Origin of the sequence: Streptomyces sp. NPDC026659 (genome assembly GCF_040638245.1) — a bacterium.
Classification (GTDB): Bacteria; Actinomycetota; Actinomycetes; order Streptomycetales; family Streptomycetaceae; genus Streptomyces.
Genome location: NZ_JBEZXY010000005.1, coordinates 343,961 through 397,986, shown reverse-complemented (window position 1 = coordinate 397,986; position 54,026 = coordinate 343,961). Strand labels below are relative to the sequence as shown.

59 protein-coding genes and 1 riboswitch (2 of these 60 running past the window's edge) are annotated in these 54,026 nt (G+C 72.4%); of the genes, 26 read left to right on the top strand and 33 right to left on the bottom strand.

Translation table 11 applies throughout. The features are described from left to right. The 3 genes from AB0E91_RS15975 to AB0E91_RS15965 all read right to left on the bottom strand — a co-directional run. Positions 1-435 carry the 5' portion of a 1-phosphofructokinase family hexose kinase gene (locus AB0E91_RS15975; RefSeq protein ID WP_361781088.1) on the bottom strand. The gene continues 495 nt to the left of window position 1, outside the view, so 435 of the gene's 930 nt are visible here — the first part of the coding sequence; it begins with the start codon at positions 433-435; its stop codon lies beyond the left edge, outside the window. Between the two features lie 119 nt (positions 436-554). Continuing rightward, complete coding sequence (nagA, locus tag AB0E91_RS15970; RefSeq protein WP_361781085.1) at positions 555-1,733, bottom strand: N-acetylglucosamine-6-phosphate deacetylase; 1,179 nt, start codon at positions 1,731-1,733, stop codon at positions 555-557. Continuing rightward, on the bottom strand, positions 1,733-2,713 hold the full coding sequence (locus tag AB0E91_RS15965) for an ROK family protein (RefSeq protein WP_361781082.1): 981 nt from the start codon (positions 2,711-2,713) through the stop codon (positions 1,733-1,735). The genes nagA and AB0E91_RS15965 overlap by 1 nt, the downstream gene beginning before the upstream one ends. Before the next feature lie 135 nt (positions 2,714-2,848). On the opposite strand from AB0E91_RS15965, the gene AB0E91_RS15960 reads away from it, so the two are divergent. The 3 genes from AB0E91_RS15960 (at position 2,849) to otsB (ending at position 5,393) form a co-directional block, all read left to right on the top strand. Continuing rightward, positions 2,849-4,099 (top strand): extracellular solute-binding protein, encoded by a 1,251-nt coding sequence (locus AB0E91_RS15960; RefSeq protein ID WP_361781079.1) that lies wholly within the window; start codon positions 2,849-2,851, stop codon positions 4,097-4,099. A 33-nt stretch (positions 4,100-4,132) separates the two neighbouring features. Continuing rightward, a complete protein-coding gene (locus AB0E91_RS15955) occupies positions 4,133-4,357 on the top strand; it encodes a DUF3263 domain-containing protein (protein WP_161183463.1) in 225 nt (74 codons plus the stop codon). Between the two features lie 172 nt (positions 4,358-4,529). Continuing rightward, complete coding sequence (otsB, locus tag AB0E91_RS15950; RefSeq protein ID WP_361781075.1) at positions 4,530-5,393, top strand: trehalose-phosphatase; 864 nt, start codon at positions 4,530-4,532, stop codon at positions 5,391-5,393. 11 nt (positions 5,394-5,404) lie between these two features. On the opposite strand, the gene AB0E91_RS15945 is transcribed toward otsB, so the two are convergent. Beyond that, positions 5,405-6,823, bottom strand: a complete 1,419-nt coding sequence (locus AB0E91_RS15945) for a trehalose-6-phosphate synthase (RefSeq protein WP_361781072.1) — start codon at positions 6,821-6,823, stop codon at positions 5,405-5,407. Positions 6,824-7,114: 291 nt separating this feature from the next. Continuing rightward, positions 7,115-8,059 carry a glucosyl-3-phosphoglycerate synthase gene (locus AB0E91_RS15940; protein WP_361781069.1) on the bottom strand — a complete coding sequence of 315 codons (945 nt, stop codon included), beginning with the start codon at positions 8,057-8,059 and terminating at the stop codon, positions 7,115-7,117. 170 nt (positions 8,060-8,229) lie between these two features. After that, positions 8,230-8,385: riboswitch (SAM riboswitch) on the top strand. An 18-nt stretch (positions 8,386-8,403) separates the two neighbouring features. On the opposite strand from AB0E91_RS15940, the gene thrC reads away from it, so the two are divergent. The 4 genes from thrC to groL all read left to right on the top strand — a co-directional run bounded on the left by thrC (position 8,404) and on the right by groL (position 12,565). Then, the gene (gene thrC, locus AB0E91_RS15935) at positions 8,404-9,681 is read left to right on the top strand and encodes a threonine synthase (protein ID WP_361781066.1); all 1,278 of its coding nucleotides are present in this window, start codon (positions 8,404-8,406) and stop codon (positions 9,679-9,681) included. Continuing rightward, entirely contained in the window at positions 9,678-9,953 is a 276-nt protein-coding gene (locus AB0E91_RS15930; RefSeq protein ID WP_361781063.1) for a MoaD/ThiS family protein, read from the top strand. The genes thrC and AB0E91_RS15930 overlap by 4 nt, the downstream gene beginning before the upstream one ends. Before the next feature lie 431 nt (positions 9,954-10,384). Beyond that, positions 10,385-10,588 (top strand): cold-shock protein, encoded by a 204-nt coding sequence (locus AB0E91_RS15925; RefSeq protein ID WP_004929928.1) that lies wholly within the window; start codon positions 10,385-10,387, stop codon positions 10,586-10,588. A gap of 354 nt (positions 10,589-10,942) precedes the next feature. Continuing rightward, positions 10,943-12,565, top strand: a complete 1,623-nt coding sequence (gene groL / locus AB0E91_RS15920) for a chaperonin GroEL (RefSeq protein ID WP_361781060.1) — start codon at positions 10,943-10,945, stop codon at positions 12,563-12,565. Between the two features lie 125 nt (positions 12,566-12,690). Here the strand turns inward: groL and AB0E91_RS15915 are convergent, their stop codons facing one another. The 8 genes from AB0E91_RS15915 to AB0E91_RS15880 all read right to left on the bottom strand — a co-directional run bounded on the left by AB0E91_RS15915 (position 12,691) and on the right by AB0E91_RS15880 (position 18,118). After that, positions 12,691-13,284, bottom strand: a complete 594-nt coding sequence (locus AB0E91_RS15915; RefSeq protein ID WP_361781057.1) for a YdeI/OmpD-associated family protein — start codon at positions 13,282-13,284, stop codon at positions 12,691-12,693. 82 nt (positions 13,285-13,366) lie between these two features. Further along, a complete protein-coding gene (locus AB0E91_RS15910; RefSeq protein ID WP_361781054.1) occupies positions 13,367-13,705 on the bottom strand; it encodes an antibiotic biosynthesis monooxygenase in 339 nt (112 codons plus the stop codon). 50 nt (positions 13,706-13,755) lie between these two features. Then, a complete protein-coding gene (locus tag AB0E91_RS15905) occupies positions 13,756-14,109 on the bottom strand; it encodes a hypothetical protein (protein ID WP_361781051.1) in 354 nt (117 codons plus the stop codon). After that, positions 14,109-15,017 carry a hypothetical protein gene (locus AB0E91_RS15900; RefSeq protein WP_361781049.1) on the bottom strand — a complete coding sequence of 303 codons (909 nt, stop codon included), beginning with the start codon at positions 15,015-15,017 and terminating at the stop codon, positions 14,109-14,111. The genes AB0E91_RS15905 and AB0E91_RS15900 overlap by 1 nt, the downstream gene beginning before the upstream one ends. Continuing rightward, positions 15,014-15,832 (bottom strand): hypothetical protein, encoded by an 819-nt coding sequence (locus tag AB0E91_RS15895; RefSeq protein WP_361781046.1) that lies wholly within the window; start codon positions 15,830-15,832, stop codon positions 15,014-15,016. The genes AB0E91_RS15900 and AB0E91_RS15895 overlap by 4 nt, the downstream gene beginning before the upstream one ends. A 234-nt stretch (positions 15,833-16,066) precedes the next feature. Beyond that, positions 16,067-17,062, bottom strand: coding sequence for a hypothetical protein (locus AB0E91_RS15890; protein WP_361781043.1), 996 nt, complete (start codon positions 17,060-17,062; stop codon positions 16,067-16,069). An 11-nt stretch (positions 17,063-17,073) separates the two neighbouring features. Continuing rightward, complete coding sequence (locus AB0E91_RS15885; RefSeq protein ID WP_361781040.1) at positions 17,074-17,295, bottom strand: DUF397 domain-containing protein; 222 nt, start codon at positions 17,293-17,295, stop codon at positions 17,074-17,076. After that, the gene (locus AB0E91_RS15880) at positions 17,279-18,118 is read right to left on the bottom strand and encodes a helix-turn-helix transcriptional regulator (RefSeq protein WP_361781037.1); all 840 of its coding nucleotides are present in this window, start codon (positions 18,116-18,118) and stop codon (positions 17,279-17,281) included. Before AB0E91_RS15880 ends, AB0E91_RS15885 begins: the two co-directional genes overlap by 17 nt. Positions 18,119-18,235: 117 nt before the next feature. Here AB0E91_RS15880 and AB0E91_RS15875 point away from each other — a divergent pair, with 117 nt between their 5' ends. Both AB0E91_RS15875 and AB0E91_RS15870 read left to right on the top strand, forming a co-directional pair. Then, positions 18,236-18,442, top strand: coding sequence for a hypothetical protein (locus AB0E91_RS15875; protein WP_361781034.1), 207 nt, complete (start codon positions 18,236-18,238; stop codon positions 18,440-18,442). Continuing rightward, positions 18,439-18,678 (top strand): hypothetical protein, encoded by a 240-nt coding sequence (locus AB0E91_RS15870; protein WP_361781031.1) that lies wholly within the window; start codon positions 18,439-18,441, stop codon positions 18,676-18,678. The genes AB0E91_RS15875 and AB0E91_RS15870 overlap by 4 nt, the downstream gene beginning before the upstream one ends. Before the next feature lie 6 nt (positions 18,679-18,684). On the opposite strand, the gene AB0E91_RS15865 is transcribed toward AB0E91_RS15870, so the two are convergent. Beyond that, positions 18,685-19,701, bottom strand: a complete 1,017-nt coding sequence (locus AB0E91_RS15865) for an NADP-dependent oxidoreductase (protein WP_361781028.1) — start codon at positions 19,699-19,701, stop codon at positions 18,685-18,687. A 115-nt stretch (positions 19,702-19,816) separates the two neighbouring features. Here AB0E91_RS15865 and AB0E91_RS15860 point away from each other — a divergent pair, with 115 nt between their 5' ends. The 6 genes from AB0E91_RS15860 (at position 19,817) to AB0E91_RS15835 (ending at position 24,084) form a co-directional block, all read left to right on the top strand. Continuing rightward, positions 19,817-20,386, top strand: coding sequence for a TetR/AcrR family transcriptional regulator (locus AB0E91_RS15860; protein ID WP_361781025.1), 570 nt, complete (start codon positions 19,817-19,819; stop codon positions 20,384-20,386). 80 nt (positions 20,387-20,466) lie between these two features. After that, complete coding sequence (locus AB0E91_RS15855; RefSeq protein ID WP_361781022.1) at positions 20,467-21,288, top strand: type IV toxin-antitoxin system AbiEi family antitoxin domain-containing protein; 822 nt, start codon at positions 20,467-20,469, stop codon at positions 21,286-21,288. A 75-nt stretch (positions 21,289-21,363) separates the two neighbouring features. Beyond that, positions 21,364-21,645: a hypothetical protein gene (locus AB0E91_RS15850; protein WP_361781359.1), complete on the top strand. Its 282-nt coding sequence runs from the start codon at positions 21,364-21,366 to the stop codon at positions 21,643-21,645. Then, complete coding sequence (locus AB0E91_RS15845) at positions 21,588-22,286, top strand: nucleotidyl transferase AbiEii/AbiGii toxin family protein (protein WP_361781351.1); 699 nt, start codon at positions 21,588-21,590, stop codon at positions 22,284-22,286. Before AB0E91_RS15850 ends, AB0E91_RS15845 begins: the two co-directional genes overlap by 58 nt. Before the next feature lie 153 nt (positions 22,287-22,439). After that, positions 22,440-23,567, top strand: coding sequence for an NADH:flavin oxidoreductase (locus tag AB0E91_RS15840; protein ID WP_361781019.1), 1,128 nt, complete (start codon positions 22,440-22,442; stop codon positions 23,565-23,567). A 139-nt stretch (positions 23,568-23,706) separates the two neighbouring features. Further along, the gene (locus AB0E91_RS15835; protein WP_361781016.1) at positions 23,707-24,084 is read left to right on the top strand and encodes a hypothetical protein; all 378 of its coding nucleotides are present in this window, start codon (positions 23,707-23,709) and stop codon (positions 24,082-24,084) included. 71 nt (positions 24,085-24,155) lie between these two features. On the opposite strand, the gene AB0E91_RS15830 is transcribed toward AB0E91_RS15835, so the two are convergent. Then, positions 24,156-24,734: a hypothetical protein gene (locus AB0E91_RS15830; protein WP_361781013.1), complete on the bottom strand. Its 579-nt coding sequence runs from the start codon at positions 24,732-24,734 to the stop codon at positions 24,156-24,158. A 134-nt stretch (positions 24,735-24,868) separates the two neighbouring features. Between AB0E91_RS15830 and AB0E91_RS15825 the strand changes: the two genes are divergently transcribed. After that, positions 24,869-25,270: a VOC family protein gene (locus AB0E91_RS15825; RefSeq protein WP_361781010.1), complete on the top strand. Its 402-nt coding sequence runs from the start codon at positions 24,869-24,871 to the stop codon at positions 25,268-25,270. A gap of 13 nt (positions 25,271-25,283) precedes the next feature. Here AB0E91_RS15825 and AB0E91_RS15820 read toward each other — a convergent pair whose 3' ends face one another. The 4 genes from AB0E91_RS15820 to AB0E91_RS15805 form a co-directional block, all read right to left on the bottom strand. Continuing rightward, positions 25,284-25,526, bottom strand: a complete 243-nt coding sequence (locus tag AB0E91_RS15820; protein WP_361781007.1) for a hypothetical protein — start codon at positions 25,524-25,526, stop codon at positions 25,284-25,286. Positions 25,527-25,657: 131 nt separating this feature from the next. After that, the gene (locus AB0E91_RS15815; protein ID WP_361781004.1) at positions 25,658-27,043 is read right to left on the bottom strand and encodes a PTS transporter subunit EIIC; all 1,386 of its coding nucleotides are present in this window, start codon (positions 27,041-27,043) and stop codon (positions 25,658-25,660) included. A 318-nt stretch (positions 27,044-27,361) separates the two neighbouring features. After that, positions 27,362-28,291 (bottom strand): N-acetylmuramic acid 6-phosphate etherase, encoded by a 930-nt coding sequence (gene murQ / locus AB0E91_RS15810; protein WP_361781001.1) that lies wholly within the window; start codon positions 28,289-28,291, stop codon positions 27,362-27,364. 80 nt (positions 28,292-28,371) lie between these two features. After that, positions 28,372-29,277, bottom strand: coding sequence for a MurR/RpiR family transcriptional regulator (locus AB0E91_RS15805; RefSeq protein ID WP_361780998.1), 906 nt, complete (start codon positions 29,275-29,277; stop codon positions 28,372-28,374). 349 nt (positions 29,278-29,626) lie between these two features. Here AB0E91_RS15805 and AB0E91_RS15800 point away from each other — a divergent pair, with 349 nt between their 5' ends. Together AB0E91_RS15800 and AB0E91_RS15795 are read left to right on the top strand one after the other, a co-directional pair. Then, positions 29,627-29,980: a hypothetical protein gene (locus AB0E91_RS15800; protein ID WP_361781348.1), complete on the top strand. Its 354-nt coding sequence runs from the start codon at positions 29,627-29,629 to the stop codon at positions 29,978-29,980. 37 nt (positions 29,981-30,017) lie between these two features. Continuing rightward, entirely contained in the window at positions 30,018-30,293 is a 276-nt protein-coding gene (locus tag AB0E91_RS15795) for a DUF4031 domain-containing protein (protein ID WP_361780995.1), read from the top strand. Positions 30,294-30,385: 92 nt separating this feature from the next. Here AB0E91_RS15795 and AB0E91_RS15790 read toward each other — a convergent pair whose 3' ends face one another. Both AB0E91_RS15790 and AB0E91_RS15785 read right to left on the bottom strand, forming a co-directional pair. Continuing rightward, positions 30,386-31,237 (bottom strand): DUF2690 domain-containing protein, encoded by an 852-nt coding sequence (locus AB0E91_RS15790; RefSeq protein ID WP_361780992.1) that lies wholly within the window; start codon positions 31,235-31,237, stop codon positions 30,386-30,388. Then, entirely contained in the window at positions 31,234-32,043 is an 810-nt protein-coding gene (locus AB0E91_RS15785) for a helix-turn-helix domain-containing protein (RefSeq protein WP_361780989.1), read from the bottom strand. Before AB0E91_RS15785 ends, AB0E91_RS15790 begins: the two co-directional genes overlap by 4 nt. Before the next feature lie 377 nt (positions 32,044-32,420). Here AB0E91_RS15785 and AB0E91_RS15780 point away from each other — a divergent pair, with 377 nt between their 5' ends. Continuing rightward, positions 32,421-32,903 (top strand): peptidoglycan-binding domain-containing protein, encoded by a 483-nt coding sequence (locus tag AB0E91_RS15780; RefSeq protein ID WP_361780986.1) that lies wholly within the window; start codon positions 32,421-32,423, stop codon positions 32,901-32,903. 82 nt (positions 32,904-32,985) lie between these two features. Here AB0E91_RS15780 and AB0E91_RS15775 read toward each other — a convergent pair whose 3' ends face one another. Together AB0E91_RS15775 and AB0E91_RS15770 are read right to left on the bottom strand one after the other, a co-directional pair. Further along, positions 32,986-34,095 (bottom strand): GNAT family N-acetyltransferase, encoded by a 1,110-nt coding sequence (locus tag AB0E91_RS15775; RefSeq protein WP_361780983.1) that lies wholly within the window; start codon positions 34,093-34,095, stop codon positions 32,986-32,988. A 27-nt stretch (positions 34,096-34,122) separates the two neighbouring features. Then, a complete protein-coding gene (locus AB0E91_RS15770) occupies positions 34,123-34,791 on the bottom strand; it encodes an HD domain-containing protein (protein WP_361780980.1) in 669 nt (222 codons plus the stop codon). Between the two features lie 189 nt (positions 34,792-34,980). On the opposite strand from AB0E91_RS15770, the gene AB0E91_RS15765 reads away from it, so the two are divergent. Continuing rightward, complete coding sequence (locus AB0E91_RS15765) at positions 34,981-35,712, top strand: copper homeostasis protein CutC (protein ID WP_361780977.1); 732 nt, start codon at positions 34,981-34,983, stop codon at positions 35,710-35,712. A 22-nt stretch (positions 35,713-35,734) separates the two neighbouring features. On the opposite strand, the gene AB0E91_RS15760 is transcribed toward AB0E91_RS15765, so the two are convergent. Both AB0E91_RS15760 and AB0E91_RS15755 read right to left on the bottom strand, forming a co-directional pair. Then, positions 35,735-36,301, bottom strand: a complete 567-nt coding sequence (locus AB0E91_RS15760) for a hypothetical protein (protein ID WP_361780974.1) — start codon at positions 36,299-36,301, stop codon at positions 35,735-35,737. Between the two features lie 463 nt (positions 36,302-36,764). Then, complete coding sequence (locus tag AB0E91_RS15755; protein WP_361781345.1) at positions 36,765-38,732, bottom strand: UvrD-helicase domain-containing protein; 1,968 nt, start codon at positions 38,730-38,732, stop codon at positions 36,765-36,767. A gap of 422 nt (positions 38,733-39,154) precedes the next feature. On the opposite strand from AB0E91_RS15755, the gene AB0E91_RS15750 reads away from it, so the two are divergent. Beyond that, complete coding sequence (locus tag AB0E91_RS15750; protein WP_361780971.1) at positions 39,155-39,352, top strand: hypothetical protein; 198 nt, start codon at positions 39,155-39,157, stop codon at positions 39,350-39,352. Positions 39,353-39,377: 25 nt separating this feature from the next. On the opposite strand, the gene AB0E91_RS15745 is transcribed toward AB0E91_RS15750, so the two are convergent. Continuing rightward, positions 39,378-41,030 carry a DNA repair helicase XPB gene (locus AB0E91_RS15745; RefSeq protein WP_361780968.1) on the bottom strand — a complete coding sequence of 551 codons (1,653 nt, stop codon included), beginning with the start codon at positions 41,028-41,030 and terminating at the stop codon, positions 39,378-39,380. Positions 41,031-41,090: 60 nt separating this feature from the next. Continuing rightward, positions 41,091-43,730 (bottom strand): helicase C-terminal domain-containing protein, encoded by a 2,640-nt coding sequence (locus AB0E91_RS15740; RefSeq protein ID WP_361780965.1) that lies wholly within the window; start codon positions 43,728-43,730, stop codon positions 41,091-41,093. A gap of 137 nt (positions 43,731-43,867) precedes the next feature. Between AB0E91_RS15740 and AB0E91_RS15735 the strand changes: the two genes are divergently transcribed. After that, positions 43,868-44,842, top strand: a complete 975-nt coding sequence (locus tag AB0E91_RS15735; RefSeq protein ID WP_361780962.1) for a hypothetical protein — start codon at positions 43,868-43,870, stop codon at positions 44,840-44,842. Between the two features lie 191 nt (positions 44,843-45,033). Then, a complete protein-coding gene (locus tag AB0E91_RS15730) occupies positions 45,034-45,669 on the top strand; it encodes a haloacid dehalogenase-like hydrolase (protein WP_361780959.1) in 636 nt (211 codons plus the stop codon). Positions 45,670-46,268: 599 nt separating this feature from the next. On the opposite strand, the gene AB0E91_RS15725 is transcribed toward AB0E91_RS15730, so the two are convergent. After that, positions 46,269-46,517, bottom strand: coding sequence for a hypothetical protein (locus AB0E91_RS15725; RefSeq protein WP_161179064.1), 249 nt, complete (start codon positions 46,515-46,517; stop codon positions 46,269-46,271). Between the two features lie 163 nt (positions 46,518-46,680). Here AB0E91_RS15725 and AB0E91_RS15720 point away from each other — a divergent pair, with 163 nt between their 5' ends. Beyond that, on the top strand, positions 46,681-47,064 hold the full coding sequence (locus AB0E91_RS15720) for a cold shock domain-containing protein (protein WP_018548331.1): 384 nt from the start codon (positions 46,681-46,683) through the stop codon (positions 47,062-47,064). A 97-nt stretch (positions 47,065-47,161) separates the two neighbouring features. Here the strand turns inward: AB0E91_RS15720 and AB0E91_RS15715 are convergent, their stop codons facing one another. From AB0E91_RS15715 to AB0E91_RS15700, 4 genes are all read right to left on the bottom strand, one after another. Continuing rightward, positions 47,162-48,043 (bottom strand): 1,4-dihydroxy-6-naphthoate synthase, encoded by an 882-nt coding sequence (locus tag AB0E91_RS15715; protein WP_361780954.1) that lies wholly within the window; start codon positions 48,041-48,043, stop codon positions 47,162-47,164. Further along, positions 48,033-48,746, bottom strand: coding sequence for a futalosine hydrolase (locus AB0E91_RS15710; protein WP_361780951.1), 714 nt, complete (start codon positions 48,744-48,746; stop codon positions 48,033-48,035). The genes AB0E91_RS15715 and AB0E91_RS15710 overlap by 11 nt, the downstream gene beginning before the upstream one ends. 14 nt (positions 48,747-48,760) lie before the next feature. Further along, the gene (locus AB0E91_RS15705) at positions 48,761-49,240 is read right to left on the bottom strand and encodes a DUF2771 domain-containing protein (protein ID WP_161179062.1); all 480 of its coding nucleotides are present in this window, start codon (positions 49,238-49,240) and stop codon (positions 48,761-48,763) included. Between the two features lie 142 nt (positions 49,241-49,382). Continuing rightward, positions 49,383-50,786: an MFS transporter gene (locus AB0E91_RS15700; RefSeq protein WP_361780947.1), complete on the bottom strand. Its 1,404-nt coding sequence runs from the start codon at positions 50,784-50,786 to the stop codon at positions 49,383-49,385. 853 nt (positions 50,787-51,639) lie between these two features. On the opposite strand from AB0E91_RS15700, the gene AB0E91_RS15695 reads away from it, so the two are divergent. Continuing rightward, positions 51,640-52,566 carry a DUF3027 domain-containing protein gene (locus AB0E91_RS15695; RefSeq protein ID WP_361780944.1) on the top strand — a complete coding sequence of 309 codons (927 nt, stop codon included), beginning with the start codon at positions 51,640-51,642 and terminating at the stop codon, positions 52,564-52,566. Positions 52,567-52,822: 256 nt separating this feature from the next. Here the strand turns inward: AB0E91_RS15695 and AB0E91_RS15690 are convergent, their stop codons facing one another. Beyond that, complete coding sequence (locus AB0E91_RS15690; protein WP_361781342.1) at positions 52,823-53,251, bottom strand: ATP-binding protein; 429 nt, start codon at positions 53,249-53,251, stop codon at positions 52,823-52,825. Positions 53,252-53,536: 285 nt separating this feature from the next. Between AB0E91_RS15690 and AB0E91_RS15685 the strand changes: the two genes are divergently transcribed. Continuing rightward, positions 53,537-54,026, top strand: the start of a protein-coding gene (locus tag AB0E91_RS15685; protein WP_361780941.1) for a molecular chaperone Hsp90. The gene runs 2,651 nt beyond the window's last position; the window shows 490 of its 3,141 coding nt (coding positions 1-490); its start codon is at positions 53,537-53,539; its stop codon lies beyond the right edge, outside the window.

Below are 54,026 nucleotides of genomic sequence, written 5' to 3'. Positions count from 1 at the left end.
CGGCACACCCGGGGGCAGGCTGCCCGAGAGGGCGACCGCCGAGGCACCGGCGAGCAGGCCGTCGTAGGCGCGCAGGAAGGCGGCCCATTCGGCAGGGGAGATCTGCGGTCCGGGCTCGTTCAACTGGGTGGTGTCGCCGGTGCGTTCGTCCACCACGGCGATGGTGCGGCGGGTCGGGCCCGCGACCTCCACCAGCGCGTCCGTCAGCCCCGCCGTGCCCGCGAGCCGGTCGCGCAGCACCCCGCCGGTCGCGCCGCCCGCGAACCCGGTGACCGTCACCTCGTGGCCGAGCGCGGCCAGCACCCGGGCCACGTTGACGCCCTTGCCGCCCGGCCGTTCGGCCACGTCGGAGACGCGGTGGGAGGCGTGCGGGCGCAACGACCGTACGCGGTACGTGATGTCGAGAGCGGTGTTCAGTGTGACCGTGAGGATCACCCGGTCCGACCTCCCTCGAAAGTTGGCGCGGCTTCGGTTTCCGGGGCCCCGATCATGCCAAAGAGACGGCGGCCGGCCCACCTCGGGGACAGCCACCGTCCAATGAAGGAGGGTACGGATCAGGGCAGTTGGGGCGTGACCACCCATTCGCCCCGCCGCATGACGCCCTTCACCGCGAACTCGGCGTCCAGCAGCACGAGATCGGCGTCCTTGCCGGGCTCGATCGAGCCGATCCGGTCCGAAAGGCCAAGCAGGCGGGCCGGGTTGGCGGACAGCGCGGTCACCACGTCGGTCACCGGCAGCCGGTCGACGGTGACCGCCCGCCGGAAGGCGCGGTCCAGGGTCAGTGTGGAGCCCGCGATGGAGCCGCCCTCGACCAGCCGGGCCACGCCGCCCTCGACCTCGACCTCCAGCGGGCCGAGCAGATAGCGCCCGTCGCCCACGCCCGCCGCGTCCATCGCGTCGGTGATGAAGGCGACCCGCTCGGCGCCCGCGTGGTGGAAGGCCAACTGGAGCGCGGCCGGGTGCAGATGGACGCCGTCGTCGATCAGCTCGACGGTGACCCGCTCGTCCTCCAGCAGCGCGGTGATGGGGCCGGGGGCGCGGTGGCCGAGCGGGGGCATGGCGTTGAAGAGGTGGGTGGCGACGGTGGCGCCCGCGTCGATGGCCTCGACGGTCTGCTCGTAACTCGCGTCGGTGTGGCCGACCGCCGCGATCACGCCCTGCTCGGCGAGCAGCCGTACGGAGTCCAGGCCGCCGGGGAGTTCGGTGGCGAGGGTGACCATGCGGGCCTGCCCGCGCGCGGCGTCGAGCAGCTTGCGCACCTCGGCCGGGTCGGGGTCGCGCAGCAGCGCCTCGGAGTGCGCGCCCTTGCGGCACGGGGAGATGAACGGGCCCTCGAAGTGGATGCCCGCGATCTCGCCCTGTTCGGCCAGTTCGCTGAGGAGCCCGGCGCGGCGGGCCAGCAGGTCCAGGTCGTCGGTGACGGTGGAGGCGACCAGGGTGGTGGTGCCGTGCGCGCGGTGGGTGCGTACGGCGGTCAGCGCGTCCTCGGCGCTGCCCGCGAAGGAGGCGCCGCCGCCGCCGTGGTTGTGCAGGTCCACGAAGCCGGGGACCAGCCAGTGGCCGCTCGCGTCGAGCACCTCGGCGCCTGCCGGGGCGGGGGCCGCCCCCTCGGCCGCCCCCTCGGCGGGGCCCGCAGCGGTGATCCGCGTGCCCTCCACGCTCACGCGGCCGTCGTCCACCACGCCGGTGGGCAGCACCACCCGTGCGCCGGTGAGTACCAAGCTGGGAGCCATCAGGCGGTTACCTCCGAGGGATCGGTGCGGCCTGGGCCGGCAGGGCCCAGGAGATCGTGGGCGAGCAGTCCGGCGCCGAGGCATCCGGCGGTGTCGCCGAGGGCCGCGGGGACGAGGACGGGCGGGGTCTGGAAGGTGATCCGGCGCCCCACGGCCTCCCGCAGGGGACGGAACAGCGTCTCGCCCGCCTCCGCGAGACCGCCGCCGATGATCAGGGTGCCCGGGTCGAGCAGGGTGAGCGCGGTGACCAGGCCGTCGGCGAGCGCGTCCACCGCGTCCTGCCAGATCCGTCCGGCGGTCCGGTCGCCGTTCGCGACGGCCTTCGCGCAGTCGGCGGCGTCCACGCCGTCCTTGCCGCAGGCGCGCGCCCACGCCTCGCCGACGGCGGCCGCCGAGGCGTACCGCTCCAGGCAACCGCGTTGCCCGCAGGGGCAGTCGGCGCCGCCGGGGCGTACGACGATGTGGCCGATCTCACCGGCGAAGCCGTGCGCGCCCGCCTCGACCCCGCCGCCGATGCCGATGGCGCCCGCGATGCCGGTGCCGAGCGGCACGAACAGGAAGCGGCCGGCGCCCTTCCCGGCGCCGATCCGGCCCTCGGCGAGGCCGCCGGTGCGCACGTCGTGGCCGAGTGCCACGGGCACGCCGAGGCGCTCGGCGAGCAGGTCGCGCAGGGGTACGTCGCGCCAGCCGAGGTTGGCCGAGTAGACCGCGCGGCCGCCGCGCTCGTCCACGATGCCGGGCACCGCGACGCCCGCCGCGAGGGCGGGTCCGCCCAGGTGCGCGGCGCCGTACGCGGCGAGACCGGCGGCGAAGTCCAGGATCTCCGCGACCACCGCCTCCGGGCCCCGCTCGCGTCCGGTCGCGCGGCGCTCGCGGTGCAGGAGTACGGGGGCGGTCCCCGGGGCAGACGCGCTGTCGTCGCCGAGGAGAGCGGCCTTCATCCAGGTGCCGCCCACGTCCAGGGCGATGACATGTCTCACCCGTCCAGTGTGACCCGGTGACCCATGAGAGGTCTAGTCCACTTACGTGGTGTAGACATGTGTTCACATAGCGAACAGTCGATCAGTGGAATCGGGGTTTTGACGGTGCGTCGGCGTACGGCAAGAACGATCGCGGTGGTGTCCGCAGTGGGCATGGCGGCGGTCCTCGGCGGCTGCGGAACCACGGGTTCCTCGCATGTGACCCTCAAGCTGGTCGCAGCCGACTACGGCGACTCCCCGGCCAACAGCTCCAAGAAGTACTGGTCCACGCTCGCCGACGCGTACGAGAAGCAGCACCCCGACGTGAAGGTCGAGGTGAGCGTCTACTCGTGGAACGACGTGGACCGCAAGGTCAAGGAGATGGTGGACGCCGGGCACGCCCCCGACATGGCCCAGATCGGCGCCTACGCCGACTACGCGGCCGCGGGCAAGCTCTACCCCGTCTCCGACCTGCTCTCCATCCGCGCCCAGGCCGACCTGCTGCCGCAGCTCTCCGACGCGGGCGACTGGAACCACACGCCGTACGGCATGCCGTTCGCGGCCTCCACGCGCGTCCTCTTCTACAACAAGTCGCTCTTCGCCAAGGCGGGCATCACCGAGCCGCCCGCCACGTGGGACGAGCTGGCCGCCGACGCCGAGGCGCTCAAGGGCCAGGGCGTGAAGTACCCCTACGCGCTGCCGCTCGGGCCCGAGGAGGCCCAGGCCGAGACCATGCAGTGGCTGCTGAGCGGTGGCAGCGACTTCACGGACGACATGGGCACGTACACCATCGACTCCTCCCAGAACGCCAACACGTTCACCTGGCTCAAGGACGACCTGGTCGACAAGGGCCTGACCGGACCGGTCGCCCCGGGCCGCCTCAACCGTGCCGCCGCGTTCTCCGCCTTCACCGACGGCCAGGTCGGCATGCTCAACGGCCACCCCACGCTGATGCAGCAGGCCGCGGCCAAGGGCGTGAAGTTCGGCATGGTCCCGATGCCGACGCGCGACGGCGCCCACCAGCCCGCGATGGGCGTCGCCGACTGGATGATGGGCTTCAGGCAGAACGGCCACGCCGACCAGATCGGCAGCTTCCTCGACTTCGTGTACGACGAGCAGAACGTGCTCGCCTTCTCCCACGAGTACGGCCTGCTGCCCGTCACCACCTCCGCCTCCGAGGCCATGGGCGAGTCCGAGGCGCCCCGTGACAAGGCCCTGCACCCCTTCCTGGACCAGCTGCAGTCCGCCGAGCAGTACCCCGTGAACAAGATCTCCTGGGCCGAGGTCAGCGCGGCCGTCAAGCAGGACATCGGCCAGGCCGTCTCCCCCGACGGCAACCCCTCGGGCGTCCTGACCCGACTGCAGTCGGCGGCCACCACGGCGGACAGCCGGGCCTCCGCGCTCTGACCCATGTCGGCGGCCGGGGTTACGGTTGCCGACATGGAACTGGGCACCCGCGAGAAGGCGATCCTCGCGCTGGAGCGCCGGGGCTTCCCCGGCCCCGGCGCCAAGGAACGCGCCATCCGCGAACAACTGGGCCTCGCCCCGGTCCGCTACTACCAGCTCCTCAACGCCCTCCTGGACGACGAGCGAGCCCTCGCCCACGACCCGGTGACGGTGAACAGACTGCGCCGGGTACGTGAGGCGAGACGGTCGGAGCGGTGACGCTGCGCTCGCTTTGACGGGGTGGGCGCGGGGGGCCGGGTCGGAGCGAGACGGCCGGAACGCTGACCTCGTGCGCCGACCCGGAGCGCCGGGTGACTCCGGGCACCGGGTGACACCGGCGGACCGCTCACGGGGAGGAGTGCGCCGGGGTCCTCGCGGATAGTGTCGTTGCATGGGTATCCCCGAGACGGACTCCGCCACTCCGAAGGACCTTCCGGTTCCGACGACCCCGGCCGGCCGGGACGGTCTGCGCGCGCTGTTGGACGGGGCGCGCGGGGCCGTGGTCGGGCTGGACTTCGACGGCACGCTGGCTCCCATCGTCGCCGACCCCGCGCAGGCGCGCGCCCACCCCGGCGCGGTGCCCGCGCTCGCCGAGCTCGCGCCGAAGGTGGCCTCCGTGGCCGTGATCACGGGCCGCCCCGCCGGGGTCGCCGTACGCAACGGCGGCTTCGCCGGGATCGCGGGCCTGGAGCACCTCGTCGTCCTCGGTCACTACGGCGCCGAACGCTGGGACGCCGTCACCGGCACCGTCAGCGCCCCCGCCCCGCACCCCGGCATCGCCGCCGCCCGCGCCGAACTGCCGGGCGTCCTCGACCGGGCCGGGGCCTGGCCCGGTACCTGGATCGAGGAAAAGGGCCGGGCCGTCGCCGTACACACCCGCCGCGCCGAGGACCCCGAGGCCGCTTTCGAGGCCCTGCGCGCCCCGCTGACCGACCTCGCCACCCGGCACGGCCTGATCGTCGAACCCGGCCGCCTGGTCCTCGAACTCCGCCCGCCCGGCATGGACAAGGGCGTCGCCCTCCTCGACCACGTCCGCGCCCTCGGCGCCGACGCCGTCCTCTACGCGGGCGACGACCTCGGCGACCTTTCCGCCTTCGCCGCCGTGGAGAAACTCCGCACCGGCGGCACCCCCGGCCTCCTGGTGTGCAGCGGCAGCACGGAAGTACCCGAACTGGCGGAACGGGCCGACCTGGTGGTCGATGGCCCGGAGGGCGTGGTGGAGCTGCTCCACACCCTCGCCGCACACATGGGCTGAGCGGGCCCGGCTCAGCCCCCCAGCGCCGCCAGCTGGTCCAGGAACCAGCGGGTCGGGGGGAGGGCCGTGGCCGCCGTGGCCAGGCGCTTGGAGCGTTCGGCGCGCTCGTCGGGGGGCAGGGACAGGGCCTCGTGGAGGGCCTCGGCCGTGCCGACGACGTCGTACGGGTTGACCGTGATCGCGTCCTCGGACAGCTCCTCGTACGCGCCCGCCTCGCGGGACAGCACCAGGGCCACGCCCTCGTCCGAGACGACGGGGACCTCCTTGGCGACCAGGTTCATGCCGTCGCGGATCGGGTTGACCAGGGCCACGTCGGCGAGGCGGTAGGCGGCCAGGGAACGGGCGAAGTCGTCCTCGACGTGGAGGAGGACCGGGGTCCAGCCGGGCGTGCCGAACTCGGCGTTGACCTCGTCCGCGATCCGGCGCACCTCGTCCGTGTAGGCGCGGTACACCGCCAGGTCCTGCCGGGACGGGTACGCGAAGGCCACGTGCACGACCCGCTCGCGCCACTCCGGGTGGTCCGCGAGGAGGCGGCGGTACGCCAGGAGCCCGCGCGCGATGTTCTTCGACAGCTCGGTGCGGTCCACCCGGACGATCGTCCGGCGCCCCTCGCCGATCTCCTCGCGGAGGGTCACCATCCGTTCGGACACGTCCGCCCGGTGCGCCCGCTCCCGCAGGAAGTCCGCGTCCGCGCCCAGCCCGTGCACCCCGATCTCCGTGCCCGACGGGATGCCGGGGCCCAGCACCGCGTGACAGCACGCGGTGAACGCGTCCGCCCAGCGCCGGGTCAGGAACGCCGCCCGGTCCGCGCCCAGGATGCCGCCGAGCAGCTCGGCCGCGATGTCGTCGGGGAGCAGGCGGAAGTAGTCCGGCGGGGCCCACGGGGTGTGCGAGAAGTGGCCGATGCGCAGGTCGGGGCGGAGCTGCCGCAGCATCCGGGGGGCGAGGGCCAGGTGGTAGTCCTGGATCAGCACCGCCGCGTTCGGCGCCGCCTCCTCGGCCAGCGCCTCGGCGAACGCCCGGTTGTACTCCCGGTACGCCTCCCACTGCCGCCGGAACTCCGCGTCGAAGACCGGCTCCAGGGGGGTCTGGTAGAGCATGTGGTGGGCGAACCAGAGCACCGAGTTGGCGATGCCGTTGTACGCGTCGGCGTACACCCCCGCGTCGATGTCCAGCATCCGTACCCGCTGCCCGCCGGTGTCCGCCTCGGGCAGCAGCCCGCCGTCCGCGCGCCGCACCGCCTCCCGGTCACCGTCCCCGAGCGCCGCGCACACCCACACCGCGTCGGTGTCGGGACTGATCGCCGACAGCCCGGAAACCAGCCCGCCACCACCGCGCCGCGACGTCAGCGCACCGTCCGGACCCACCGTGTACGACACCGGGCCACGATTCGACGCGACCAGCACCTCAGCACCCTGAGTTGAAGCCATGGTCCTCAACCTAGCCCGGCACCCAAACCCTCAAACGTGCCCGCGACCCGGCGCGGCGCCTTGTATACGGCCCTCCGCATACGGTGCGTGGCGCCGGGTTCTCCGGCAGGAAGGCGCTGGGTCCCGGTCCCGACGCCTTGCGCGGCCGGAGGCCGCGGAGGCCACCACGGCCCGCGGCCGCCGACGGCGAGGACGCCCCACGGGGGCCACCCGCACCCGACGACGAAAGTCGCACGGGCGGTGCGGGTGGGAACGAAGACCGACGCCGACGGCGAAGCCGAGGCGCCCCCGTCAAGCCACCCGCCGCTCCGCGTACTCCGCGATCTCCGCCATCGGCGGCCGCTCCTCCGTGTCCACCGAGTACGTACGCGGCTCGAACCCCGACACCCCCCGCTCGAACTGGGTCAGAGAGGGCCGGATCAGATGCCCGCGGGCCAGCCGCAGCTGAGCCGTGCGATAGATCGCGGCCGACATACGCCCGAGGGCCTGCCCGTCCTGGTGCCGGTGCTTGCGCACACCCACGTCGACCTGCGCCAGCGCGTCGAGCCCCACCAGATGCAGCGCGTCGACCAGCATCCCCAGCTCCACGCCGTACCCCACCGGGAACGGCAGCTGCTCCAGCAGGGAGCGCCGCGCCGCGTACTCACCCCCCAGCGGCTGTACGAAACCGGCCAGCTGCGGCCAGTGCATGTTCAGCAGGGGCCGCGCCATCAGCTCGGTGACCCGGCCGCCCTGTCCGGCGGCGCCGGCGAGCGGCCGGTCGTACATCGCCTTGACCAGGTCGACGCCCGGATCGGTGAGCAGCGGGCCGACGATGCCGAGGACGAAGTCCGAGGAGAACTCCTTCAGGTCCGCGTCCACGAAGGCCACGACGTCCCCGCCGGTCGCGAGCAGCGACCGCCACAGCACCTCGCCCTTGCCGGGCACGGCGGGCAGCCGGGGCAGGATCGCGTCACGGTGCACGACCCGCGCGCCCGCCGCCGCGGCGACCTCGGAGGTGCGGTCGGTGGACCCGGAGTCCACCACGACGATCTCGTCCACCAGCGGCGCCTGCGCCATCAGGTCGTGGCGGATCACGGAGACGATGTCACCGACCGTCTCCTCCTCGTTCAGCGCGGGCAGCACCACGGACACGGTCTGCCCGGAGCGCTGCTTGGCGGCGAGGACACGGTGCAGCGGGCGGTCGGCCACGGACCAGGAGCGGGTGGCCAGCCAGCGCTCGGTTTCTTCCAGCATGGTCTGCGGCTCCTTCACTGTGGGGGGACGTACGGTCACACCTGCCGGTGTTCATGAACCCGTCTCGCGGTTCGGACGACACCTTCAACTGTGCTGGCCTTCGGTTACAGTCTTGAACAACGCCGATGACCATCGCATGTCCGAGACGATCGGCGTCCACAACCGAATACAGCTCATCCAGAGGGGCAGAGGGACACGGCCCTGCGAAGCCCCGGCAACTCCAGTCGGTCTCGTGCGCGACGCATCAGCGACGCACCGCGAGGCTCCCGGCTAGGGAAGGTGCCAAATCCGTCTCACGGCGAGATTCGTCGTGAGGAAGATGAGGAGAAAGGGCCTCGCCTCCCATGGCTGTGCAGACCATTGCCACCCCCACTGTCGATCTCGGCCCCGCCGCCGCGCTGAGCTGCCGGGAGTGCGGGCACCGCGTCCCGCTCGGCCCGGTCTTCGCCTGCGAGGAGTGTTTCGGCCCGCTGGAGATCGCCTACGACTTCTCCGGCCACGACGCCGACAGCCTCCGTAAGCGCATCGAGTCCGGCCCCGCCAGCATCTGGCGCTACGCCCCGCTGCTGCCCGTCCCCGCCGACGTCGCCGACAAGCCGAACCTCAACCCCGGCTGGACCCGGCTCGTCAAGGCCGACAACCTCGCCCGTGAACTCGGCGTCACCGGCGGCCTGTTCGTCAAGGACGACTCCGGCAACCCCACCCACTCCTTCAAGGACCGCGTGGTCGCCCAGGCCCTGGAGGCCGCCCGCGCCTTCGGCTTCACCACGCTCTCCTGCTCCTCCACCGGCAACCTCGCGGGCGCGGTCGGCGCGGCGGCGGCCCGCGCGGGGCTGCGCTCCTGTGTGTTCATCCCGCACGACCTGGAGCAGGGCAAGATCGTCATGGCCGCGGTCTACGGCGGTGAACTCGTCGGCATCGAGGGCAACTACGACGACGTGAACCGCTTCTGCTCCGAGCTGATCGGCGACCCGGCCGGCGAGGGCTGGGGCTTCGTCAACGTCAACCTGCGGCCGTACTACGCCGAGGGCTCCAAGACGCTGGCGTACGAGATCTGCGAGCAGCTCGGCTGGGAGCTGCCGGACCAGCTCGTGGTGCCGATCGCCTCCGGCTCCCAGCTCACGAAGATCGACAAGGGGCTCAAGGAGCTGATCCAGCTCGGCCTGGTCGAGGACAAGCCGTACAAGATCTTCGGCGCCCAGGCGGAGGGCTGTTCGCCGGTGTCGGCCGCGTACAAGGCGGGCCACGACGTCGTACGCCCCCAGAAGCCGGACACCATCGCCAAGTCCCTGGCCATCGGCAACCCGGCCGACGGGCCGTACGTGCTCGACATCGCCCGCCGCACCGGCGGTGCCGTGGAGGACGTGACGGACCCCCAGATCGTGGACGCCATCAAGCTCCTCGCCCGCACGGAGGGCATCTTCGCGGAGACGGCGGGCGGCGTGACGGTCGGCGTGACGCGCAAGCTGCTGGAGAACGGCGTGCTGGACCCGACCCTGACGACCGTCGTCCTGAACACGGGCGACGGCCTCAAGACCCTGGACGCGGTGGCCGGGACCGGTCTGACCGCGACCATCCGACCGAACCTGGACTCCTTCCGAGAGGCTGGCCTCGCATCATGAGCGTGACTGTTCGCATCCCGACCATCCTGCGCACCTACACCGGCGGGCAGGCGGAGGTCGCCGCCGAGGGCGCCACGCTCGCCGACGTGATCGGGGACCTGGAGAAGCGCCACGCCGGGATCGCCGCGCGCGTCCTGGACGACGAGGGCAAGCTGCGCCGGTTCGTCAACGTGTACGTGAACGACGACGACGTGCGCTTCGAGGGCGGGCTTCAGACGCCGACCCCGGACGGCGCCGGTGTCTCCATCATTCCGGCGGTCGCCGGCGGCTGAGAATTACCGACGGTAACGTCGGTTACAAGCTGTTCATCGAATGGCCTCCTCCGTAAGAGAAACGGAGGGGGCCATTCTGCGTGATTGAGCGCGATAGAGTTGGGGAACGCGCTCCCCGGCCGACAGGTCGGGAACCCTGGATTCATGCCGCACGCCCGACAAGAAGCAGCCAAAATGCACGGGTCATATGCGGCATTTATTGTTTTTATGGGGCCCGACTTGCCCTGAATTCAGCTGAATTCTCGTCAGATTCCGGACCGGTCGCGTCCAGATTTCTCGTCCGATTGACCTGTTGCAGACGGCAGTTGGACAAGTACATTCAGCCGCGGTCGACGCGTTCCGGCGCACGCCCCCGACCCATGGGGGGTGAGGTCTGACCCGGGTCCGCGAAGGGTGGATCTGCGCAAGGGCCAGTAATAGGGGAGTTAGGCATGGCTCAGGGCACCGTCAAGTGGTTCAACGCGGAGAAGGGCTACGGCTTCATCGCGGTAGACGGTGGTGCGGACGTGTTCGTCCACTACAGCGCGATTCAGATGGACGGCTACCGCACCCTTGAGGAGGGCCAGCGGGTCGAGTTCGAGATCTCGCAGGGTCAGAAGGGCCCGCAGGCCGACATGGTTCGCCTCAGCGCCTGAACGTTTCTCACGCTGAACGTCTCGTCGCGTCTCGCGTCCGTCTCACGTCTCAGGTTTACGTCTCACGTTCGAAGGGTCCGCACCCGGCACGGGGTGCGGGCCCTTCGTCCTGCGTGCGCCGCCCGGTTCGCCCCGCGCGCGTCCCCCGTCCGATCCCCCGAAGGCGCTTGCACTCGACCATGCCGAGTGCTAATCATTGCGTTAGCACTCTGAAGGTGAGAGTGACAACGAGGACCGGGTCGGTGAGGCCCGCAGGCCGGGTGGGGCAAGGAACCACGAGGCCGGCGAGCCGTCCGTCGCGGGCGCGGGCGCGGTCCGAAGGAATCACCCCCAGTCCTGGAGGGACCACTTCACATGGCCAAGATCATCGCGTTCGACGAGGAGGCGCGGCGCGGCCTCGAGCGCGGCATGAACCAGCTCGCGGACGCCGTCAAGGTGACGCTCGGCCCCAAGGGCCGCAACGTCGTCCTCGAGAAGAAGTGGGGCGCCCCCACGATCACCAACGATGGTGTCTCCATCGCCAAGGAGATCGAGCTCGAGGACCCGTACGAGAAGATCGGCGCCGAGCTGGTCAAGGAAGTCGCCAAGAAGACGGACGACGTCGCCGGTGACGGTACGACCACCGCGACCGTGCTCGCCCAGGCCCTGGTCAAGGAGGGCCTGCGCAACGTAGCCGCCGGCGCCAACCCGATGGCCCTCAAGCGCGGTATCGAGAAGGCCGTCGAGGCCGTCTCCACCGCCCTGCTCGAGCAGGCCAAGGACGTGGAGACCAAGGAGCAGATCGCCTCCACCGCCTCCATCTCCGCCGCCGACACCCAGATCGGCGAGCTCATCGCCGAGGCCATGGACAAGGTCGGCAAGGAAGGCGTCATCACCGTCGAGGAGAGCAACACCTTCGGTCTGGAGCTTGAGCTCACCGAGGGCATGCGCTTCGACAAGGGCTACATCTCCGCCTACTTCGCGACCGACATGGAGCGCATGGAGTCGGTGCTCGAGGACCCCTACATCCTCATCGCCAACTCCAAGATCTCCTCGGTCAAGGACCTGCTCCCGCTCCTGGAGAAGGTCATGCAGTCGGGCAAGCCGCTGCTGATCATCGCCGAGGACGTCGAGGGCGAGGCCCTGTCGACCCTGGTCGTCAACAAGATCCGCGGCACCTTCAAGTCCGTCGCCGTCAAGGCCCCGGGCTTCGGCGACCGCCGCAAGGCCATGCTCGGCGACATCGCCATCCTCACGGGCGGCGAGGTCATCTCCGAGGAGGTCGGCCTCAAGCTCGAGAACGCGACGCTGGACCTCCTGGGCCGCGCCCGCAAGGTCGTCGTCACCAAGGACGAGACCACGATCGTCGACGGCGCCGGCTCCTCGGAGCAGGTGCAGGGCCGCGTGAACCAGATCCGCGCCGAGATCGAGAACAGCGACTCGGACTACGACCGCGAGAAGCTCCAGGAGCGCCTGGCGAAGCTCGCCGGTGGCGTGGCGGTCATCAAGGCCGGTGCCGCGACCGAGGTCGAGCTCAAGGAGCGCAAGCACCGCATCGAGGACGCCGTGCGCAACGCCAAGGCGGCCGTCGAGGAGGGCATCGTCGCCGGTGGTGGCGTGGCCCTGCTCCAGGCCGGCCAGGTCTTCGACAAGCTGGAGCTGTCGGGTGACGAGGCGACCGGTGCCAACGCGGTCAAGCTCGCGCTCGAGGCCCCGCTGAAGCAGATCGCCGTCAACGGTGGTCTCGAGGGCGGCGTCGTCGTGGAGAAGGTCCGCAACCTGCCCGTCGGCAACGGCCTGAACGCCGCGACCGGCGAGTACGTCGACATGATCGCCGAGGGCATCATCGACCCGGCGAAGGTGACGCGTTCCGCCCTGCAGAACGCCGCCTCCATCGCCGCGCTGTTCCTCACCACCGAGGCCGTCATCGCCGACAAGCCGGAGAAGGCCGCCGCGGCCGCTCCGGGCGGCATGCCGGGCGGTGACATGGACTTCTGATCCCTCGCGGATCAACTGTCCTTTCCGAGGGCGGCACTTCCTTCCGGGGTTCCGGTGGGGGTGCCGCCCTCGGGCGTTTCCGGGGGCACCGCGGCACCGCCCTGCCTGCCCGGCCGTCTCCGTGACTACGGGTGCAGCTTCTCGCCCTTGGCCAGCATCGCCACGTACTTCTCGATCCGGCGGGCCCGGGTCTCGGGCTTCTTGGCGTCCTGGACCCGGTACAGGATCGCGTAGCGGTTCTGCCGGTCCAGTGTCTCGAAGAACTCCGCCGCGGCCGGGTCGGCGGCCAGGGCCGCCGTGAGGTCGTCCGGCACCGTGGCGGCCTTCGCGCCGTCGTAGGCCGCCTCCCAGCGGCCGTCCGCCTTGGCACGGTCGACCTCGGCCTGCCCCGGGGGACGCATCCGGCCCTGCTCGATGAGGGCGGCCGCCTTGTCCCGGTTGACCTTGGACCACTTGCTGCGCGGCGTGCGCGGGGTGAACCGCTGGAGCCACCACTCGTCGTCGAACTTGGCCTTCTGGCCGTCGATCCAGCCGTGGCAGAGTGCGACGTCGAGCGCCTGGGCGTAGTCCAGCGCGACGATTCCGGGGCCCTTCTTGCGAAGCTTGAGCCAGATGCCGGACGAGGCGGCGTGGTTCTCGCCGAGCCATGCCTGGAATGCCTCGGCGGATGCGAATGCGACGATCTCCAAGTCCTGGGTCACCCCAGCAGCCAACCACATCCGGCCGATTGTCATGACGCGTTCGGCCAAGGCCCCGGATGCCGGATGCCGGGTGCCCGTGGACCTGCGTGATCGTTTCTGGTCAGTCGAGCGGCGGCTGCCAGGCGTAGGCGCGTTCCACTCGGGCCACTTCCACGCTGTACGAGGCGTACCAGCGGTCGCGGCCGAGGCGTTGGGCCTCCAGGTGTTCGGGGTGGGCCTTCCAGGCCGTTATCGACGCGTCGTCCGCGTAGTAGATGACGACGAGGTCGCGGCCGTCCGCGTCCGTCATCGACTCGCGGCCCAGGTAGCCGGGTTGGGCCTCGCCGAGTTCGGCCATGCGCTTGCTCATCGCGGCGTAGCCGTCGAGGTCCTCGGTCGGGCTGGTGGTGATGATGACGGCGTAGTACGGGGGTTCGGGGCGGACGAACGAGGTGGTCATGCGGGAGCCCTCCGTCGGTGAGGCGCGTGTGGCGTCAGGCTAGTGCCGCATCAGGCAACGTTCGCCCTGGTGAGGAACCAAGCCAACACAGCCACGCCGATGGGCAACGCAACAAGGTAGCCGACGAGGACACCGACGCCCGGATCAGCCGCCGCAGGGAAGGCCCAGTTCACTGCTGCAGCCACGAGAAGTCTCACCGTTGCCAGCGCAAGGAGAGCGGCGACAACAGCAAGCCGACGCGGCGGGCCCGCCCTGCGGTACAACTCAGCCGCAGGCCCGATCGCGATCAGGACCGTCACGAAGAGGACGAAATCAGTGTCGGGCAGCCACCCGAACGGCCACCCCACCAGAGCGGCCAACCCGGAGACAGCAAGGCCGCCCAGTTCCAGCGCGACAGTGGACACTACCGGGTGGTCCCACGAGGGGTGCCGGATCGAGCCGCTCCCACTGTCCTCTTCATCGGCCACGTCGTCAGAGTAGCCATCGGCAGGGCGAACGTCGCCTGATGCGGCACCAGTGACTGAGGCTGCGCGGTGGGCGGCGGGGCGTGGTGGGTGAACCAGGCGGCGAGTTCGGTGCGCAGGGCGTCCTCGTCGTCGTGCCAGGTGTACCAGGGGAGTTCGTCGCGCATGAGGTCGTACGCCCAGTGGGCCGCCGCCTCTTCCCGGTGACGGTCGGCCGTGTCGTGGCCGACGGCCTCCCAGACTGTGAGCCATGGGGTGAGCGTGGCGGACGCCTCCACGCACAACACGAGAAGGTCGTGCACCGGGATCGCCGGAGCCGGGTCGGCCAGGCTGTGCGCCCACCAGGCGTGCAGGAACTCCTCCACCGCCGTGCGCTGCGGTACGGGCCACCGCTGCCAGTCGCCCAGGGCGAACGACCGGCCGGCCTCGGCCGTGTTGATCCAGCGCGCCGTCGTTCCGCCGACGAGCGATCTGGCGAACTGCGGGAGGATGCGCCGCAACACCGCGCCGTGGTCGTTCCAGTCGAGGGCGGTCCAGGTGCGGCGCAGGAGGTCCGGGTCGAGCTCCAGGTCCGGGACCTTCAGCAGCGCCAGCTCGTCCTCGTCGCCCCAGTGGCATGTGCACTGGACCTCGTCGGCGCGGGCGGTCATGCCGCGGAAGGTGAGGGCCAGGCTCTCCAGGGCGTGGTCGAGCCGGACGCGCGGGGGAGTGGCGTCGGGGTTCGTCATCGGCACAGTCTCGGGGTGACTCCGGCCGGTTGCCACAGAGTTCCGGGCTGTCTTGCCGGTCAGGTCCTTGTCGGCCAGGTCCTTGCCGAACCGTCCGATGATCAGGGCACCGGCGGTCATGGCGCCGGTACCGGCGCGTTCCTGCGGGCGGACATCGCGGCTCGGATCTGCTGGGCGTGGGTGCGGACGTTGGGGGCGGGCAGCGGTGGCGGGGTCCGGCGGGGTGCGGGCTCGTCCCGGCAGTTCCTGCACAGGCCACCTGGCAGCGCCTCGGGAGTGCCCGGCACACCGCACTCCCCGCACACCAGCATCCGCGACGGTGGCCTGCGGACCGGTTCCGGGGGGAGTTTGTCCACGAGGCGGCGGCGCAGCAGGGCGGCCGGGTGGTGGATCTGGGGCGGCAGGCCGTCCGTCAGGGCGCGGAGTACGGCGTCGTCGGTGGCGTCCCTCGCGAACCACTCCGTCAGCAGCGGGGCGAGGGCCTTGCAGTCGGCCTCCGAGAGAGACAGGGAGGGGTTCCTGCGGCCCAGGGCGGCCAGGAGGATCAACGCACGTGAGCGGGTGGGGGGTTCGGGGCGGGGCCGGTCCTCCGGTACGGCTCCCCGTGTGAACGCCGCCCACCACGCGTCGTCCCTCGCGGTACGGGAGAACCACGATCGGGTGATCCAGCGGGAGCTGCCCGACTCCGACGCCACGCACTCCCTGCCCCGCCTCAAGTGGCCTTCGGCGTGGAGCCGGTTGAGGGCGGTACGCAGGGCGCACTGGCCGTACGGGAGGTTCTTCGCCAGCGTTTTCACCGAGATGTCGGCGCCTTCGGGGAGGCGGTCGACGTACGCGGCGATCGCTGCTTCGCGGGGTGGGAGGTGCGTGAAGTCATGCTTTGTGCGCGGCAGTTGGGATGGCGTACTGCGCTTGCCGTAGCCCGGATTGGCCATCGGGTGGTGGGATGCGTGCGCCTGCGCGGGGGCAGGGCTAAGCTTGGCTTCAGCCACGGGATCGAGGTCCGTTTCGATCTTGTCGGTCAAGCCCCCGCAGGTGTCGCAATCACCTGGCGGGGGCTGTTCGTTATGCGGGCACGCTAGAGCCTTGTGACTGTCCGTGGCAAGTCGGTGGCTTCAAGTCAACTCGCAGGGTGGGAGGGTGGGTTGAAACCCACCAACCAATCCTTGTTAAGAGGGCTCGGAGCTCGGTACTTGAGCCTCGGGGCGGGACAGCGCGTCGAGTGCCGTACGCAGTGCCGCCAGTTCGGCCGGGGTGGGGGTGGCCGGGTCGTGAGGTGTCAGCGCGGCGGGGTTGACCACGGGGGTGGTGCCCGCCGGGCCGGGTGCGGCCATGGCGGGGGCGAGCAGCGCGTCGATGTCGGGCGGCGGGGTGCCCATGCCGTCGCCGAGCCGACGCAGCGCGGCCGTGAGCGGGGCCCGGGGGAAGGGGAAGTCCGCCGGGAGCAGTCCGGCCTGGTGGGTGTGGTCGTCGCCCCGGAAGTCCAGCGCCCAGCCCTCCCAGCCCGGCAGCGGCCAGTCGTGGACACCGGCCACGTTGCCCACCGACCAGAGCGAGACGGTGCGGGTCTGCGGGTCGAAATGGACGCCGCCCTCGGGCATGTCGGTGAGTACGGGGGTGCCCGGCGACGCGGCGACGAAGTCGATCAGGGCGGAGCCGCCAGCGAGGTGGCCGATGGGTTCCCAGTCACTGCCCCACGCGCGCACGCCCCCGTCGGGCAGGCGCAGAGAGACGACGGAGCGGGGGTCGGTGTCCTCGCTGTACGCGAACCGATCCGGCACGAAGGTCTCGAACCAGCCCGGCGAACGGCTCAAGTCCCTCCCGAGACCCAGGTGATGCGTCAGATCACCCAACCCGTCGTGCGCGAAGCGGACATCCCAACCCGGCCAGGTCAGGGCCAGTACGGTGCGGGCGGCGGCGTACTCGTCCCAGTCGATGTAGGAGGCGCACCAGAGCAGGACCCGGCGGTCATGGTCGACGAGCGCGGCGCCCTCGCACCACACGTCGTCGAGCCACTCGTCGATCTCCCGCCCAGCCCTGAAACAGCGGGTCGCTGCCGCGGGGCCTGGCAGTAGATCGTTGATGATCCCGTTTGCGCCCCAGTGCGAGTAGTGCCGCTGCCAGGTGCCGTTCTCGACTATCACGTATTGCGCTCGTGCTCCCATGAGCGGGGAGGTTAGTTCGAGCAGGCTGCGGGTGCCTTGAGATTTTCCACGAACGCGGACCAGGCATCCGGCCGGAGGAGGAGCTTGGGGCCGTGGGGGTTCTTGGAGTCGCGGACGGGGATGAGGGTGGGGTGGGCGTCGGCCACTTCCACGCAGTTACCGCCACTGCCACCGCTGTACGTCGACTTGCGCCAGGCGGCTGAGTCCGGGCCGAGCTCAGGGGTGTTCCTCATGCGCGTAATCCTGTGCCACTGCATCAAGCAGAACAAGTGAGTTCGCTGGTGGGAGCGCGCAGGCTGCGAGCAGCTCGAAGGTGCGCTGGTGGCGCCTGACAGTGGACGGGTCATCCTCCAGCCGTCCTGTGCCGACGCCCTCGAAGTAGACCATTGGTGGAGCATCCACGAATTCCATGAGCCTGAGAGAGCCCTCCATCGCTGTGTGTGCCCCGGCCTCGAAGGGCAGGACCTGCACGATGACGCGATGTTGCCGAGCCAGGTCAGCAACGTGCCGCAGTGCCTCCGCCATCACGGCTCGGCCGCCCGTCACGCGGCGCAGAGCGGCCTCGTCAATCACGACCCACAACAACAAGTCTGTTGGGTCGCCGAGAAGGGTTGCCCGCTCCATGCGAATCGACACCAGCTCATCGAGCTTTCGCTCTGCCTCCGTCGGGCGGTACGCGCGGAACACGGCTCGTGCGTATGCGGGGGTCTGGAGCAGCCCGGGGATGAGCAGGGGCGAGTACTCCCTGATCGCTGTGGCCTGCGCCTCCGCTTCCGCCGCTTCGGCGAAATGCTCCGGGTACTTGGACTTGGCCACTGCCGCACAGTTGCGCGTGAAGAAGTCCCCCGTATCCAGGGCCTCGTCCAATAAGCGCGCGTACTCCGGCTGCATCCGGCGCGTCCCCGCCTCCAGTTGCCCGATGTACGACCCGCTGACGAACAGAAGTTGACCCAGTTGCTCCTGACTCAATCCCTTCCGCTCACGCGCATGGCGCAACTCCGCTCCGATCATCGCTCGCGGTGATGAAGCCGGGTCGAGATCTTTCGGTCCTGGCATCGTGGCGCTCCTTGTCCCACAGGCGCGTTGTTGGGACTCCCCCTCTCGCCAGGTTAAAAGCGGAGCGACCACGCTGTGTGCAGAACGTTCATACTCAGCGTGGAGGAATGAAGCGCGATGGAATCGCATGTCACCGCGGAACAGGCGCTGGAGCGACTGCTCACCGCCCTCGAAGAGGCCGGCGTCAAGTTGCCCTCGCTGCGGATCGACCCCGTCACCGGCATCTACGGCGACCCCAACGCCCTGATCGACCTGGGCCGTTGCAACGCGACCGTCGCCTCGCGGCTGGCCGACGCGCTCGCCCCGCAGGGCGGTGACGCGTGACCGCACCGGAGCCCCCGGCCATCGGCACGTACGCGATGGACGCGCGCAACGGCCGTATCGGCGAGGTGATGGGCCGGGAAGGCGGCCGCGTGCAGCTGCGCCCCATCGGCGGCGGCCGCGAGTGGGACGTACCGCCCGCCGAACTCGGGGAGGCCCCGCCCGCCGACGTACTGCGGGAACGCGTACGTCGGCTGAACCGTGACGCCCGCCTGCGCGCGCAGATCGAGTCGCCCTGACGGGGTTCAGCCCTGAGGAACGGTGAGCACGATCTTGCCCCGGATGTGACCCCGGGCGGCCCGCTCGTGTGCCGCGCGGGCGTCCGCGAGCGGGAACGTACTGTCGATCGCGACGCGCAGGGCCCCCGTATCGAACAGGCGCCCCAGTTCGGCGAGTTGAGTGCAACTGGAGCGGACCTGGGCGCTGGAGACCGTGACGCCGAGCTTGGCGGCCTCTTCGGGGTCGTAGGCGCCGGGCAGTACTTGGAAGAGGGCGCCGCCCCGCTTGAGCGTGGGCAGGAAGCGGGCGCTGTGGGGGCCGCCGACGGTGTCGAGGACGAGGTCGAGGTCATGGACGAGGTCCTCGGGGCGGGCCCGGGTGTAGTCGATGAACTCGTCGGCGCCGAGGTCGCGCAGGAAGGACTCGTGCGCGCCGGAGGCCACCGCGATCACCCGCGCGCCCTTCCGCTTCGCGAGCTGGACCGCGAAGTGGCCGACGCCGCCTGCCGCGCCGTTGACGAGGACGGTCGTGCCGGGGCCGAGGGGGGTCGGGCGGTGCGGTGCCTCCTGGAAGGGGGAGGGGTGGTCGTGACCGACGTCGATCAGGAACTGCCACGCCGTGAGCGCGGACATGGGTGCCCCGGCGGCCTGGACGTGGTCGATGCCGGGCGGCTTGTGGGCGAGGTCGGCGGCGGGGGCCGTCACGTACTCGGCGTAGGCGTGGCCGTCGAAGCCGGGGAAGCGGAGGAGGCCATAGACCTCGTCGCCCACGGTGAAGCCGCCCACGTCGGGGGCGACGGCCGCGACGACGCCCGACACGTCTGTCCCCGGGATCACCGGCAGGGTGACCGTCGTGTCCGGCTTCCCGGGCATGCTCGTCATGCCGCCGCGCAGGTACCAGTCGGGCGGGTTGACGCCGACCGCGTGCGTGCGGACGAGTGCCTCGCCGGGGCCCGGCTTGGGCCTCGGCACCTCGTCGTAGCGCAGGGTCTCGGGGCCGCCGTACTCGTGCAGCCGGATCGCCTTCATGGTGGGTGCCGCCATCGTTTTTCCCCTGTTCGCGCTGCGGGATAGGCTTATTCGGATCAGCGGTCCACCTATCCGGATCGCTGGTCCGAATATATGGGTCACTGATCCGGATAGCAACAGGAGCCGCCCGGTGCGAGCCGACGCCAGGAAGAACCGCGACCACCTGCTGGCGACAGCGGGCACCGCCATCGCCGAGCAGGGTGCCGACGTCTCGCTGCGCGACATCGCCCGCCGCGCCGATGTCGGCCTCGCGACCCTGTTGCGCCACTTCCCGACCCGCGAGGCCCTGCTGGAGGCCCTGCTCCGTACGAGCTTCGACGAACTGACGGCGAGCGCGGCCGAGTTCGAGGCGTCTCGTTCGCCCGAGGACGCCCTCGTCTCCTGGGCGCGCGACTGCGTCGCCTGGACCACCGAGTACCGCGGCGTCACCGTCCTGATGGCCGCCGCCATCGACGACCCCGACTCCGCCCTCCATGCCTCCTGCGTCACCCTCCGCGCAGCCGGTGCCCGCCTTCTGGCTCGCGCCCAGGAGGCGGGCGCGGCCCGCGCCGACCTCGACGGCACCGACCTCTTCGCCCTCATCGCCGCCCTGGCCTGGCTCGGCGACCAGCCTTCGCTGGCACCGCGCGCGGATCATCTTTTCGGGGTGGTGGCGGGGGCGATTCTGGCGGGCGGCGGCAGGGAGGGGAGTGGGGCTTGAGGGTGCAGTCGGCGGCTGAATGGCAGAGATAGTTACGTTTGGGCGTAACTATCTCTGTCGGCATGTGTAACCATCTCTGTATGGATCGCGCGGAACAGCTTGCCGTCCTCTCAGGTGCCGCCGCGGATCAGTGGGGCCTGGTCACCACCGCCCAGGCCAAGGAGCTGGGCGTGGGCGCCGTGCCGCTCCTGCGGCTGACCGAGTCCGGCCTGCTGGAAAACGTCAGCCGGGGTGTTTATCTCCTGGTCGCCGCCGGTGTGCCCCGGCACCAGGACATCAAGGCAGCCTGGCTGCGTCTGATGCCCAAGACGTTCGCGTGGGATCGTCCCGCCGGGCACCAGGACTCCGGGGTCGTCTCGCATGCCTCGGCCTGCCTCCTCCATGAGCTGGGCGACATCCCCGCCCCCGAGGTGGAGATCACCGTGCCCCGTCGGCGCACGACCACCGAGCCGTTCGTCCGGCTTCGTACCGCCGCGCTCGACGCAGCCGAGATCACCGTCGTCGACGGCCTTCCCGTCACCACCGCACTGCGCACCATCACCGACCTGCTCCAGGCCAGAGCCGACGGCGGTCACATCGGTGGGGTCATCGCCGCGGCGGAACGCCGTGACCTGATCGCCCTCGACGACCTTGCCGAACGCGTGCGGCCGTACGTCCGTAGGTACGGCCTCAAAGGCACTGACACCGGTCGCGACCTGATCAACCACCTCGTTGCCCAGGCCGGCGAGAGCCTGCGCCGCCAGGAAATCGAGCGGGCGGAGCAGGGCGGGTTCGACGCGGCGGTCCGCTTCCTGGCGGGAAACCCTGACTTCGCCGCGCACCTCGCGCAGGCGGTCCGGAATGCCAAGGTCCTGCCAACGGGCATCCCTGAATTCATGGACGACGAAGGCGAGTTGGACTGAACTCCCCAAAGCGCTGAAGTGTGATCAATCCGGGCGTAGAGCCGGCAGACTCGTTCCACCGCGCCAGGGGGGATCATGGGCAAGGTCTACAAGAGTCCGACGGCGTTCCGGGCCGCCTTGAAGCAGGCCGCCGTCAACATGTCCAGGACGACTGGCATGAGCATCGCCGAGCTCATGAAGATCTTCTACTTCAACCGTCTCGCGGCTCGCGTCTTCACCAAGGAACCCGACGGCTGGCTCATCAAGGGCGGCCAGGCGCTGCTGGTCCGCTACCGGGTGCCGCCCGCCTCAGTCAGGACATCGACCTGCAGAGCGCCTATCCCGATCGCAGCGCCGATGACGCGCGGCAACTGGTGATCGAGTCGGCCTCGTTGGACCTCGGGGACTTCCTGCGGTACGTCCCCGGCAGGTTCGAGAACCACAGCGACGAGGGCCGTGGCGGAGCCCAGTACTTCCAGGTTTTCCTGGGGACGGCGCTGGTCGACACCATCAAGGTCGATCTCGTGGTCGGACGTACTCTCTCCGGCGTCCCTGAGATTCGGACGCTGAAATCCGCCGTCGACATCGAGTGGCCCGTCGACTGGCCCGACGTCCGCCTCTACCCGGTCATCGACCACATCGCCGACAAGATCTGCGCCATGTACGAACGGCACGGCAAGAACGGCGAGTTGGGTTCCAATCGCCATCGCGACCTGGCCGACCTTTTGCTGATCAGCCAGCAGGAGACCGTTTCCGCGCAGGCGATCACACAGGCTCTCCGGCGCGAAGCGGAGCGCAGGCAGGCGATCGGTATCCGTGTCGTACTCCCCGTCGGTTTCGAAGCGCCCAGCTCCCCCGACTGGCCCGACGGCTACCGCAAGCAGGCGGCACTGGTCGTCGGGCTGAAGGGCTGCGGCACCTATGTCGAAGCGGTGGAGGCCGCCGCCGTCTTCATCGGCCCGGTGCTCGACGGAACGGCCCGGGGCGCGTGGAACCCGCGGCACGCGGCCTGGTCGTAGAAGGCGTCGGCGGGAGGGTGGCCGGAGTCACAAGGTGAGCGGGGAGGGGGCGGAATAGGGGGCGGCCGGGGTGCGGTTGTTTCAGGGGGTGCACAATTGCGTGCGCACATACCGTCCGGTCAATAGCCACCGTACTCACGAGGAGCCCCCCACGTGACCGTTACGACGCCCGCCGCCTCCCGCGCGGCCCAGCTGCTGTCCCGCCCGATCACGCTGAACGGCCTCACCGTTCCGAACCGGATCGTGATGGCGCCGATGACCCGCATGTTCTCGCCGGGCGGCATCCCCGGTGAGGACGTGGTGTCGTACTACTCCCGCCGTGCCGCGAACGGTGTCGGCCTGATCGTCACCGAGGGCACCTACGTCGGCCACGACTCGGCCGGTCAGAGCGACAGCGTGCCGCGCTTCCACGGCGAGGAGCAGCTCGCGGGCTGGGCGAAGGTCGCGCAGGAGGTGCACGCGGCGGGCGGCACGATCGTCCCGCAGCTGTGGCACATCGGCATGGTCCGCAAGCAGGGCGAGCCGCCGTTCGCGGACGCTCCCGGCATGGGCCCGTCCGGCATCCACAAGGAGGGTGCCGAGCCCAAGGGCAAGGCGATGACGCAGTCCGACGTGGACGACGTGATCGCCGCGTTCGCGCAGGCCGCCGCCGACGCCGAGCGCATCGGGTTCGATGGTGTCGAGATCCATGGTGCCCACGGCTACCTTCTCGACCAGTTCCTGTGGTCCGGCACCAACGTCCGCACTGACGCCTACGGCGGCGACCCGGTCGCCCGCGCCCAGTTCTCGGCCGAGGTCGTCGCGGCCGTGCGCGAGCGCGTGTCCGCCGAGTTCCCGATCATCTTCCGCTACTCGCAGTGGAAGCAGCAGGACTACACCGCCCGCCTCGCCGAGACCCCGGAGGAGCTGGAGGCGATCCTGACGCCGCTGTCCGCCGCCGGTGTCGACGTCTTCCACGCCTCCACCCGCCGCTACTGGGAGCCCGAGTTCGAGGGCTCCGACCTCAACCTCGCGGGCTGGACCAAGAAGATCACCGGCAAGCCGGTCATCACCGTCGGCTCGGTCGGCCTGGACGGCGACTTCGTCAAGGCGTTCCAGGGCGAGGGCGCGCCGGTCAAGGGCATCGAGGACCTCCTCGACGGCCTGGAGAGCGGCGAGTTCGACATGGTCGCCATCGGCCGCGCGCTGCTCCAGGACCCGGAGTGGGCCGCGAAGGTTCTCGCGGGCCGCTTCGACGAGCTGAAGCCGTACGACGCCGCCGCGCTCCAGTCGCTCAGCTGAGGTTGTTCCTTTTCGGGCGCCGGGTGGATCGACTTCCGCCCGGCGCCTTGCCGTTGCCGCTCCCGCTTGATCGATTGCCGTACTGTGCCCACAGCGTAGGGAGGGCATGTTCATGCGGTACGGCAGCAGGGGTGCACGAGTGGCGGCGGCTGTCGTCGTCGCCGTCCTGATGAGCGGTTGGACGACCGGCTGTTCGTCGGAGGAACCGGCGCGGGCCAAGGTGTGGGAGCAGTCCTACTGCGCCAAGCTGGGCTCCTGGCAGGACGCCAGGAGCGCCGCGGCGGGCACCGGTGACGGACAGGGCACCGGGTCGCTCGCCTCCGACGAGGCCGACTCCGCGGGCCGCTCGCTCGTCGCCGCCGCGAGAAGGCTCGACCGGGAGGGTCTCGGGGGCGGTGGAGACGGTGGCACCCGCATCCTCGACGACACCGTCAACGCGGTCGGCGGGGACCCCGGAGCCGAGGGGCGTGCGGTGTCCTACTGCGACGACGCGGGGTTCGAGACCTTGGTCGGCTAGGCCGGCTGAGGGCGGGGCCACTGAATCTGCGAAACCTGTGGGGCGCGGCACCATGTGTTCCCCATCGGGTCCTACATGTTCCCCATCGGCTCGATGTCCACATATGTGGGCGTGCCCCACACCCGCAGCACCTCGTAGTCGGTGAACTCGTGCACCAGCCGGTACGCCATCGCGGCCCGCGCACCGCGCCGCTGGGCCGCCAGATACGCCTCCGCCTCCGCCCGGTCCCGGCGCGGGGTGCCGCACAGCTGCCACTCGCGGCCGTTCCACGCCTCCGGCAGCCAGCGCTGCTGGGGCTGCGGGCGTTCGGCGCGGACGCCGTAGCGGGAGGGGGACTTCGCGGGGGCGTCCGTCGTACGGGACGGGCCGCCGTCTCCGTAGTACTCCGCGCGCCGCGCCGACCGGCGCCGCGTCTCGCACAGCAGGCACAGATCGGGCGCGCTCTCGTCCACCGGGCCCTGCGGGTGCTCGGGGCAGCGGGTGAGCGGCGCGCCCGCCTCCAGGCTCTCCTCCAGCAGGTCCAGCGCGCGCCGCAGATCGGCCTTGACCTCGTGCAGCCGGGCGTCCGGGATGTCGGCGTTCAGCGACTCGCCGTGCTCCCCGACCAGCCGGAGGGCACGACCGAGCGCGGTGAGCTGGGCGTGATTCATGGATCCAGCTTCTCACCCGGGGCGGGCTCTCCGGGAAAGCGGCCGGAGCACCGAGAATGACGGCAGTTCTATGTGTTGAAGCTCCATGTGCTGAGGCCCTATGTGCTTAAGCCCCATGTGACCGGAGGGTTCCCGTGAGGATCAACCTGGCCAGCGTTTTCGTCGACGACCAGGACAAGGCCCTGCGCTTCTACACCGAAGTGCTGGGGTTCGTGAAGAAGGCCGACGTGCCCGTCGGTGAGTACCGCTGGCTGACCGTCGTCTCGCCCGAGCAGCCCGACGGCACCGAGCTGGTGCTGGAGCCCGACGCCCATCCCGCCGCCAAGGCGTACACCTCGGCGCTCGTCCAGGACGGCATCCCGTGCACGTCCTTCGCCGTGGACGACGTCCGGGCCGAGGCCGAGCGGCTGCGCGGGCTCGGGGTGCGCTTCACCCAGGAGCCGACGGAGATGGGGCCGGTCGTGATCGCCGTACTGGACGACACGTGCGGCAACCTGATCCAGATCGCCGAGTACACGGGCGGCGCCCCCGCGTAGCGTCGGGCTCCGCTCAGCGGCCGTGCTGGATGAGACTGCCCTTCCCGCACGCCGGGGGCGCCTCGCCCAGCGGGAGCGGGGAGGCGGCCTTCAGTACGGGTGCCACGGCGAGGTCGGCCGCGCAGCCGGCGGTGTCGGTGGCGGTCCAGCGGTCGCCGCTGTCGGCGGTGGCGTTGGCGTTGGCTGCGTGCGCGGGGGCGGCCAGCGCGGCTGCGGAGACGGTGAGGGCGGCGGTGGTGAGCAGGGCTTTCATCATGCCGGGGGAACGAGCGGGGGCGCGGGGGTGTTACGCGGGTTCGCCCTGGAGGGGAGGGGGCGGGCTCCGGGGTACGGCCATGCCGCTCGCCTCGCCTCGCCTCCGGGCTCCGGGGGTACGGCCGCTCGGCCTCACGCCGTCTCCCGCGCCCGCGTCTTCACCTGCCCCGCCTCCACCCGCGTCCCCCGGCGGAAGCCGAACGCGTACGTCGCCGCGAAGCCCACCGCGTACCCCGTCAGCAGGCCGCCGCCGTAGATGGCCGCCGCCACGCCCGGGCCGCGGTTGCCGGTCAGCAAGGGGAACAGGGCCCAGCCCGAGGGGCCGATCGCTGTCGCACCGACCTTCGTGCCGAGCATCGCGAAGAAGCCGACGAACGCGCCGCCCGCCGCGCCGCCCACGCACGCGGTGGCGAAGGGGCGGCCGAGGGGGAGGGAGACGCCGTAGATCAGGGGCTCGCCGACGCCGAGGAGGCCCGCCGGGAGCGCGGAGCGGATCGTGGTGCGCATGCCGGTGTCGTGGCGCAGGCGGACGTACACCGCGAGGGCGCCGCCGACCTGGCCCGCGCCCGCCATGGCGAGCAGGGGGAGGAGGACGGTGTAGCCCTGCTGCTCGATCAGGGTGGTGTGGATGGGGATCAGGGCCTGGTGCAGGCCCAGCATCACCAGCGGGAGGAAGAGGCCGCCGAGGAGCAGGCCCGCGAAGGCGCCGGTGGTGGTGAGCAGCCAGTTCGCGCCGGTGCCGATGGCGGTGGCGACGACTCCGGCGGCGTACATCAGGCCGTACAGCGTGGCCAGGCCCGCGACGAGGACGGTCACCGTGGGGGTGACCAGTACGTCCAGCGCGCCCGGCAGGCGGCCCCGGCACCACTTCTCCACCCGCGTGGCGAGCAGCGCGGCGGCCAGTGCGCCGAGGACTCCGCCCTGGCCGGGGGAGAGGTGGACCCCGAAGGCCGTCACCTTCTCCACCCCCGGGTAGACGACCACCGCCGCCACCGCACCGCCCAGGATCGGGGTGCCGCCGAACTCCCTGGCCGCCTGGTAGCCGACGAACACCGCGATCAACGCCATGAACCCGGAGGCGATGGCGGCCAGGGCGGGGGTGAGTCCTGGGAGCCAACCGGCGTTCACGAGAAGGCCGTTGAGGCCCGCGAGGACGCCGCAGCCGATGAGGGCGGGGATCAGGGGGACGAAGACGTTGGCCACGCGGCGCAGCACCGCGGGTCCCGTCGGTTTCCCGGGGGCGGGTGGAGTGGTGGCCGCCGTCGCCCGCGTCTGTTTCTCCACCTCCGCCGTCACCCCCTCCACCACCCCTGGACCCAGTACGACCTGGAGCGCCGTACCGCCCTTCCCGATCACCCCCAGTACACCGGGCAGCGCCCCCAGGGCATCCCCGTCCACCGCCTCGGGGTCGGAGACGGTCAGACGCAGTCGGGTCAGGCAGTGGGTCACGGCGGTGACGTTCTCGGGGCCGCCGGTCAGGGAGAGGATCGCCGAGGCGAGGGCGGAGTCGTTGCGCACGCTTTGAGACTGCGCGCCGGGAGCCCGCGGTCACCGCTGCGGCACGCGTCCCGGTGCCGGACTCCTCCGGACGGGGGCGTCACTTGAGGGCCGTCCGCGTGCGCGGGGCCTGCGTCGTGGTGAGGTGGACGGGGCTGGTCCCGGAGACAGCCGTGGGTTCGCGGACACGCGCGCTGGTTCGCTGCCCCCGCGCCCGGCCCCGGGCGGCTCGCGCGCGGTACGTCGTGTGTCGGCGGGAGCGGGGCGCCTCCGCACGCCGGGTCACCCGCACGTCTCCCCCCGGCCCGCGCCGTACCTCTGCGGTCGGCCCGCTCCCCCTCAGCCCTCGCTCAACGCTCCTCGCAACCGGCCTCCCGCCTCCTCCAGCAGCCGCGCGGCCGCGGCCCCGTCCACTCCCGCCAGCAGGATCAGGATCGCGTTCTTCACCTCGCCGTCCGCCTCCGTCAGCGCCCGTTCGATCTCCGCGTCCGGCGCGCCCGTCGCCAGGGAAACGATCCGCCGCGAGCGGGCGCGGAGCTTGGCGTTGGAGGCGCGGACGTCGACCATCAGGTTCCCGTAGGTCTTGCCGAGGCGGATCATGGTGATCGTCGAGATCATGTTGAGGACGAGCTTCTGGGCGGTGCCCGCCTTCAGACGGGTGGAGCCGGTAAGCAGCTCGGGGCCGACGACCACCTCGATCCCGTGCTCGGCGGCGGCCGCGAGCGGGCTGTCCGCGTTGCAGGACAGACCCACCGTCAGCGCGCCGAGCGCCCCCGCGTACTCCACGGCGCCGACGGCGTACGGCGTACGCCCCGAGGCGGAGACGCCGACCACCGCGTCCTCCGGGGTGAGTTTGAGCGCGTCGAGGTCGGCGCGGGCCAGCTCCGGGGAGTCCTCCGCGCCCTCGACCGAGACGACCAGCGCCTCCGGGCCGCCCGCGATCAGGCCGACGACCTGGCCGGGGGCGGTGTTGAAGGTCGGCGGGCACTCGGAGGCGTCGAGCACGCCGAGCCGTCCGGCGGTGCCCGCGCCCGCGTAGACCAGCCGGCCGCCGCGCGCCATGCGGTCGGCCACGGCGTCGATCGCGGCGGCGATCTCCGGCAGGCGCGCGGCCACCGCCGCCGGTACGCCCGCGTCCTCGCCGTTCATCAGGCGGGCGATGTCGAGGGTGGGCAGGGCGTCGATGCCGGCCAGCTCGGGGCGGAACGCCTCGGTGGTGAGCGCGGCCAACTCGGTCTGGAGACGGGGGGAATCGGGGGAATCGGTCATGGAGGTGCGGCTCTTTCCGGTGGGTTCCCAGGTCTTCCTGTAACGCCGATGGTCCGGGCGCGGGCAGCGCTCTCGCGGTCTCAGCGCGGAGCACTCCGGTGGCGGTGGGCCAGCGCCTCGTACGACGCCGCGAGGGCGGGGGCCGCGCTGTCGTACGTCCGCTGGGCCACGCCCACGAACAGGCAGTCCACGACGAGGAGTTGGCTCGTCCGCGAGGACATCGCGGCGGGCCGCAGCTCGCTCTCGCGGGAGGTGGAGGTGGTCAGCACGTGGTCGGCGTACTGCGTCACGGGCGAGTTCGGGCGGCCGGTGATCGCGACGGTGGTCGCGCCGCGCTCGAACGCGACCCGCAGGGGTTCGATCACGTCGCCGGTCGAGCCCGAGTGGGTGATGGCTATCGCCACGTCGCCCGCGCGGAGCTGGACCGCATTGGTCACCGCGAGGTGCGGGTCGCCGGGCGCATGGGCGAGGAGTCCGATCCGCAGCAGCTTCTGGGTGAGGTCCTGGGCAACCAGGCCCGAGGCGCCGATGCCGTACACATCCGTGCGCCGGGCGGTCGCGAGGGCGGTGACGGCGGCGCCGAGCTGCACGGTGTCCAGTCCGGCGGCCGTGTCCGCAAGGGTCTGCCGCTCCTCGTAGGCGAGCTTGGCGACCACGTCGGCGAGCGAGTCGTCCACGGCGATGTCGGTCGTGATGGCGGGGGCCTGCCCGGACTCCTGCCGGGCGGCGAGTCCGGCGAGGGCGAGGCGCAGGTCGCGGTAGCCGGGGTAGCCGAGCAGACGGGCCGTGCGGACGACGGTGGCCTCGCTGGTGCCGGTCAGCTCCGCGAGTCCGGTGACCGTGAGCGCGGCGCACCCGGCCGGATCGCTCGCGACGGCCTCCGCGACGCGGTGCATCGAGCGGGTCATGGAGGGGCCGAGCGTACGTACTTTGGCGGCCAGTGAGCCGCCCGGACTGCCGAAAGTTTCCTTCACGTCCCGGGTCACCCCTGAAAGATATTTTCGGCTCGGCGGTGGGGTCAAGAGCGCGGACAATGGGGGCATGGCAGATCCCGCAGAACCCGCAGATTCCGCAGATTCGTCGGAGCCGGTTGAGTCGGTCGAGCCGACCGGGGCGGCTGAGGCTGGTGAGACGGCTGAGCTTGGTGAGTCCGGTGCGGCGGCCGAGGCGGCCGAGCCTGCCGAGACCGGTGAGGCGGGTGGGCTGGTCGAGCCCGCCGAGGCGCGTGCGGCGGCCGAGGGCGGCACGTCCACCGGACCCGGCGCGTCCGCCGAGGACGACAGCTCCACCGAGGCCGACGGCTCCGCCGCGTCCGTCACGCCGCTCGAACAGGCCCTGCACGCCGCCCGCGCCCTCGTCCTCGCCGACCTGATGGCCAGCGAGGTCGCCGAGGCCGACGTGGTCTCGCTGGTGGAGGAATCCCTGTCCCAGCGGCGCTGGTGGGTCGAGCAGTGGCCGGAGGGCGCCGACTTCCTGGCCGGGCTCGTCGCCCAGGACGTCCAGGACGCGCTGCTGGAACGGCAGGGCCGCTGGCCCCTGTGCCCGTCGTGCGGCTCGGGCGACCCGCACGCCCTGGACGTCGAACCCGAGCTGGGCCCCGACCCGCACTGGGTCTGCCACGAGGCGGGCATCGACGTGGCACCGGTGGGCCACCTGGGGCACGCCCTGGGCGGGAACACCCCGGCGTGAGGGTCGGTACGGCCGCGGTCCATCCCGCGAGGCGCCCGTGACCGTCTACATAGACCCGCCCACCTGGCCCGGACACGGCCGTCTGTGGTCCCACCTGGTCAGCGACGCGTCGTACGACGAACTCCACGACTTCGCCGCCCGCCTCGGCGTCCCCCGCCGCGCCTTCGAACGCGACCACTACGACCTCCCCTCCCACCGCTACGCCGACGCGGTCGCCGCGGGCGCGGTGGAGGTCCGCAGCCGCGAGGTCGTACGGCTGCTGCTGGCGGCGGGGCTGCGGCGGCGGAAGGGGAGCGGGTCGCGGCTGCCGTGAGGGGCGCGCGGGGTTCCGGGTCACGTGGGGAAGCGGGGCCGGAGTCACGCGAGCGGGGCGCGGTGCCATGAGAGGCGCTCGCGGAGCCGGGGTCACGCGTGGAAGCAGGTCCGCCGATGGGTCGACGCCGACCGCAGGCAGACCCGGGCCGCCGTGACGTCCCGCGCGGCGACCATCGGCGTCGGCACCATCCGCTCGGTGTCGAAGGCCCGCACCACGACCGCGTGGGGCGTCGACCCCTCCGACGGCACGGAGACGCGCAGCTCGTCCCCGACCCCGGAGTGCCAGACGACGGCCCACACCGCCCCGCACGCCCGGCTGTACCGGATCTTCACCCACGTGCCCTCGGGGGTGCTGTGCGCGGAGACATCGCGGCTGGACGGGCCGCACAGCAGGGGGCTGCGACCGGCACAGCCGTCGCCGTGACAGCGGGGAGCCGTATCCGGTGCGGCGGCCCGCTGTCCGCCGCCGGACACGCCCCACACCACGCCCCCCACCAGGCCCCACACCACGCCCGCCAGTACGCCTGCCGCCGCCAGGGCAACGGCCAGGAAGGTCAACGCCGTTCGGGTCTTCCCGGGAGCCGGGGTGTCGAACTGCCGAGGGGTTTCCCCGGCTTCGGGCGGTGCTGCCGGGCTGTTCGGCGGGGTCTTCGCCGGTGTCGCGGTGAACGCCCGTCCGCTCCAGGCGAGTTCCGCCAGCTCCCACAACGCCAGCATCCGCTGCGGTCGTTGACCGGCCAGCTCGCTCAACTCCTGGACGGCATGGCGTGGGGGCAGCGCCTTGCCGTTGAGGTAACGCTCCCAGGAGGAACGGCTGTACGCCGTGCGCTGCGCGAGCGCGGTCATGCTCAGACCCGTGTGCGCACGCAGGCCGCGCAGCTCCTCCGCCAGCCGTGCGCACTCCGGCGTCCGTGCCGGGTCCGGCTGCCGTCGCCCGGTCACTTGCGCAGCACTCCCCAGGTGTGCGCGCCGACGATGCCGTCGACGGCCAGGGGAGGTTGGCCGTGGCCGGTGTCCAGCCGGTGCTCGGTCTGGAAGCGTTTGACGGCGCTCTCGGTGGCCGGCCCGTAGATCCCGTCGATGTCGCCCGGGCTGAACCCGCGTTCCCTCAGCAGGCATTGGATCTCCATCACCGGCCGGCCCCGGGACGACACCTGGTACTCGCCGTCGGACGCGGCGCTGTACCCGGCCGTCAGGAGACCGTCCACGCGGTGGACGTGACAGGGGTAAGTCCTGCCGGGCATCCAGGAGTTCGCGGTGGCGGAGGTGGTGGCGCGCGAGTCGTCCCGCCAGGGGGACACGGCCAGGAGCACGGCACCGGCGAGGGCCACCACGAGGGCGGCGGCGATGAGTACGGCCGGGTGTGGCCGCCGTCGGGCGGGGTGCGGCGGCTCCGCGGCGGGTGGTTCCGTGTCGGGCGGCGCCGACTCGGCCGTACGTGCCGAAGTGGGCGGCGGGCCGGCCGTACCCGGCGCCTCGTCCTGCCGTCGCTCCGGCTCGGCTGTCTCATGGAGCACCAGCAGCGTCGCGGGGTCGGCGTCGCACGCCCGGGCCAGTTCCTCGATCGCGGCGTGCGGGGGTATCGCTCTGCCGTTGAGGTAACGCGCCCAGGAGGACCGGCTGTAACCCGTCTTGTTCTCCAGCGCGTGGAGACTGAGCCCGCTGCGGTCCTTCAGCTCTCGCAACCGGACGATCAGCTGCCGCGAGAGCGGGTCGAGCGAGTCGGGCAGCTCTTTCCAACGCGGCATGTTTCCCCCGTGCGCGTCGAGTTCCCGTGGGGCCGCGACCCCCGTTCAGCCGATGATGGCAGCCGGTGCTCCGGGCGCCGTCGGCATCGCGCCATCCGCCACCCGGACGAGTGTCCTCACCGAACGGGGTTGCCGGTGCGGCTCGGCCGTCCCGCGAAAGTGTCAACGGCGACTGGGAAACCGCAGGTCAGTGGTGGTGTCGTCCCGGGATGGGGTCATCCGGTGAGCAGCCCTGGCCGCCGCGGCCGCCGCCCGCCCACAGTGGTGCTGCCGGCCGGGTGCCGCGGCCCGACTCGACGAGCGGCCGCCGGGCGCCGTACCGGCGGTCCGGGCGCGTCTCGCGCCGGACGACCTTCCACGCACCACGAGGAGAGATCATGCGACCGAACGCCGTGACGAGGGCGCTCGTCACCGCCGCCGCCCTCGCCGGGCTCGCCACCGGGGGACTCGCGGAGGCGGCCTCCGCGCTGGCCGCGCCCACCGCGCCCGCCGCGTCCGCCGCGTCCGCCGCGACGACGGTGAACTCCCAGCAGACCGCCGCACGGGCGGTGAACAACCTCGGCCTGAGCGCCGCCGAGGCCAAGGACGTGCAGCGCTGGCTGAAGCGCGCCGGCTGGGGCTACCAGGGCGCGATCGACGGCCAGTTGGGCCCCGCCAGCTGGAAGGCCCTGCAGCGCTTCCTGCGGTACAACAAGTATTACTCGGGCCCGGTCGACGGCATCGTCGGCACCGGCACGGTGAAGGGAATCCAGCACGCGCTGAAGGCCCTCCACTTCTACAGCGGCGGCATCGACGGGATCGCCGGTCCGAAGACCAGGGCGGGCTTCAAGAAGCTCGCGCACGCGGCCAGGGGCTGGTAGCCCGGCGGGAGCTGCGGCACCGGTCCGGGCGGAGCAGCGCCGCCGGGCCGGTGCCCGCGCGTGTGACCAAGTGGGCCAGGAGTTACGGCTGTTCCTCGTTGACGTACAGCAGCAGGTCGTCCGCCATGCCGTGCAGCTCGCGCGCCTCCTGCACCTCCTCGGGCGTCGCCGGGCGGAAACCGGCGCGGGTGAGGACACGTTGGGAGGGGGCGTTCTCGGGCTCGACGGTGGCGGTCACCGTGTGCACGTCGGCGCGGGCCAGCGCCCAGTCGGTGAGGGCGCGGGCGGCCTCCGTGGCGTAGCCGTGGCCACGGGCGCCCGGGACGACGTCGTAGCCGATCTCGACGCGGCCGTACGTGTCCGGCGGGCCGTGGAAGCCGATGCCGCCGACGGCGCGGCCGTCTTCGGTGCGTACGAGCGCGAAGATGCCGAACTCGGGCCGGAGCAGGCCCGCTTCGTACGCCTTGACCAGGAAACCGGCGGCGTCCCGCGTGCCCTCGTACGGGCCGCCGCCCAGCCAGTCGAGGCCGCCGTCGCCGCCGAGGCGCAGGTCGCGGGCGGCGGCGGGGCGTACGCCGGTCAGGGTGAGGCGTTCGGCGGGGATGGCGAGGTTGTTGCGCCAGCGCCACGCGGTGACCGGCGGGCGGCCGGGCAGCTCGCCCCGGCCGGTGGCCCACAGCAGGGTCGGCCAGGCGTCCGGGCCGGGCTGGACGTGCGGGAAGAGCCAGTTCAGGACGGCGTCGGCGAGGCCGTCGGCGGGCTCGTACGGCAGGCCGAGGCCCTGGGCGATGTCATGGGTGTGCAGCAGGACCTCGGCGATGCCCATCGCGGCGAAGCCCTCGCGGTCGGCGCTGCCGAAGGGGTGCGGGTGGTACGCGCGGGCGCCGGGCGGCGCGGTCGTGACGGTGGCGGCGAGCAGGGCGCCGGTCGTCTCGATCACGTGCAGCAGCCCGGCGTTGTCCGTGCCGGGCTCCAGGACCAGCTCGAAGGGGACGTAGGCGTCGCGCGCGCCCCCGGCCAGGTTGGCGGCGTAGGCCACGAGGTCGTCCGCGACGTGCACGGCGGTGGTGTGGCAGTCCCAGTCCAGGCCGCCCGCCGGCACGGCGCTCCAGTCGCGGTCCACCGCCGGGCGCAGCGCCGCCACGCATCCGGCGACTGCCTCGGTGACCCGTTCCCCGTTCATCGGTCGCATGGGGCGAACCCTAGGGTGCCGGGCGGGTCAGGTCGACAGCATTTCGAGCTCGCCGCCGAGGTTGTAGCGGGCGGTGGCCTCCCAGTGCTCCTGCCCGTAGGGGGTGTGGAACAGCTTCGGCAGGTCGAGCAGTTGGCGCAGCACGGCCGAACGCCCCTCGCGGAACGCGTCGTTGGGGACGAAGTGGTACTCGTCGCGGATCTCGGCGGTGTACGCGGCGTACGCGGACGGCGGCGAGGCGAGAATCGCCAGGTCGGCGTCGCACAGCACCTGGCCGTTCCGGTCGTCCCCGGCCGGATCGTGACCGGTGGTGAGCCGTACGAGACGGGCCACCTCGGCGGTCTTCTCCTCGCTCAACCCGGCCTCGGTCAGCGCCCGTTCGGCCAGCCGCGCCGACCGCTCCTCGTTCTCCGAGCGGTCCGGCAGATACACGGCGTCGTGGAACCAGGCGGCCAGCCGGACGAGGTCCGGGTCGTCGGCGTACTCCGCGAGGAGGTCCACACGGTCGAGTACGGCGGCGAGGTGGTCGAGGGTGTGGTACTTGCGCTGGGGCTCCTGCCAGCGGGTGAGGAGGTTGTCGGCGTAGGGGGTGGGGTCGGGAGCGGTCTCGGGGGTGGCGTCGGGGGTGCCCTGGGGGGCGCGGGCGGCTTCGAGGGCGCGGGTGAAGCGGGTGCGGAGGGCGTCGGGGTCGGCCATGGGGTGATTCTCTCGTGGCGAGCCGTCACCCGTGGCGGGCCGTCACCCATGGGGAGCCGGGTTTCACACTGGGTGGCGGTGTCGAACACCCCCGGGACCGGCGTGGTTACAGCGAGGTGTCCTTCCGACGTACCCTGAGATTGGACTAGACCTGTGCCCGGCTCGGGGGCCGTCGACGGAAGGTGTCGCATGAGTGAGCGTGCAGTCCTGGAGGTGATCGCCCTCGACGTCGAGGACGCGGTGGCCGCTCAGGCCGGAGGCGCGGACCGGCTGGAGCTGGTCACGGAGATGGCGGCCGACGGGCTCACCCCGGCGCCCGCCGTCGTCGCCGCGATCCGGGACGCCGTCGCGATCGACCTGCGCGTGATGCTGCGACTGTCGGACGGCTTCGCGGCCGGTGACGTGGAGCGGCTGGTCGGGGTCGCCGGTGAGCTGCGGGAGGCGGGCGCCGACCAGTTCGTGCTCGGCTTCCTCGATCCCGTGGGGGACGTGGACCTGGCCGCCGTGGAACGCGTCGTCGGCGCGCTCGACGGCAGCCCCTGGACCTTCCACCGCGCCATCGACCGCGCCGCCGACCGGGACGCCCTGCGCAAGACCCTGTCGGGGTTGCCCGGACTCGACACCTACCTCACGGCAGGCGCCCCCGGAGGGGTCGACGACGGCCTCGACACGCTGATCGCGGAGGCCGCGCACACCGGCCGCCCCGGCTACGAGCCCCGCATCATGGTCGGCGGCGGCCTCCGCCTCGACCACGTCCCCCGCCTGCGCGCCGCCGGCGTCGACGCCTTCCACATCGGCGGCGCGGCGCGCCCCGAGGGCTGGCAGGGTCCGGTCTCGGCGGAGGCGGTGGCCCGGTGGCGGGCCGAGCTGGACGGGGAGACGGCGCAGATCGGCCCGGCTGCGAGCCGGGCAGGCAACTGACCTGTCGGTTCGCTGACTTCGGCTACTTGTCCGCCGCGTCCAGTGGCCGGAGACACAGCACCGTCACGCCGTCCGCGCTGTACCCCGGGTCCGCCAGATAGTCCCCGGGGCCGCACTCGTCGTCCGACTGGTAGAGCACGCGGTACTGCGCGGCGGAGGAGTCGCAGGGCACCGCGCTGAGGTCCTGGTCGGTGACCGTGCCGTCGTTGTGGACACAGGAACCGGCCGTCAGCGGCTGCGGCCTGCCCGAGTCCGACACCGCGCCGACGATCAGCAGCAGCGGTACGGCGAGGAGCAGCAGGGACAGCAGGCCGAGCGGGATCAGCGCCAGCATGCCCTGCGGTCGCCGGAACACCGGGCGCCCCGGGTCCAGCGGGGGACGCGGGCCGTACGCGACCGGCTCCGGCAGCTTCTTGATGCGGGACAGCGCGCCGAGGTTGATCAGCAGCACGAACGGCGTGATGACGGCCGACAGCGGCCCCCACCACCCCGCCACCAGCGTGTTCGCCTGCATGTCCCGGAACGTGGCCAGCGCGCACGGACGGCAGAGCACCCCCTGCCGCCGCAGCGACCGCATGATCACGACCATGCCCTGATGACCCCGGACGGTCACCTGCGCGGCAGGCGCGGCCCCGCACACCTGACAGACACCCTGACCCGCCCCGCAGGGGGAGGGCGGCGCCGGGTACGCGGCCTGTCCGGGGACACCCTGATACGGACCCGGGGGCTGGGGCTGCGGGTACGGGGGCGGGGCGGCCACGTGCGCGTACGGGTCGGGGGTCTGCGGGTACGGCTGCCTCGGCTGATGCGGGTACGGCTGTCCCGGTTGCGGCTGATACGGCCCCGGCGCCTGCCCGTACGGACCCGCCGTCCCCGGCGCCTGTGCGTACGGCCCCGGCACCCCCGGATACCCGTAGGGGCCGGGCGTACCCCCGGCCGGCGCACCTCCCGGCCCGTGCGGATACGGCTGCGGAGCGGGGGAGGCGGGAGGCGGCGAGCTCAACGGGGGCCCTTCTGCAAAGAGACGGCGTGACGCGACAGGCTCGGCAACCCTATCCAGCCAGTTGCGCGGGCAGCGCGGCCGTGTGCGTGACGATCAGGCCCGACACCGCACGGGTCAGGGCGACGTAGAGCCGCCGCAGCCCGGTGCGTTCGTCCGGCTCGCCGTCCACCACGGCCTGCGGCTCGTCCAGGACGACGTAGTCGTACTCGAGTCCCTTGGCCAGCGAGGCCGGTACGAGGGTCAGCCGCGTCTCGCGGGTGGTCTCCTCGCCCGGCGCGAGGAAGCCGATCCCGGCCGCCGTCAGCGCCTCCGCGAGCGCGGGGATGCGGGCGTCGGCCGCGATGAGACCGGTCGAGCCCTCGTTGCGCAGCAACTCCTCGCAGGCCGCGACCACTTCGTCCGCACCCTCGGCCGGACGCACCTCGAAGAAGCCCGGGTTCTCACGCACCGAGGCGACCGGTGTGAGACCGGGCGCGATGTGCGGCAACAACCGGGAGGCGTACGTGATCACGTCCGTCGGCACACGGAAACCGGCCGTCAGCTCCTCGATCACCCCGTCCGCCTTGCCGAGATGACCCAGCGCCTCCGCCCAACTCCGCGTCGCCCACGGGGTGGTGCCCTGCGCCAGGTCGCCGAGGACGGTCGCGGAACCGGTGGTGCAACGGCGGCCGACGGCCCGGTACTGCATGGGGGACAGGTCCTGCGCCTCGTCCACCACGACATGGCCGAGCGAGGGCGTGCGCTGGATCAGATCGGCCGCCTCGTCCACCAACACGGCATCGGCGGCAGACCACTTGGCGGACTTCACGCTGCGCACCGGCTTCGCCCAGTGGATCGCCTTCTGCTCGTCCTCGTCCAGGACGCCCGCCGCGTGCTCGGCGAGGAACGCCTCGTCGGTCAGCAGCCGCAGCACCAGCTTCGCCGGATCGACCTGAGGCCAGACCGACTTGACGGCCGCCTTGACCGCGCTGTTGCGCGCGACCGAGTCCTGCACCCGATCGTCCGGGGCCTCACCGGACCGCTCCATCTGCACCAGCACCGCGTGCGCGATCCGCTGCGGCAGCGCCTCGCGCGCGGCGCCGTAGCGGATGTCCCGCGCCAGCAACTCCCGGACGATCTCCTCCAGTTCGTACGCCGCGACCCGCCAGCGCCGCGAGCCGCGTACGACGAGCACCTGCTCGGTGGGCATCGACACGTGGGAGTACAGCGCCCGGCGCAGCACCTCGGCCAGCCGGGCGTCGCCCTTGATCACGGCCGCGCGCGAGTCGTCCGTACCGCGCACCTCCACCTGCGCGACCAGGTCGTCCACGGTGGCCTGCTGCACGGTCAACTCACCCAGCGCGGGCAGCACTTGCTCGATGTAGTGGAGGAAGGACCGGTTCGGCCCGATGACCAGCGTGCCGGTGCGGGCCAGGCGTTCCCGGTGGGCGTAGAGCAGGTAGGCCACGCGGTGCAGGCCGACGGCGGTCTTGCCGGTGCCGGGTCCGCCCTGCACACAGACGGTGCCGCCGAGCCCGCTGCGGACGATCTCGTCCTGCTCGGGCTGGATGGTCGCGACGATGTCCCGCATGGGGCCGACACGCGGCCGCTCGATCTCCTGCTGGAGCAGCTTGCTCGTGGCCGCCGCCTCCGCCGGGTCCGACAGATGCTCGTCCTCGTACGCGGTGAGGTCCCCGCCCGTGTAGCCGAAGCGGCGGCGCAGCGCGATGTCCATCGGGTCCTTCCTGGACGCGCGGTAGAACGGCTGCGAGACCGGGGCGCGCCAGTCGATGACCATGGGGTCGCCGTCGGCGTCGTGCACATGCCGTCGCCCGATGTAGAACTGCTCGCCCTCCGCGCCCTCCGCCTGGTCCACACCCGGCGCGTGCAGATAGTCCAGCCGCCCGAAGAACAGCGGCGTGTCGCTGAGGTCGGCCAGCGCCTTGATCCGGTCCTCGATCTGGCGGGCGAGCACCGCGGCGTTGACCCAGTTCGCGGTGACGTCCTTGATGTTCAGCGACTCGGCGTCCTCGCGCATGGCGCGCAGGGCGGTACGGGACGCGGTGAGGTGGGCGCGCTCGCGGTTCAGGGGGTTGGCGGACGGGTGGTGGTCGCCGGGCGTGCCGTGGTCTTCGCGCGCGTCGTGGTCGGCCAGCGGGTCGTGGGCGGTCGCGGACAAGGGTGTGCCTCCGGGTGGGCCTGCTGCGTGGCTGTGACGGTGCCGTCCGGTTGCCGTCCGGACGGCGGCACTCCGAGGTGGAGGCGGGCAAGAGCGGAGATTGTAGAGGGGGTGGTGGGGCGGGGGCCAATGGATATTCGGCTGGTCGGGGGCTGTGTCCCTTAGGGGGTCGAGCCCCGGGGTGGAGGGGTGGATCTCCACCCGTGGGTCCAGAGGAAGGCCCTTGAAGACCCACCCGTGAGCCGATACCACTCCGATGGCCGAAGTCTCACCATGGAGACATGAGCGCAGCAGCCATCCATCCCGTCCATCCGCTTCAGGCCCGGCCGCCGAACGGCGCCACGGCCCTCGCCGGGTCGTCCCACCGGCACCTGCTCGGCGACGCCCTGCGCGCGATCAAGGTCTACGCGCAGGCCGCCTTCGGCGTGGTGATACTCGGGGAGTACGGCGAGGAGGCGGGCGTCGTCCGTCGCGGATGACGCCCTGCCCCTCTTACCCCTCGGCCTACCCCTCGGCCGCCTCCGCGAGGATGTCGTCGGCGTCCGCGATCCGGTAGGCGTACCCCTGCTCGGCGAGGAACCGCTGGCGGTGGGCCGCGAAGTCCTGGTCGATGGTGTCGCGGGCGACGACCGAGTAGAAGTGCGCCCGGTGCCCGTCCGCCTTGGGCCGCAGCACCCGGCCGAGCCGCTGGGCCTCCTCCTGGCGCGAGCCGAAGGTGCCGGACACCTGAATGGCGACGGTGGCCTCGGGCAGGTCGATGGAGAAGTTGGCGACCTTGGAGACCACGAGCACGCTGATCTCGCCCTCGCGGAAGGCGTCGAAGAGCTTCTCGCGCTGGGCGTTCGAGGTCTCGCCCTTGATCACGGGCGCGTTCAGATGCTCGCCCAGCTCGTCCAGCTGGTCGATGTACTGCCCGATCACCAGGATCTGCTGCCCGGCGAACTTGCGCACGATCGCCTCGGTGACCTTCCGCTTGGTCGCGGTGGTCGCACAGAAGCGGTACTTCTCCTCGGTCTCGGCGGTGGCGTAGGCCAGCCGCTCGGAGTCCGTGAGGTTGACGCGGACCTCGACGCAGTCGGCGGGCGCGATGTAGCCCTGCGCCTCGATCTCCTTCCAGGGCGCATCGAACCGCTTGGGCCCGATCAGGGAGAACACGTCCGACTCGCGGCCGTCCTCACGGACCAGCGTAGCGGTCAGCCCGAGCCGTCGGCGCGCCTGGAGGTCGGCGGTGAACTTGAAGACGGGAGCGGGAAGCAGATGGACCTCGTCGTAGAGGATCAGTCCCCAGTCGCGGGAGTCGAAGAGTTCGAGGTGGGGGTAGACGCCCTTCCGCTTGGTCGTCAGCACCTGGTAGGTGGCGATGGTGACCGGCCGGATCTCCTTCTTCGTCCCGCTGTACTCACCGATCTCGTCCTCGGTGAGCGAGGTCCGCCGCACCAGCTCGTGCTTCCACTGGCGGGCGGAGACGGTGTTGGTGACGAGGATCAGGGTGGTCGACTTCGCCTGTGCCATGGCCCCGGCGCCGACCAGCGTCTTTCCGGCACCGCAGGGCAGCACGACGACACCGCTGCCGCCGTGCCAGAAGTTCTCCACGGCCTGCTTCTGGTACGGCCGGAGCGCCCAGCCGTCCTCGTCCAGGTCGATGGGGTGCGCCTCGCCGTCCACGTACCCGGCGAGGTCCTCGGCCGGCCAGCCCAGCTTGAGCAGGGTCTGCTTGATCTGGCCGCGCTCGGAGGGGTGCACGGCGACCGTGTCCGGGTCGATGCGGGCGCCGACCAGCGGGGCGATCCGCTTGGACTTCAGCACCTCCTCCAGGACCGGCCGGTCGGTGGTGGAGAGCACGAGCCCGTGCGCGGGGTGCTTGGTGAGGGTGAGCCTGCCGTACCGGTCCATCGTCTCGGCGATGTCCACCAGCAGGGCGTGCGGCACCGGATACCGGCTGTACTGCACCAGCGCGTCCACGACCTGTTCGGCGTCGTGCCCGGCGGCCCGCGCGTTCCACAGGCCGAGCGGGGTCACCCGGTAGGTGTGGATGTGCTCGGGCGCCCGCTCCAGCTCGGCGAAGGGCGCGATGGAGCGACGGCATTCGTCGGCCCGCTCGTGGTCGACCTCGAGGAGCAGAGTTTTGTCGGACTGGACGATCAGCGGACCGTTCACCTGATGACTTCCTTCCGCACGGCCAAACCTCCAGTGTGCCCGATGCGTGAAGGAAGCGGGTCAGTCCTCCGCCAGCTCGGCCACTCCCGTGATCCGGTGCAGGGGATAGGTGCGGACCTCGTCGGCCGTGTGGTCGTACGCGGTCACGAAGCCGCCCTCGACACGGACCGGGGCGACGACGCGCTGGCTGGCGGCGCCCTCGGCGTTGACGTAGCCGATCCACACGGTGTCGCCGGTGAGGACGGCGGCCTGCAGGGTGGCCAGGGTGTCGGCCTGGGTGGTGCGGGGCAGCTCGCCGCCGGCGAGTTCGGTGCCGGTGCTCTTGCGCGGGGCGGTCGCGGCCAGGTCGCCCGCGCGGATCGCGCGGATCGCCGCCGTCAGCAGCGTGGCGTCCGGCGGTGGCGGGCCGTCCGGCACCGGGTCGGGCGCGGTGCGCGGCGGGGTGCGGTGGGCATCGGCGCGGGCGATCAGCACATCGCCGTCGGCGGACTCGGCGGCGGGGGCGTAGCCCATCGAGCGCAGCCCCTCCAGGAGGGTGCCGGGATCGCACGGGGCGGCCAGCACGGTTGGGGCGAGGCGGCGCAGGCGCAGGGCGGCGGCGCGCTTGTCGGCCAGGATCTCGTTCAGCACGGCGTCGTCGTCGCAGCGGACGTAGGACGAGGCGGCGCCGACCCGGAGGTGGCCGTGGCGGCGGGCCACGTCGTCGATCAGATAGGCGAGCGGTTGCGGAACGGGGGTGCGGGAGTGCTCGGCGAGGAAGGCGTGCAGGCCGACGGCGGTCTGCCCGGCGTCAAGGGCCCGGCGCACCGAGCCGGGGGTGAAGCGGTACACGGTCGCGCCGCCCTTGGACTCCACGTCCGCGAGCACCCCGAGCACGTCCGCGAGGGGCCGTCGCAGCGGGCCGGGCGCCACCGCCGTCAGGTCGGCCTGGAGCAGCACGTGGTCGAGGGGTTCGGGAAGGAGCGGAGCGAGCAGCCGGGCGGCGGCCGAGGTGGCGGCGGCCTGTTCGGCGGGGGAGAGGGGGGCGAAGGGGCCGGGATCGGTGTCGGAGTCCGGTTCCGGGGCTGTGCCACTCGCGCCGGGACCGGGGGCCGTCGCCGTGGCTGCCGTGCCGGAGCCGGGATGTCCGGAGCCGGGGTGCCCGGAGCCGGTCTCGGGGCCCGGGTGGCCGGAAGCGCTCACCGCGTCCGCCGTGTCCACCCCGTGTGCCCGCCCCTCCGAGCCCAGCAGCGCGCGGCCCTGGCCGGAGAGGGCGCCCCGGCCCGTGACGCCGAGGGCCTCGGACTCCGTGAGGGTCCAGCGGGCGAGCCGGGTGCGCAGGTCCTCGGTGCTGTCGCGCTGCGGGCCGCGCAGGGGCCGTTCCCAGCTCAGCCGGGCGAGCACCGCCTCGGCGGACGGCGCGCCGCCCTCCGGGAGCCCGGCGAGCAGGGTCAGCACCCGGTGCCGTACTTCGGGCGCGGCCGAGCGGTCGAGGCCCGGGCCGAGCGCGGAGAGCGTGCGGTCCTTGGCGTCCCGGCCGCCGATCAGCCCCGACGTGCGGGTGGCCGTCAGCCAGGTCCCGGCGAGGTGGGCCCAGCGCTCGGCCGGGGGCAGCTCCAGCCAGGTGTCGTAGGCGGGGGTGGGGGCGTAGCGCTCGTCGGCCTGGCCGTCGGAGGCGAGGAGACCGGCGGCATACGCCAGCTCGACCCAGAACGCGGCGACGGGTTCGGACAGGTCGAGGGCGACGGCGGTGCGCTTGAGGTCGCGCTGGCTGAGGCCGCCCGCGCGCAGGACGGCGGGGCCGCCCTGGTGCCAGGACTTCAGCAGCTCCTCGACGGTGGCGAGGGCGGTGAAAGCCTGTCCGGCGGCGGTGGCGTCGACGACCCGCGGGCTGTGGGCGGCGGCCGGTTCGACGGCGGGCGGCAGCGGTTCGGGCGCCCGGTGCGCGCGGCCCCCGCGCAGATGCAGGGCGACCTCGCGGGGCAGCACGACGGTTCCGGGCGTGGTCGGCAGCAGCAGCCCCCGGTCGAGCAGCCAGCGCAGATGGAGCGCCGGATCGGCGGTGACCTGGCCGTACGGCGGCCCCCACATCAGCCGCGACAGCACCTCGCGGGCGGCTTCCGGGGCCCCGTCGAGCAGCTCGTCCATCTTCGCGCGGTCGGTGAAGAGGGCGGTCAGGGCGGTGACGGCGGACACCGAGTCATGGGTGGAGCGGAGCCCTGCGGTGGCGACGATCTCCTGCATCCGCCCCGGCGACATGCCCGAGGTGGCCTCCCGCACGGTCGGGCCGAGCCCGGTCGGGGAGGGGTGCTGGGCGGAGGGGGCGAGCAGCTCGCGGGCGGTGCGCACCAGGCGCAGCCGGTCGTCGTCGCCCCAGACCAGCGCCTGCTCGCGCAGCGAGGCGACGGTACGGGGCAGCGCGTCGGCGACGGCCGCGTCCCCGCCGTCCCCGGCCAGCAGCCCGAGCAGGGTGTCGTACGACGCCGGGTCCGGGGCGACGGCCAGGGCCTGGGCGGTCTGGAGGGCGAACCGGTCCAGCCGTTCCAGGGCGCGCAGCACCGAGGCGCGGGTACCGGCGCGGGTGGCCAGCTGCGTCAGGTCGCTGGGCACGGGGGTGATGAGGTCGGGTCGGCCACGCAGCAGCGCGGCCAGCGAGGCGTCGTCCCGCGCGCGGAGTGCCTCCGCGAGGGACCGGGGGGTTGAGGGGGCCTCGGGGCTCATCTGACCCACGGTAGCGGCTCCGCTCCCGCCCGGCTGCGGCCCCCCGACACCGTGCCCGAGCCGGTACGTCCCGGTGACCGCCACTCTGCGCTACCTTCCTCACGGGGTTTCACCGCCGCTGCCCCGGAGGGGTTCCGTTGGGGATCGAGAGCGACCAGGTCGTCTACGAGTATCTGAGCCGCGTCGGAGACGTCGCGCAGCAGCGGCAGTTGCCGTCCGCGACGCGGATGCGGCTGGTGTCCGAGCTGCGCAACGAGATCGACCGGTACCGGGCGAGTACGACGGTGGACTCGCCCGCCGCCGTCCGCCGCATCCTGGACCGGCTCGGCAGCCCGGACGAGGTGGTGGCGTCGGCGGGTGGTGCCGGGAGTGTCCCGCCGTGGCTGGCCACGGCGGTGCCGCCGCAGCGCGACCCCGATCCGGAGCCGCCGAAACGCCCCAAGGGGCTGAAGTCCCTGCGCGGCACGTTCCCCTCTCCGCGACCGTCCGCCCCCGAGACGCAGGCCCCCTCTCCGCCCCACCTCGCGTCGGCCGACGAACTCGGGGACTCCGTCACCCGCCCGGACTGGTGGCGCGTCGACAACAGCCCCTTCGGCGCGGCCGCGGCCGACTCCGTACCGGGGTTCGTCGGCGGGGTGGAGATCCCGGAGCTGCTCAAGCGGCCCCCGAAGGAGGCGGAGCGCGAGCCCGAGGCGCCCCCGGAGGAACCCCCCGTCGAACCGGAGCCCGCCCCCCGCGCCCGTTTCCTCCGCCTGCTCCCGCGCCGCCCTGCCACTGGCTGGACCAACCCCCTCCTCCTGCTCGCGGCCGCCGCGCTGGTGGCCGGGGCGGTCCTCGGCAACTGGTTCGTCCTCCTCCTCGGCTGGCTCATCGCCTACGGCTCCCGCCGCCTCACCCCCGCCGAGACCAAATGGGCCGTCATGATCATCCCCGCCCTCTCGGCAGCCGGGGGCATCCTCTGGCTCTGGGGGCGCAACACCGGTCACTGGGGTGATCCCCTCCCCTCCGACCACATGTCCGGCGCCATCACGGACACGTGGCCGTGGGTGGTGCGGGGGGCGGCCGTGGCGTCGGCGGTGTTCCTGCTGTGGCGCTCGCAGCGGCAGCGGTGAGCCGTCCGGCGGTTCGCGGAGGGATACGGCGAGGCCGGAATACGGCGCGGCGGGAATCGGGGGCGGCTCGTCCGGGGTGGGCGCCGGGCGGGCTGGGCGCCGGGGCCCCGCACGGGCCCGCCCCAGGGTGTCCGCGTCCTGGCTGATGACCAGGTGGCGGCCGCCCGGAGGGCACCCGGCACAATGGCCCGATGACTGCGCGCCCCGTCCCCGTCCTCACCGTCGGCTTCGATCTCGACATGACGCTCATCGACTCGAGGCCGGGGATTCGGGCGTGTTACCTCGCGCTGTCCGAGCGGACGGGTGTGTACGTCGACGCCGATCTCGCGGTGACGCGGCTCGGGCCGCCGCTGGCGGAGGAGCTGGCGAACTGGTTCCCGGCCGAGCGGGTGCCGGAGGTGGCGGATCTGTACCGGGAGATGTATCCGGAGTACGCCGTCGCCGCGACGCCCGCCATGGCCGGGGCGCGCGAGGCGATCGAGGCGGTGCGGGCGGCCGGGGGCCGGACGATGGTGGTGACCGCCAAGTACGAGCCGAACGCCAAGCTCCACCTCGCCCACCTCGGTATCGAGCCGGACGTGGTGGTCGGTGACCTGTGGGCCGAACAGAAGGCGGAGGCGCTCCGCGAGTACGGCGCGGGGGTGTACGTCGGCGACCACGTCGGTGACGTCCGCGGCGCCCACGCCGCCGACGCCCTCTCGGTCGCCCTGACCACGGGCCCCTGCGACCACGAGGAACTGACAGCGGCGGGCGCGGACATCGTCCTCCTCGACCTGCACGCGTTCCCCGCGTGGCTGGAGTCCCACCTGGAGTCGCGGCACGGCTGAGCCGACCCCTCCGGGCGGGGTGCGGTGCGTGGGCCGGGTATGACCGAGCCCCGGGGTTTCGTCCCCGGCCTGAGCAACCCTGCGATGATCGCCGGACTTACGCCCCAGACGTGAGTGACTTGGCAGCGTTCTCGGCGCTGAGCTTCCGGGCCCGGCTTCCTCGGTTTGTGCGCCCAGCTTGTGCGCCCAGCGGTGACTGCCGGGTTCACGCCAGGGTCCGCGTATCGGGCGTGAGCCACCCCGCGGTGATTTCGGCTTGAGCGACACCGTGCCCGCGCCAAATCCCGTCCTTGAGCCCGGCCCTGAACGCTCCCGCACCCGAGCAATCCCGCAGCCGAACTCCCATGCCTGAACGATCCCCAGCCAGGTTCGAACTCCGCCGGAGCCCGCCTCAAACCCCCCGCCCGAACCCGGCTCAAAACCGAGCCGAACTCAACTCCGGCCCAGCTCAAAACCCCACGCCCGAGCCCAGCTCAAACCGCGCGGAACCCCAACCCGGCCCAGCCCAAACGGCACGCCGAACCTCACGCCGAACCCCACCCCGGCCCGAGCACCCCCACTCCCGACCCGGAGTCAAAAACACCCCCACCGGCCAAGGCCTAGCGCAGCGCCCTCGCCTGCCTGCGCCCCGCCGACACCGACCGCAGCACCCCCGCGCCGGCCGTCAGGAAACCGACCGCCATGAGCATGCTGAGGCCGAACATGTAGGTCGGAAAGGGTTTGGCGCCGAGAAAGAGGGGGGCCACCGTGACCAGCGTGGCCAGGGCGCCGAGGAAGAACACGATGACTCCGGCGCGGATCAGTCCGTCACCGGGCCCGGCGGAATTCGTTTGGGTTTTGTCACGCACCGGACCAGGGTAGTTCCCCCCGCGAGGGAACAACCGGGCGACGTCTTGTCAGCCGCTCACAGACCATTAGCCTTGGTGTCGGCGGGTCAGGGTCGACCCGCTCCACTGCTATCCAGAGCAGTTTCCGAGCAGTTTTCCGACGAGTACGAGGACGAGGACAGACGTGCCTACCGGCAAGGTCAAGTGGTTCAACAGTGAGAAGGGCTTCGGCTTTCTCTCCCGCGACGACGGCGGTGACGTCTTCGTGCATTCCTCGGTTCTCCCCGCCGGAGTCGATTCACTCAAGCCGGGACAGCGCGTGGAGTTCGGAGTCGTCGCCGGTCAGCGCGGGGACCAGGCGCTTTCCGTGACCGTTCTGGAGCCCACCCCGTCCGTCGCCGCCGCCCAGCGCAAGAAGCCGGACGAGCTGGCCTCGATCGTGCAGGACCTGACGACCCTTCTCGAGAAGATCACCCCGCAGCTGGAGGGCGGCCGTTACCCGGAGCGCACTGCGGGCAAGCGCATCGCCGGCCTCCTGCGCGCGGTCGCGGACCAGCTCGACGTCTGACCTCCAGGACCCCGGCACCTCGACGCCGGAACCCCCTCCCGGACGCCCGACCCCGTCGGACGTCCACCCCGTAGCCGCCTCCCAGCGAAGCGAGGTCCTACGGAAACGCCAGCGCCCCCGGCCCGAGCGGCGGTACGAGTCCCTCGGCCGCCGCTCGGGTCAGCAGGCCGCGGATCGCCGCGTACCCGTCCTCACCGAGGTCGGCGGTGAACTCGTTGACGTAGAGCCCGATGTGCTGGTCCGCCACCGCCGGGTCCATCTCCTGGGCGTGCGCCATGACGTACGGCCGGGAGACCTCCGGGTCGTCCCACGCGGCCCGGACGGAACCGCGGATGGCGTCCGCGAGGCCCCGCAGGGTCTCCGCGCCCAGCGACCGCTTGGCGATGATCGCGCCGAGCGGGATCGGCAGTCCCGTGGTCAGCTCCCAGTGCTCGCCCATGTCGGCGAGCTTGTGCAGCCCGTAGTCCTGGTAGGTGAACCGCGCCTCGTGGATGACGAGTCCGGCGTCCACCTTGCCGTCCCGCACGGCGGGCATGATCTCGTGGAACGGCATGACCACGATCTCCCCGACCCCACCGGGCAGGGTGTCGGCGGCCCAGAGCCGGAACAGCATGTACGCCGTCGAGCGCTCGCTCGGCACCGCGACCGTACGCCCGGTGAGGTCGGCGCCGGCCTCCCGCGTCAGCACCAGCGGACCGCAGCCCCGGCCCAGCGCGCCGCCGCAGGGCAGCAGGGCGTACTCGTCGAGGACGTACGGCAGGACGGCGTACGACACCTTCAGCACGTCGTACTCGCCGCGCTCGGCCATGCCGTTGGTGATGTCGATGTCCGCGAAGGTCACGTCCAGCGCGGGGGCGCCGGGGACGCGGCCGTGGGCGAGGGCGTCGAAGACGAAGGTGTCGTTGGGGCAGGGCGAGTACGCGATCTGCAGCGGCTCGCCGGCCGTCAGGGGCCCGGTCGTCGGGGATTCACTGGTCATGCGGGTTCCAACTCTCCAGGACGGGCGCGATCTTCCCGAAGCCCTCGGTGAGGGCGGCGAGCGCGTCGCCGATGCGCCAGGCGGCGCGGTCGCGCGGGCCGACCGGGTTGGACACCGCGCGGATCTCCAGCACCGGCACACCGTGCGCGGCGGCGGCCTCGGCCACCCCGAAGCCTTCCATGCCCTCGGCCAGCGCGCGCGGATGACGGGCGCGCAGCTCGGCGGCGCGTTCGGCGGTGCCGGTGACCGTGGAGACGGTCAGGACGGTGCCGGGGCGCGCGCCGGTGGCCTCGGTGATCGCTCGTACGGCTGATTCCGGCGGCACGTGGTTGACGGTGCCGAAGCCGAGTTCGGTGACCGGCAGGAAGCCGTCGGCGGTCTCGGCGCCCAGGTCGGCGACGGTGATCGCGTCCGCGACGACCAGTGAGCCGACGGGGGCCTCCGGCTGGAAGCCGCCGCCGATCCCGGCCGAGACGACCAGCCGGTACGGCGTGCCCGCGAGGGCGGCCGCGGTGAGCGCGGTGGCGGTGGAGGCGGCGGCGAGCGCGGGGCCCACCCCGGCGGCCAGCAGATCGCACCCGGCGGCCGTACGGAACACGGACACGCCCGGCAGCCGGAGTTCCCCGGCGGTGCCCGCGAACGCCCGTGCCACCGCGTCCCGTTCGGCGGGGACGGCGGTGACTACGAGCACGCGGGCGTTCATGGCGGGAACCGGGGTCAGGAGTCGGACTTCTTGACCTTGAAGCTCCACAGGCCCTTGGCGGCGGTCTCGCCCATCTGGACGGACACGGTGTTCGTGTTGCCCTGGGTGCCGTACTGGGCGTTGAAGAACGCGCTGCTGGGGATGGTGCGGTAGGTCTTCTTGCTGGCGTCGGTGAACTGGCGGCCGTTCACCAGCAGGGTCCAGCCCTCGTCCGCGATCTTCGGGTCGACGCCGATGCGGACCGTGCTGTCCTGGTCCACGTCGATCGACTTGATGTCGCCGGCCTTCTTGGCGCACTTCGCCAGGGACTGTGCGTCGAGCGCCTTGCCGTCGTTCCAGCAGACGGCCTCGGAGTTGACCGAGCTGTCGCCGACGGTCACCGTCGCGACGGGCGTCGGCTTGTCACAGGCCGACAGGACGAGCAGTCCGGCGGAAACGGCACCGGCGACGGCGACGGCGCGGCGGCGTCGCGAGCGGGATTGCAGCGAGGTCATGGCCGAAGGCTATCGGGCACCCCGGCGGTGACCCCCACGTGGGGTACGGCGTGCCCGGTTCGTTACGACGACGGCGCCGACCGGGACGGCCCGCGGAGTGCCTGGCAGGGCCCCGATCCCGCCCCCACCGCCGCCTGGACCCTCACACCACGCGCGCCCGCGCCCGTCCTCCGTGCCGTGCCGACGCCAGCAGCCCGCGCAGCGTCGTCACCCACCCGACGGCCACGATCAGGGCGGCGATCGAGAGGCCGAGGGTGCCGTTCAGGGGCAGGACGATGCCGATGGCGCCGCCGAGCACCCAGGCCACCTGGAGCAGGGTCTCGGAGCGGGCGAAGGCCGAGGTGCGCACCGCCTCCGGCACGTCCCGCTGGATCAGGGCGTCCAGGGACAGCTTGGCCAGCGCCTGGGCGAACCCGGCGACGGCGGCGAGGCAGGCGACCAGCAGGGCCCCGAAGAAGGCGGCGGCCAGGATCGCCGTACCGAGCGCCACGGCGACCACGGTCACGATGATGACCTCGGGCGCCCGGGACTTCAGCCATGCCCCCACCGCCGTGCCCAGTGCGTTGCCCGCGCCCGCCGCCACGCCCACGATGCCGAGCGAGACGGCCGCGCTCTCGCCGGTCAGCGGGTGTTCGCGCAGCAGGAAGGCGAGGAAGAAGATCAGGAAGCCGGACAGGCAGCGCAGGGCGGCGTTGGCGCCGAGGGCGTGGGTGACGGCCGTACCGACCGAGCGCAGCCCCGGGCGCCGGGCGCGCTGTTTGCCGCGCGGCCCGGGCAGGCTCGTGGCGTCGGCCGAGAGGAGCGCCACGCCCTCGCCCTTGGCCGAGTCCACCTTGTGCGGCAGGGAGAACGACAGGACCGTACCCGCCACGAAGATCACGAAGGCGCCGTACAGGGGCCAGGGGTCGCCCACCATCTGCAGGCCCGCCCCAATGGGCGCGGCCACACCGGTGGCGAGCAGTCCGGCCAGGGTGACCCGGGAGTTGGCCTTCACCAGGGAGAAGGCGGGTGGCAGCAGCCGGGGTACGACCGCGCTGCGGACCACGCCGTACGCCTTGGAGGCGACCAGGACGCCGAGCGCGGCCGGATACAGCTCCAGGGAGCCGGTCGCCACCGCGCCCGAGATGACCAGCGCGAGCAGCGCGCGGGCCAGCATCGACGCGGCCATGGCAGCTCGGCGGCCGTGCGGGAGGCGGTCCAGGAGGGGGCCGATGACGGGGGCGAGGACGGTGAAGGGCGCCATGGTGATGGCGAGATAGAGCGCGACGCGCCCGCGGGCCTCGTCGGTCGGCACCGAGAAGAACACGGTCGAGGCGAGCGCGACGGTGATCATCACGTCTCCGGCGCCGTTCACCGCGTGCAGCTCGATCAGCTTGCCGAGCCCGGACTCGCCCGCGCCGTGCGCGTGCGTGGCCCGCCGGATGCCGCGCGCCGTCCCGGTCACCGGCAGATGCAGGGCACGCCCCACCGAGCGGACGACACCGCCGACGCGGCCCGAACCGCTGCCACCACCGCTCCCCCTGTCCGTGGCTGCCACGAGCTTCATACTGCCCCGAGGAGACGGGACATGTGCGTTTTGCGGCCGAGCGAGTTGATCGGGGACGGATCGCTCCGCCGGGGGCCGGTGTCCCGGTGCGCCGGTCGCCGCGGGGGGTGTGGGGTTGGCGGGGGTGGGTGACCTGGAGGGTTCGGGGGTGCGGGGGTGCCCGGTTGCGGAGTCCGCCCGGAGCGGTGGGTTCGGGCGGGCTTATCGGCCGTCAGGGTCTGTTCGGGGCAATCGATGTTGTTGGCGGTTCGGCCGTCGGGGTTTGTCCGGCGGCGGATCCGGCGGCGGATTCGTCCGGCTTCCGGCGTCGGGATCGGCCCGGGCGGTGGAATCGGCCGGAGCTCTGGCTTTCGGGCCGCCCGGTGCTGTGGACCGGGGCGGTTTCCCGTTTTTCCGGCCGTTCGGGCCGTTCGGGCCGCCCGGAAACGGCCGATCCGGGTGGCAGTTTTGGCTGTCCGGGCCGCTCCGGGGCGGTGTGTCCGGTCGGTTCGACCGGTCGTCCGGGAGTGGCGGGATCGCCGGTCTGCCGACCGTCAGGGGGCGCTCCGTACGGGGGCCGTGGCCGGTTCTCCGCCCGGCGGTGGCCCGGTCCGGGCGGGTGAGGGGGGCCGTTCCCGCCGTCGTCGGCCCGCCGGAGGCACGCGCCGGGAAACCCGCCGAACCGCAGCGGACTGTCCCCCACCACGGGCGACGGGGTAGCGTGCGTATCTCAGCCATAACGCAGAATGGATGGCAGAGGTGCGCCCGAGCGTGATCGGACGCGGACGTCGATGCGGCCCACAGGTCCGCTCCGTCCGCTTCACCGCCGGAGGGCATCCGCACTCGTAGACGGCGTAGGAGAGAAGCGATACCTGTGAGCGCAGCGACCACGCGAAGCCGCACCCCCGACCGCCTGTGCGCCGAGGCGATCGACCTCGCACGCGCCGCAGCGGAGGAGGCGGCCGCGCCCGGCGTGGTCGGCGAACACATCGGGATGACGTCGGAGGGTGACCGTGTGGTCACCCACTTCTTCGAGTGCAAGGAACTGGGCTACCGGGGCTGGCGCTGGGCCGCCACCGTCGCCCGCGCCTCCCGCGCCAAGCTCGTCACCCTCGACGAGGTCGTGCTGCTGCCCGGCCCCGACGCCATCCTCGCCCCCGAATGGGTGCCGTGGAGCGAGCGGCTGCGCCCCGGCGACCTCGGCCCCGGCGACCTGCTCCCCACCGACGAGGGCGACCTCCGCCTGGAGCCCGGCTTCAGTGGCGAGGAGGAGCCCCCGCCGAACTCCGTCGTCGCCAAGGGCCTCGCGGAACTCGCCGAGGAGGAGGACGCCGACGTCACCCCCGGCAGCCCCGCGGAACAGCCGACGGTGCCCGCGCGCGGCTCGATCACGGCGGTCGCCGAGGAGCTCGGGATGCGCCGCGCCCGCGTGCTCTCCCGCTACGGCCTGCATGTGGCCGCCGACCGCTGGGAAGAGGCGTTCGGCCCCAAGTCCGCGATGGCCCAGGCGGCCCCCGCGACCTGCGCCACCTGCGGTTTCCTCAACCCCATCGGCGGCTCCCTCGGCCAGGCCTTCGGCGTCTGCGCCAACGAGTTCTCCCCGGCCGACGGCCGTGTCGTCTCCCTCGCCTACGGCTGCGGCGCCCACTCCGAGGCCGCCGTCATGCCCACCCCGCCCCGCCCCGCCGAACCGGTCGTCGACGAGACCCGCCTCGACCCCTTCCCGCTCCGCCCGGCCCCCGACGCGGGCCCGTTCCCGGAGGCGGGAGACGCGGAGACGGCGGAACTGGGCCACGCGTAGCCCCTCCGGGGGTTCGCCGGGTGGCTTCGGCGGCCCGGGCCCGGTGGGTACGGCGTTCCGGGTCCGGGGCCCGTACCGGCTCGGCTCGAACGGGCCGAGGGGGCTCGTCTCCGGGCAGGCCACGTCACCCGGACGGCTCGGCAGCACCATCCGGACCGGGCTCGGCAGGGCCGTCCGGACCGGCATCGGCCGGGGCGGTCCCGTCCCGGGCACGCCATGGCGGCGACGCGGCACCCCGCCGGAAGGCGCCCCGTCCTCAGCGCAGGAAGTCCAGCGGGCCGATCACCCGGAACCGCCTGGGCGGGATGGTCGGCAGGGTCGTGAGGGTCAGTTCCGTCCAGACCGTCTTGCAGGGGCCGAGCGCCTCCGTCGTACCCCAGCGGGCGGACAGGGCGTCGACGAGCTGGAGGCCGTAGCCCTCGCCGAGCCGGGGGAGGGCGTCGCCCTGGCTGTCGGTCAGCTCGATCCGGAGGTTCTCGCCGAAGATCAGCATCGTGAGGCGGAAGTAGCGGTCCGGCGCGCGGCCGTGGGTCGCGGCGTTCTTGGCGAGTTCGGCGACGACGAGCGGGCCGTGGTCCGGTGGCAGCCCCCAGGAGCGCAGTTGCTCGGTGGCCAGCAGCCGCGCGAGACGCGCCCCGCGGGGCGTGGAGGACAGGGTCACGCGGAAATGCGGGATGTACGGCATGTTTTCGTCAATCACGCCGCCCAGACTGGCCCCGCCCACCTACGGTGAACAGTCACGCGATCGATACGTACGGTTACTGTCCGGGACCTGTCCGGTGATGTCCGGGCTGTCGGGGCGGGCCGCCCGCCTCCGGGGACACCGGCGGCCCCCCCCCGTAGGGCCCCCGCTGAGAATCCGTCGGCACCCCCGCGTCCCCCCGCCGCGCACCCCCCTCGCGTACGCCGCGAACGGTCGGCCCCGCCCTCGCTGTACCTTCGACCTCACGCCGATGAGGAGAGTGTGATCGTGAGCAAGTACGTGCGGCCGGCGGCCGAGGGCGCCGACCCCTTCGGTACCGCCCGGCTCCGCCGCGGTGTCCTCGACGCCTGGGCCACCAGCCCCGCCCGGTTCCGCGAGGACGCCAACGCCGAGGAGGACCTCGTACTCGGCGGCTACCGGGACCGGCTCGTGGTCGAGCTGGCCCAGAACGCCGCCGACGCCGCCGCCCGCGCGCAGGTCCCCGGCCGGCTCCGCCTCACGCTCCGCGACAACGTGCTGATCGCCGCCAACACCGGCGCCCCCCTCGACGCGGTCGGCGTCGAGTCGCTGTCCACCCTGCGCGCCTCCGCGAAGCGGGACCGGGACGACGAGCACGGGGCGGCCGGCGCGGTCGGCCGCTTCGGTGTCGGCTTCTCCGCCGTCCTGTCCGTCACCGACGAGCCCGCGATCGTCGGACGGCACGGCGGCGTCCGCTGGTCCCTCGCCGAGGCCCGCGAACTGGCCGGTCAGACCGCCC

Excerpts from the sequence above, each read along its gene's own strand:
- nagA (WP_361781085.1), bottom strand. The coding sequence starts at position 1,733 with ATGGCTCCCAGCTTGGTACTCACCGGCGCACGGGTGGTGCTGCCCACC.
- AB0E91_RS15955 (WP_161183463.1), top strand. The coding sequence starts at position 4,133 with ATGGAACTGGGCACCCGCGAGAAGGCGATCCTCGCGCTGGAGCGCCGG.
- otsB (WP_361781075.1), top strand. The coding sequence starts at position 4,530 with ATGGGTATCCCCGAGACGGACTCCGCCACTCCGAAGGACCTTCCGGTT.
- AB0E91_RS15945 (WP_361781072.1), bottom strand. The coding sequence starts at position 6,823 with ATGGCTTCAACTCAGGGTGCTGAGGTGCTGGTCGCGTCGAATCGTGGC.
- AB0E91_RS15940 (WP_361781069.1), bottom strand. The coding sequence starts at position 8,059 with ATGCTGGAAGAAACCGAGCGCTGGCTGGCCACCCGCTCCTGGTCCGTG.
- thrC (WP_361781066.1), top strand. The coding sequence starts at position 8,404 with ATGGCTGTGCAGACCATTGCCACCCCCACTGTCGATCTCGGCCCCGCC.
- AB0E91_RS15930 (WP_361781063.1), top strand. The coding sequence starts at position 9,678 with ATGAGCGTGACTGTTCGCATCCCGACCATCCTGCGCACCTACACCGGC.
- AB0E91_RS15925 (WP_004929928.1), top strand. The coding sequence starts at position 10,385 with ATGGCTCAGGGCACCGTCAAGTGGTTCAACGCGGAGAAGGGCTACGGC.
- groL (WP_361781060.1), top strand. The coding sequence starts at position 10,943 with ATGGCCAAGATCATCGCGTTCGACGAGGAGGCGCGGCGCGGCCTCGAG.
- AB0E91_RS15915 (WP_361781057.1), bottom strand. The coding sequence starts at position 13,284 with ATGTGGTTGGCTGCTGGGGTGACCCAGGACTTGGAGATCGTCGCATTC.
- AB0E91_RS15910 (WP_361781054.1), bottom strand. The coding sequence starts at position 13,705 with ATGACCACCTCGTTCGTCCGCCCCGAACCCCCGTACTACGCCGTCATC.
- AB0E91_RS15900 (WP_361781049.1), bottom strand. The coding sequence starts at position 15,017 with ATGACCGCCGGTGCCCTGATCATCGGACGGTTCGGCAAGGACCTGGCC.
- AB0E91_RS15895 (WP_361781046.1), bottom strand. The coding sequence starts at position 15,832 with ATGGCCAATCCGGGCTACGGCAAGCGCAGTACGCCATCCCAACTGCCG.
- AB0E91_RS15890 (WP_361781043.1), bottom strand. The coding sequence starts at position 17,062 with ATGGGAGCACGAGCGCAATACGTGATAGTCGAGAACGGCACCTGGCAG.
- AB0E91_RS15885 (WP_361781040.1), bottom strand. The coding sequence starts at position 17,295 with ATGAGGAACACCCCTGAGCTCGGCCCGGACTCAGCCGCCTGGCGCAAG.
- AB0E91_RS15880 (WP_361781037.1), bottom strand. The coding sequence starts at position 18,118 with ATGCCAGGACCGAAAGATCTCGACCCGGCTTCATCACCGCGAGCGATG.
- AB0E91_RS15875 (WP_361781034.1), top strand. The coding sequence starts at position 18,236 with ATGGAATCGCATGTCACCGCGGAACAGGCGCTGGAGCGACTGCTCACC.
- AB0E91_RS15865 (WP_361781028.1), bottom strand. The coding sequence starts at position 19,701 with ATGGCGGCACCCACCATGAAGGCGATCCGGCTGCACGAGTACGGCGGC.
- AB0E91_RS15855 (WP_361781022.1), top strand. The coding sequence starts at position 20,467 with ATGGATCGCGCGGAACAGCTTGCCGTCCTCTCAGGTGCCGCCGCGGAT.
- AB0E91_RS15850 (WP_361781359.1), top strand. The coding sequence starts at position 21,364 with ATGGGCAAGGTCTACAAGAGTCCGACGGCGTTCCGGGCCGCCTTGAAG.
- AB0E91_RS15830 (WP_361781013.1), bottom strand. The coding sequence starts at position 24,734 with ATGAATCACGCCCAGCTCACCGCGCTCGGTCGTGCCCTCCGGCTGGTC.
- AB0E91_RS15820 (WP_361781007.1), bottom strand. The coding sequence starts at position 25,526 with ATGATGAAAGCCCTGCTCACCACCGCCGCCCTCACCGTCTCCGCAGCC.
- murQ (WP_361781001.1), bottom strand. The coding sequence starts at position 28,291 with ATGACCGATTCCCCCGATTCCCCCCGTCTCCAGACCGAGTTGGCCGCG.
- AB0E91_RS15785 (WP_361780989.1), bottom strand. The coding sequence starts at position 32,043 with ATGCCGCGTTGGAAAGAGCTGCCCGACTCGCTCGACCCGCTCTCGCGG.
- AB0E91_RS15780 (WP_361780986.1), top strand. The coding sequence starts at position 32,421 with ATGCGACCGAACGCCGTGACGAGGGCGCTCGTCACCGCCGCCGCCCTC.
- AB0E91_RS15775 (WP_361780983.1), bottom strand. The coding sequence starts at position 34,095 with ATGCGACCGATGAACGGGGAACGGGTCACCGAGGCAGTCGCCGGATGC.
- AB0E91_RS15770 (WP_361780980.1), bottom strand. The coding sequence starts at position 34,791 with ATGGCCGACCCCGACGCCCTCCGCACCCGCTTCACCCGCGCCCTCGAA.
- AB0E91_RS15765 (WP_361780977.1), top strand. The coding sequence starts at position 34,981 with ATGAGTGAGCGTGCAGTCCTGGAGGTGATCGCCCTCGACGTCGAGGAC.
- AB0E91_RS15760 (WP_361780974.1), bottom strand. The coding sequence starts at position 36,301 with ATGGTCGTGATCATGCGGTCGCTGCGGCGGCAGGGGGTGCTCTGCCGT.
- AB0E91_RS15755 (WP_361781345.1), bottom strand. The coding sequence starts at position 38,732 with ATGCGCGAGGACGCCGAGTCGCTGAACATCAAGGACGTCACCGCGAAC.
- AB0E91_RS15750 (WP_361780971.1), top strand. The coding sequence starts at position 39,155 with ATGAGCGCAGCAGCCATCCATCCCGTCCATCCGCTTCAGGCCCGGCCG.
- AB0E91_RS15740 (WP_361780965.1), bottom strand. The coding sequence starts at position 43,730 with ATGAGCCCCGAGGCCCCCTCAACCCCCCGGTCCCTCGCGGAGGCACTC.
- AB0E91_RS15730 (WP_361780959.1), top strand. The coding sequence starts at position 45,034 with ATGACTGCGCGCCCCGTCCCCGTCCTCACCGTCGGCTTCGATCTCGAC.
- AB0E91_RS15715 (WP_361780954.1), bottom strand. The coding sequence starts at position 48,043 with ATGACCAGTGAATCCCCGACGACCGGGCCCCTGACGGCCGGCGAGCCG.
- AB0E91_RS15710 (WP_361780951.1), bottom strand. The coding sequence starts at position 48,746 with ATGAACGCCCGCGTGCTCGTAGTCACCGCCGTCCCCGCCGAACGGGAC.
- AB0E91_RS15705 (WP_161179062.1), bottom strand. The coding sequence starts at position 49,240 with ATGACCTCGCTGCAATCCCGCTCGCGACGCCGCCGCGCCGTCGCCGTC.
- AB0E91_RS15700 (WP_361780947.1), bottom strand. The coding sequence starts at position 50,786 with ATGAAGCTCGTGGCAGCCACGGACAGGGGGAGCGGTGGTGGCAGCGGT.
- AB0E91_RS15690 (WP_361781342.1), bottom strand. The coding sequence starts at position 53,251 with ATGCCGTACATCCCGCATTTCCGCGTGACCCTGTCCTCCACGCCCCGC.